This window comes from Caulobacter endophyticus (assembly GCF_003116815.1).
GTDB classification, from domain to species: domain Bacteria; phylum Pseudomonadota; class Alphaproteobacteria; order Caulobacterales; family Caulobacteraceae; genus Caulobacter; species Caulobacter endophyticus.
Window position 1 is genome coordinate 1 of the sequence record NZ_QDKQ01000069.1, and the last position, 54280, is coordinate 54280.

The 54280-nt window shown below is 68.4% G+C and carries 60 protein-coding genes (1 of these 60 cut by a window edge); 31 read left to right on the plus strand and 29 right to left on the minus strand.

Going from position 1 to position 54280, the window contains the following annotated elements; all coding sequences use genetic code 11:
* Positions 1-338 precede the first annotated feature (338 nt).
* From trbF to DDF67_RS20695, 4 genes are read left to right on the plus strand one after another with little or no spacing between them, the layout of a single operon-like run.
* Positions 339-1025: a conjugal transfer protein TrbF gene (gene trbF, locus DDF67_RS20680; RefSeq protein WP_109102711.1), complete on the plus strand. Its 687-nt coding sequence runs from the start codon at positions 339-341 to the stop codon at positions 1023-1025.
* Entirely contained in the window at positions 1022-1822 is an 801-nt protein-coding gene (gene trbG / locus DDF67_RS20685; protein WP_109102712.1) for a P-type conjugative transfer protein TrbG, read from the plus strand. The genes trbF and trbG overlap by 4 nt, the downstream gene beginning before the upstream one ends.
* Positions 1819-3012, plus strand: coding sequence for a TrbI/VirB10 family protein (locus DDF67_RS20690; RefSeq protein WP_109102713.1), 1194 nt, complete (start codon positions 1819-1821; stop codon positions 3010-3012). The genes trbG and DDF67_RS20690 overlap by 4 nt, the downstream gene beginning before the upstream one ends.
* The gene (locus DDF67_RS20695; protein WP_109102714.1) at positions 3009-3230 is read left to right on the plus strand and encodes a DUF2274 domain-containing protein; all 222 of its coding nucleotides are present in this window, start codon (positions 3009-3011) and stop codon (positions 3228-3230) included. Before DDF67_RS20690 ends, DDF67_RS20695 begins: the two co-directional genes overlap by 4 nt.
* Here DDF67_RS20695 and DDF67_RS20700 read toward each other — a convergent pair.
* Entirely contained in the window at positions 3227-3625 is a 399-nt protein-coding gene (locus tag DDF67_RS20700) for a helix-turn-helix domain-containing protein (RefSeq protein WP_109102715.1), read from the minus strand. The two genes, DDF67_RS20695 and DDF67_RS20700, sit on opposite strands and share 4 nt — an antisense overlap.
* A 137-nt stretch (positions 3626-3762) precedes the next feature.
* Between DDF67_RS20700 and DDF67_RS20705 the strand changes: the two genes are divergently transcribed.
* The 8 genes from DDF67_RS20705 (at position 3763) to DDF67_RS20740 (ending at position 11513) form a co-directional block, all read left to right on the plus strand.
* Entirely contained in the window at positions 3763-3966 is a 204-nt protein-coding gene (locus tag DDF67_RS20705) for a hypothetical protein (protein ID WP_109102716.1), read from the plus strand.
* 229 nt (positions 3967-4195) lie between these two features.
* Positions 4196-5899: a PAS domain-containing sensor histidine kinase gene (locus tag DDF67_RS20710; RefSeq protein WP_109102717.1), complete on the plus strand. Its 1704-nt coding sequence runs from the start codon at positions 4196-4198 to the stop codon at positions 5897-5899.
* Entirely contained in the window at positions 5899-6123 is a 225-nt protein-coding gene (locus DDF67_RS25620; RefSeq protein WP_233247729.1) for a response regulator, read from the plus strand. The genes DDF67_RS20710 and DDF67_RS25620 overlap by 1 nt, the downstream gene beginning before the upstream one ends.
* Positions 6124-6204: 81 nt before the next feature.
* Positions 6205-6810, plus strand: a complete 606-nt coding sequence (locus DDF67_RS20720; RefSeq protein WP_109102718.1) for a DUF4142 domain-containing protein — start codon at positions 6205-6207, stop codon at positions 6808-6810.
* A 28-nt stretch (positions 6811-6838) separates the two neighbouring features.
* Positions 6839-7240, plus strand: a complete 402-nt coding sequence (locus DDF67_RS20725; protein ID WP_109102719.1) for a DUF3597 domain-containing protein — start codon at positions 6839-6841, stop codon at positions 7238-7240.
* A 68-nt stretch (positions 7241-7308) separates the two neighbouring features.
* On the plus strand, positions 7309-8190 hold the full coding sequence (locus DDF67_RS20730; protein WP_109102720.1) for an alpha/beta fold hydrolase: 882 nt from the start codon (positions 7309-7311) through the stop codon (positions 8188-8190).
* A gap of 88 nt (positions 8191-8278) precedes the next feature.
* Positions 8279-10945, plus strand: coding sequence for a DNA ligase D (gene ligD / locus DDF67_RS20735; RefSeq protein ID WP_109102721.1), 2667 nt, complete (start codon positions 8279-8281; stop codon positions 10943-10945).
* A 19-nt stretch (positions 10946-10964) separates the two neighbouring features.
* Positions 10965-11513: a hypothetical protein gene (locus DDF67_RS20740; protein ID WP_109102722.1), complete on the plus strand. Its 549-nt coding sequence runs from the start codon at positions 10965-10967 to the stop codon at positions 11511-11513.
* Here DDF67_RS20740 and DDF67_RS20745 read toward each other — a convergent pair.
* The 6 genes from DDF67_RS20745 to DDF67_RS20770 all read right to left on the minus strand — a co-directional run bounded on the left by DDF67_RS20745 (position 11510) and on the right by DDF67_RS20770 (position 14856).
* Positions 11510-12448, minus strand: coding sequence for an IS481 family transposase (locus DDF67_RS20745; protein ID WP_109102723.1), 939 nt, complete (start codon positions 12446-12448; stop codon positions 11510-11512). The genes DDF67_RS20740 and DDF67_RS20745 overlap by 4 nt on opposite strands.
* Positions 12449-12534: 86 nt before the next feature.
* Entirely contained in the window at positions 12535-13428 is an 894-nt protein-coding gene (ku, locus tag DDF67_RS20750) for a non-homologous end joining protein Ku (RefSeq protein WP_109102724.1), read from the minus strand.
* Between the two features lie 78 nt (positions 13429-13506).
* Positions 13507-13752 carry a DUF5961 family protein gene (locus DDF67_RS20755; RefSeq protein ID WP_109102725.1) on the minus strand — a complete coding sequence of 82 codons (246 nt, stop codon included), beginning with the start codon at positions 13750-13752 and terminating at the stop codon, positions 13507-13509.
* Between the two features lie 71 nt (positions 13753-13823).
* Positions 13824-14105: a hypothetical protein gene (locus tag DDF67_RS20760; RefSeq protein WP_109102726.1), complete on the minus strand. Its 282-nt coding sequence runs from the start codon at positions 14103-14105 to the stop codon at positions 13824-13826.
* 189 nt (positions 14106-14294) lie between these two features.
* Positions 14295-14657, minus strand: a complete 363-nt coding sequence (locus DDF67_RS20765) for a hypothetical protein (protein WP_109102727.1) — start codon at positions 14655-14657, stop codon at positions 14295-14297.
* A 1-nt stretch (position 14658) separates the two neighbouring features.
* Positions 14659-14856 (minus strand): KGG domain-containing protein, encoded by a 198-nt coding sequence (locus DDF67_RS20770; RefSeq protein ID WP_109102728.1) that lies wholly within the window; start codon positions 14854-14856, stop codon positions 14659-14661.
* Positions 14857-15048: 192 nt separating this feature from the next.
* On the opposite strand from DDF67_RS20770, the gene DDF67_RS20775 reads away from it, so the two are divergent.
* Entirely contained in the window at positions 15049-15393 is a 345-nt protein-coding gene (locus DDF67_RS20775; protein ID WP_109102729.1) for a hypothetical protein, read from the plus strand.
* 48 nt (positions 15394-15441) lie between these two features.
* Entirely contained in the window at positions 15442-16212 is a 771-nt protein-coding gene (locus DDF67_RS20780) for a hypothetical protein (RefSeq protein WP_233247714.1), read from the plus strand.
* Between the two features lie 90 nt (positions 16213-16302).
* Here DDF67_RS20780 and DDF67_RS20785 read toward each other — a convergent pair whose 3' ends face one another.
* Together DDF67_RS20785 and DDF67_RS20790 are read right to left on the minus strand one after the other, a co-directional pair.
* Positions 16303-17559, minus strand: coding sequence for a DUF6880 family protein (locus tag DDF67_RS20785; protein WP_109102730.1), 1257 nt, complete (start codon positions 17557-17559; stop codon positions 16303-16305).
* A gap of 7 nt (positions 17560-17566) precedes the next feature.
* Positions 17567-17845, minus strand: a complete 279-nt coding sequence (locus DDF67_RS20790; RefSeq protein WP_109102731.1) for a hypothetical protein — start codon at positions 17843-17845, stop codon at positions 17567-17569.
* Between the two features lie 314 nt (positions 17846-18159).
* Between DDF67_RS20790 and DDF67_RS20795 the strand changes: the two genes are divergently transcribed.
* Complete coding sequence (locus tag DDF67_RS20795) at positions 18160-18369, plus strand: hypothetical protein (protein ID WP_109102732.1); 210 nt, start codon at positions 18160-18162, stop codon at positions 18367-18369.
* Here the strand turns inward: DDF67_RS20795 and DDF67_RS20800 are convergent.
* Positions 18366-21485, minus strand: coding sequence for a PAS domain-containing protein (locus tag DDF67_RS20800; protein WP_109102733.1), 3120 nt, complete (start codon positions 21483-21485; stop codon positions 18366-18368). The two genes, DDF67_RS20795 and DDF67_RS20800, sit on opposite strands and share 4 nt — an antisense overlap.
* A gap of 361 nt (positions 21486-21846) precedes the next feature.
* On the opposite strand from DDF67_RS20800, the gene DDF67_RS20805 reads away from it, so the two are divergent.
* Positions 21847-23556 (plus strand): putative bifunctional diguanylate cyclase/phosphodiesterase, encoded by a 1710-nt coding sequence (locus tag DDF67_RS20805; protein ID WP_233247715.1) that lies wholly within the window; start codon positions 21847-21849, stop codon positions 23554-23556.
* Between the two features lie 14 nt (positions 23557-23570).
* On the opposite strand, the gene DDF67_RS20810 is transcribed toward DDF67_RS20805, so the two are convergent.
* Positions 23571-23762 carry a hypothetical protein gene (locus DDF67_RS20810; protein ID WP_109102735.1) on the minus strand — a complete coding sequence of 64 codons (192 nt, stop codon included), beginning with the start codon at positions 23760-23762 and terminating at the stop codon, positions 23571-23573.
* Positions 23763-23902: 140 nt separating this feature from the next.
* Positions 23903-24829: an NAD(P)/FAD-dependent oxidoreductase gene (locus DDF67_RS20815; RefSeq protein WP_109102736.1), complete on the minus strand. Its 927-nt coding sequence runs from the start codon at positions 24827-24829 to the stop codon at positions 23903-23905.
* Between the two features lie 202 nt (positions 24830-25031).
* Between DDF67_RS20815 and DDF67_RS20820 the strand changes: the two genes are divergently transcribed.
* From DDF67_RS20820 to DDF67_RS20830, 3 genes are all read left to right on the plus strand, one after another.
* A complete protein-coding gene (locus tag DDF67_RS20820; RefSeq protein WP_146198066.1) occupies positions 25032-26825 on the plus strand; it encodes a hypothetical protein in 1794 nt (597 codons plus the stop codon).
* Positions 26826-27091: 266 nt separating this feature from the next.
* On the plus strand, positions 27092-27385 hold the full coding sequence (locus tag DDF67_RS20825; protein WP_109102738.1) for a hypothetical protein: 294 nt from the start codon (positions 27092-27094) through the stop codon (positions 27383-27385).
* A gap of 3 nt (positions 27386-27388) precedes the next feature.
* A complete protein-coding gene (locus DDF67_RS20830; protein ID WP_109102739.1) occupies positions 27389-27772 on the plus strand; it encodes a hypothetical protein in 384 nt (127 codons plus the stop codon).
* A gap of 59 nt (positions 27773-27831) precedes the next feature.
* On the opposite strand, the gene DDF67_RS20835 is transcribed toward DDF67_RS20830, so the two are convergent.
* Positions 27832-28482, minus strand: a complete 651-nt coding sequence (locus DDF67_RS20835; protein WP_109102740.1) for a Crp/Fnr family transcriptional regulator — start codon at positions 28480-28482, stop codon at positions 27832-27834.
* Between the two features lie 326 nt (positions 28483-28808).
* On the opposite strand from DDF67_RS20835, the gene DDF67_RS20840 reads away from it, so the two are divergent.
* Positions 28809-29339 (plus strand): antirestriction protein ArdA, encoded by a 531-nt coding sequence (locus DDF67_RS20840; protein WP_109102839.1) that lies wholly within the window; start codon positions 28809-28811, stop codon positions 29337-29339.
* On the opposite strand, the gene DDF67_RS26280 is transcribed toward DDF67_RS20840, so the two are convergent.
* From DDF67_RS26280 to DDF67_RS20850, 3 genes are read right to left on the minus strand one after another with little or no spacing between them, the layout of a single operon-like run.
* Positions 29336-29461: a hypothetical protein gene (locus DDF67_RS26280; protein WP_269845468.1), complete on the minus strand. Its 126-nt coding sequence runs from the start codon at positions 29459-29461 to the stop codon at positions 29336-29338. The genes DDF67_RS20840 and DDF67_RS26280 overlap by 4 nt on opposite strands.
* A gap of 32 nt (positions 29462-29493) precedes the next feature.
* Positions 29494-29817 carry a hypothetical protein gene (locus DDF67_RS20845; RefSeq protein ID WP_109102741.1) on the minus strand — a complete coding sequence of 108 codons (324 nt, stop codon included), beginning with the start codon at positions 29815-29817 and terminating at the stop codon, positions 29494-29496.
* A complete protein-coding gene (locus tag DDF67_RS20850) occupies positions 29814-30587 on the minus strand; it encodes an exodeoxyribonuclease III (RefSeq protein ID WP_109102742.1) in 774 nt (257 codons plus the stop codon). The genes DDF67_RS20845 and DDF67_RS20850 overlap by 4 nt, the downstream gene beginning before the upstream one ends.
* Before the next feature lie 100 nt (positions 30588-30687).
* Between DDF67_RS20850 and DDF67_RS20855 the strand changes: the two genes are divergently transcribed.
* The 5 genes from DDF67_RS20855 (at position 30688) to DDF67_RS20875 (ending at position 32296) form a co-directional block, all read left to right on the plus strand.
* A complete protein-coding gene (locus tag DDF67_RS20855) occupies positions 30688-30870 on the plus strand; it encodes a hypothetical protein (protein ID WP_109102743.1) in 183 nt (60 codons plus the stop codon).
* Positions 30871-31077 (plus strand): KTSC domain-containing protein, encoded by a 207-nt coding sequence (locus tag DDF67_RS20860; protein WP_109102744.1) that lies wholly within the window; start codon positions 30871-30873, stop codon positions 31075-31077.
* A 149-nt stretch (positions 31078-31226) separates the two neighbouring features.
* A complete protein-coding gene (locus DDF67_RS20865; RefSeq protein WP_109102745.1) occupies positions 31227-31709 on the plus strand; it encodes an Hsp20 family protein in 483 nt (160 codons plus the stop codon).
* A 12-nt stretch (positions 31710-31721) separates the two neighbouring features.
* On the plus strand, positions 31722-31985 hold the full coding sequence (locus DDF67_RS20870) for a hypothetical protein (protein WP_199229298.1): 264 nt from the start codon (positions 31722-31724) through the stop codon (positions 31983-31985).
* A gap of 71 nt (positions 31986-32056) precedes the next feature.
* On the plus strand, positions 32057-32296 hold the full coding sequence (locus DDF67_RS20875; RefSeq protein WP_146198067.1) for a DUF2188 domain-containing protein: 240 nt from the start codon (positions 32057-32059) through the stop codon (positions 32294-32296).
* Positions 32297-32299: 3 nt separating this feature from the next.
* On the opposite strand, the gene DDF67_RS20880 is transcribed toward DDF67_RS20875, so the two are convergent.
* A complete protein-coding gene (locus DDF67_RS20880; RefSeq protein WP_233247716.1) occupies positions 32300-32773 on the minus strand; it encodes a CZB domain-containing protein in 474 nt (157 codons plus the stop codon).
* 53 nt (positions 32774-32826) lie between these two features.
* Here DDF67_RS20880 and DDF67_RS20885 point away from each other — a divergent pair, with 53 nt between their 5' ends.
* Positions 32827-33216, plus strand: coding sequence for a hypothetical protein (locus tag DDF67_RS20885; RefSeq protein WP_109102747.1), 390 nt, complete (start codon positions 32827-32829; stop codon positions 33214-33216).
* Between the two features lie 205 nt (positions 33217-33421).
* On the plus strand, positions 33422-33670 hold the full coding sequence (locus tag DDF67_RS20890) for a hypothetical protein (RefSeq protein WP_109102748.1): 249 nt from the start codon (positions 33422-33424) through the stop codon (positions 33668-33670).
* A gap of 4 nt (positions 33671-33674) precedes the next feature.
* Here the strand turns inward: DDF67_RS20890 and DDF67_RS20895 are convergent, their stop codons facing one another.
* The 3 genes from DDF67_RS20895 to DDF67_RS20905 are packed head-to-tail and all read right to left on the minus strand — an operon-like array spanning position 33675 to position 39053.
* Positions 33675-36839 carry an error-prone DNA polymerase gene (locus DDF67_RS20895; RefSeq protein WP_109102749.1) on the minus strand — a complete coding sequence of 1055 codons (3165 nt, stop codon included), beginning with the start codon at positions 36837-36839 and terminating at the stop codon, positions 33675-33677.
* A complete protein-coding gene (locus DDF67_RS20900) occupies positions 36836-38257 on the minus strand; it encodes a Y-family DNA polymerase (protein ID WP_199229299.1) in 1422 nt (473 codons plus the stop codon). The genes DDF67_RS20895 and DDF67_RS20900 overlap by 4 nt, the downstream gene beginning before the upstream one ends.
* A 13-nt stretch (positions 38258-38270) precedes the next feature.
* Positions 38271-39053 (minus strand): ImuA family protein, encoded by a 783-nt coding sequence (locus DDF67_RS20905; RefSeq protein ID WP_109102751.1) that lies wholly within the window; start codon positions 39051-39053, stop codon positions 38271-38273.
* A 231-nt stretch (positions 39054-39284) separates the two neighbouring features.
* Here DDF67_RS20905 and DDF67_RS20910 point away from each other — a divergent pair, with 231 nt between their 5' ends.
* On the plus strand, positions 39285-39506 hold the full coding sequence (locus DDF67_RS20910; RefSeq protein WP_109102752.1) for a hypothetical protein: 222 nt from the start codon (positions 39285-39287) through the stop codon (positions 39504-39506).
* Here the strand turns inward: DDF67_RS20910 and dinB are convergent.
* On the minus strand, positions 39503-40573 hold the full coding sequence (gene dinB, locus DDF67_RS20915; RefSeq protein WP_109102842.1) for a DNA polymerase IV: 1071 nt from the start codon (positions 40571-40573) through the stop codon (positions 39503-39505). The genes DDF67_RS20910 and dinB overlap by 4 nt on opposite strands.
* Positions 40574-40726: 153 nt before the next feature.
* Between dinB and DDF67_RS20920 the strand changes: the two genes are divergently transcribed.
* Together DDF67_RS20920 and DDF67_RS20925 are read left to right on the plus strand one after the other, a co-directional pair.
* The gene (locus tag DDF67_RS20920; protein WP_109102753.1) at positions 40727-41068 is read left to right on the plus strand and encodes a hypothetical protein; all 342 of its coding nucleotides are present in this window, start codon (positions 40727-40729) and stop codon (positions 41066-41068) included.
* A gap of 63 nt (positions 41069-41131) precedes the next feature.
* Complete coding sequence (locus DDF67_RS20925; RefSeq protein ID WP_109102754.1) at positions 41132-41707, plus strand: YbhB/YbcL family Raf kinase inhibitor-like protein; 576 nt, start codon at positions 41132-41134, stop codon at positions 41705-41707.
* On the opposite strand, the gene DDF67_RS20930 is transcribed toward DDF67_RS20925, so the two are convergent.
* The 5 genes from DDF67_RS20930 to DDF67_RS20955 all read right to left on the minus strand — a co-directional run bounded on the left by DDF67_RS20930 (position 41692) and on the right by DDF67_RS20955 (position 46916).
* Complete coding sequence (locus DDF67_RS20930) at positions 41692-42093, minus strand: hypothetical protein (protein ID WP_109102755.1); 402 nt, start codon at positions 42091-42093, stop codon at positions 41692-41694. The two genes, DDF67_RS20925 and DDF67_RS20930, sit on opposite strands and share 16 nt — an antisense overlap.
* Before the next feature lie 50 nt (positions 42094-42143).
* Positions 42144-42911 (minus strand): SOS response-associated peptidase family protein, encoded by a 768-nt coding sequence (locus DDF67_RS20935; RefSeq protein ID WP_109102756.1) that lies wholly within the window; start codon positions 42909-42911, stop codon positions 42144-42146.
* Between the two features lie 560 nt (positions 42912-43471).
* Positions 43472-43735, minus strand: coding sequence for a DksA/TraR family C4-type zinc finger protein (locus tag DDF67_RS20945; protein WP_109102758.1), 264 nt, complete (start codon positions 43733-43735; stop codon positions 43472-43474).
* A 111-nt stretch (positions 43736-43846) separates the two neighbouring features.
* On the minus strand, positions 43847-45802 hold the full coding sequence (locus DDF67_RS20950; protein WP_109102759.1) for a hybrid sensor histidine kinase/response regulator: 1956 nt from the start codon (positions 45800-45802) through the stop codon (positions 43847-43849).
* Between the two features lie 463 nt (positions 45803-46265).
* A complete protein-coding gene (locus DDF67_RS20955; RefSeq protein WP_233247719.1) occupies positions 46266-46916 on the minus strand; it encodes a DUF6766 family protein in 651 nt (216 codons plus the stop codon).
* A 325-nt stretch (positions 46917-47241) separates the two neighbouring features.
* Between DDF67_RS20955 and DDF67_RS20960 the strand changes: the two genes are divergently transcribed.
* Positions 47242-51522: an ATP-binding protein gene (locus DDF67_RS20960; protein WP_233247730.1), complete on the plus strand. Its 4281-nt coding sequence runs from the start codon at positions 47242-47244 to the stop codon at positions 51520-51522.
* Between the two features lie 8 nt (positions 51523-51530).
* Here the strand turns inward: DDF67_RS20960 and DDF67_RS20965 are convergent, their stop codons facing one another.
* The 3 genes from DDF67_RS20965 to DDF67_RS20975 form a co-directional block, all read right to left on the minus strand.
* Positions 51531-53063 (minus strand): sensor histidine kinase, encoded by a 1533-nt coding sequence (locus DDF67_RS20965; RefSeq protein WP_109102761.1) that lies wholly within the window; start codon positions 53061-53063, stop codon positions 51531-51533.
* Positions 53064-53275: 212 nt separating this feature from the next.
* On the minus strand, positions 53276-53977 hold the full coding sequence (gene trhA / locus DDF67_RS20970) for a PAQR family membrane homeostasis protein TrhA (RefSeq protein WP_109102762.1): 702 nt from the start codon (positions 53975-53977) through the stop codon (positions 53276-53278).
* Positions 53978-54045: 68 nt separating this feature from the next.
* A protein-coding gene (locus DDF67_RS20975; RefSeq protein WP_109102763.1) for a DedA family protein crosses the window boundary here: on the minus strand, positions 54046-54280 show its 3' end. Its footprint extends 257 nt past the window's final position; the window shows 235 of its 492 coding nt (coding positions 258-492); its start codon lies beyond the right edge, outside the window; the stop codon is at positions 54046-54048.

Genomic DNA, 54280 nt, shown 5'->3' on the forward strand with positions numbered 1-54280 from the left:
GGCGCGGCCGGCGGACGCCCGCCGCCCGCCAGTGGTGCGCCGTCCGGGGGCGGTCCCTCGCCGGGCCCATCGCCCAGTGGCGGCGGGACTTCCGCTCCCTCCCGGCCGTCGGCGTCGGCGCGAGGCCCCGCTTCAGACGGCGGCTCGGGCGGTCCCCCAGGCGGTTCGGGCGGGGAGGGCGGCCCGGCCGCCGGCGACGACGCTGGCCCGCCGCCTTGGGCCCGCAAGCTCCAACAGCGCCAGAACCTTTCCCACGGCGCGACCATGGCCATCCACGCCGTTGCTAGCGGCGACGACCACAGCGCCGGCGCAGCCCCCAGCCTTTCGGAGGACAAGTCATGAAACCGCTCAAGGGCGGGGCGCGCTTTGGCGCGACCCCGGCGCCCGAAACCCCCTACCACCGGGCCGGCCAGGCCTGGGACGAGCGTCTCGGATCGGCCCGTGTCCAGGCCTTCAACTGGCGGCTGATGGCCTTGGGCCTCCTGGTCCTGAGCGGCGGCCTGACGGCGGGTCTTGTGACCCTGTCATTGCGCGGCGGCGTGACCCCATGGGTGGTGGAGGTCGACAAGCTGGGCGAGCCGCGCCTGGCCGCGCCGGCCGTGCAGGGCGCACGGCCCACCGACGCCATGGTCGCCTGGACCCTGGCGCGGTTCATCAGCGATGTCCGCACCCTGTCGACCGATCCGGTGTTGATGCGCCAGGCCTGGCTTCGGGCCTACGATTTCACCGACGCCGACGGCGCAGCGGCCCTGTCGGACTATGCGCGCCGGGCCGATCCGTTCAGTCAGGTCGGCAAGGTGCAGGTGGCGGTGGCGGTGACCAGCGTGGTGCGCGCCTCGCCCGCCAGCTTCCGTCTGGCCTGGACCGAGCAGCGCTACGCCGACGGCCAGCTGGTCGCTACCGAACGCTGGACGGCCATCCTCACCGTGGCGATCCGGCCGCCCAAGACGGCCGAGGCGCTGCGGAGCAACCCGCTCGGCGTCTTCGTCACCGCCATGGCCTGGTCCAAGGAGTTTACGGCATGAACCGGCTTTTGTTCGCCGTCACCCTGGCGGGTCTGGGATCGATGACCGGCGCGGGCGCCCAGGCGGTCGAGCCTGCGGATGCGAGGCTGGGCGCTCCAGCAGGCCTCGCGCGCTTCGACTACGCCGAGGGCGGCGTCTATCCGGTCGTCGCCACACCCGGCCGCATCACCGACATCGTGCTCGAGCCCGGCGAAGCCTTGGTCGAGACCGGGGCCATCGCCGCCGGCGACACCGCGCGCTGGGTGATCGGCGACACCACCAGCGGATCGGGGGCCGCTCGCGTCGTCCATGTTCTGATCAAGCCGGTCTCGGCGGGTCTGGCCACCAACCTCGTGATCAATACCGACCGCCGCACCTACCATCTGGAGCTGCGTGCGTCGGCCCGGACCTGGCAGACCCAGGTCTCCTGGCGCTATCGGCCCGCGCCGCTCGTCTTGGTGGCCGCGCCACCGGCCGCTCCAGCGGAGTCCGCGGCCAACGCGCTGGACCTGGCGCGCGTCGATCGGCGCTATCGCATTCTTGGCGACCGGCCCAGCTGGAGACCGGTGGCGGTGTTCGACGATGGCCAGCGCGTCTATGTCGAGTTCGGGCCAAGGGTGACCTTGAGCGATCTGCCGCCGCTCTACAGGGCCGCCCCCGACGGCGCGTCGGCCGAGCTGATCAACTACCATGTCGAGGGCCGACGCCTGATCACCGAGCGCCTGTTCGACCGCGCCGAACTGCGGCTGGGCGCCAAGCGCCGCGCCCAGAAGGTGGTCATTGTCCGCGAGGCGGCCTTGGCGGGAGCCGCCCGGTGAGCGGCGATCGCACCGAGGCCGAGGAGGCCATCGCCAAGACCTTGCGACTGCGGGCCACGCCCGCGCCAGTGGCCCGGATTTCGCGCCGGGCGCTGGCGGTCTCCGGCGCCGTCGTCGCCGCCGGCCTCTTTGGGGCGCTCGCCTGGTCGCTGAACGAGCGGGACCGGCCCAAACCCCCGCCGGGCGACACCCCGTCGGCGGCCGTGCCCTCCGAGCGGGTCACCGCCTTGCCGCGCGGCTATGCCGGACCTGCCGGCGTGCCGACCCTGGGCCCGCCGCTGCCGGGCGACCTTGGCCGGCCGATCCTGCGCGCCCAGCGCAACGGACAGGTTGCTGCGGGTGAGGGCTTCGTCGACGAGGCCTCGCAGCCGCCTCCAACGGCGATCGGGATGCCGGCGCCGCCCGTCGATCCGGAGCGGGACGCCGCCATCCTCGCGCGCCGCGCGGCGCGCCAGAGCGGGCTCTTCGTGGCCGCTGCGATGGCCCGTTCTGGATCCGACCGGAGCATCTCGGCGCAGCCGGCGGTCGCTGAGGCTGGCGTTGGGCCCGACATCGGGTCTGGAGCTGGGCCCGATCCGAGGACGACCAGCGCCGAGAGGCTTCAGGCGCCGGCCTCGCCCTACATCCTGCAGGCCGGATCGATCATCGCCGCGGCCCTGGTGACGGGCCTGCGCTCGGACACGCCCGGCGTGGCGATCGCCCAGGTGACCCAGGACGTCCATGACAGTCTGGGCGGGGGGGTGTTGTTGATCCCGGCCGGGGCGCGGCTGGTCGGCGAATACGATGCGCAGGTCAAGAGCGGTCAGAGCCGGCTGCCGGTGACCTGGACGCGGCTGATCCTGCCTTCGGGCCGCTCTATTGTCCTGGACAAGCTACCAGCCGCCGACGCCCAAGGCATGGCCGGCCTGCAGGACGGGGTCGATCGCCATGGCGGTCGCGTGCTGGCCGCGGCCGGGCTCTCGACCCTGCTGGCCCTGGGCGCGGAGGCTGGCGGCGGGCAGGACGAGGACGACCTTGTTCGGGCCCTGCGTCGCGCCGGCTCGACGAGCGCCAGCCAGGTCGGCCAGCAGATTGTCGGCAAGAGCCTGGATCTCTTGCCCACCCTGACCATCCGCCCAGGCGCGCCGCTGCGTGTGCTACTGACCCGTGACCTGGTGCTCGAACCCTATCGTGAAAGGACCGCGCCATGAGCAAGCTGAAACTGGGGCCGCTAGAGGACGAGACGCCGGTCAAGCTGGCCTTGGAGCTGCCGGCCGCCATCCACCGCGATCTGGTCGCCTATGCCCAGGCCCACGCCGCCCAGGAGGGCGGAAAGGCCGTCGAGCCATCGCGGCTAGTGGCGCCGATGCTGGCGCGGTTCATGGCTACCGATCGCGCCTTCGTGCGCGGTCGCAAGCCGCGCGACTAGGGCGCGTCTTCGACCATGACCGCCAGCAAGGCCAGCACGCGCCGCTGGCGGCGGCGGGGCAGGGCGGCCATGGCCTCAGCCAGGGCCAGGCCCTCCGGGCAGCGCGTCAGGTGCTGCAGGGCCTGGCTCGCCGCCGTCAGGGCCAACCCATCGTCGGGCGCCGTCGGCGGCAAGCCCTCGAAGAACCAGGCCGGCGTGGTGTCGAGGGCCTGAGCCACGGCCTGCAACATCGAGGCGCTGATGCGATTGGCCCCGGTCTCGTACTTCTGCACCTGCTGGAAGGTCAGGCCCAGGGCGTTGGCCAGGCGGAGCTGACTGACCTTGACGACGAGGCGGCGCAGCCGGATGCGGGCGCCCACATGCTGGTCGACGGGATGAGGGGAAAACCTTGGCAAGCTTGGGCTCCAGACGGTGGCGCTGGTGACGCGCCAGAGGGGCCGCACGGGTAGTTTGGTCGCAGATATATTTGGCGCCGGTTGACCCGGCGCTCTGTCGGCTTGCCGATCGTCGCGTGTGGGCGGAAGCTTCGGCCATGAAAACCCCCAAACCGCTCGACGAGGTCGACTGGGATGAAGCCGCCGAGCACCTGGTCGGGGCCTTTCCGGGCGCGAGCCTTGGCGAGGTTGTGGCGCGCGCCGAAGCGGCGGCCGTCACGCTGGACGGCTGGGGCAAGACCCGCGAGGCCGAGTCGATGCGGCGGGCGGCGGCCCACATCCGCAAGCGGATGATGAACTAAGCGCCCTCAGCGTCGCGGCCTCGGCGCCTGCGTTCTTCGATCGCGCCGGGCCGGCGAGCAGTCGCTTTGCCCAGTCCAGGCCGAGCGCGCCAGGAGAGGTCGCGCGGAACGGGCCTTGCGCGGGCGGGTTGTCATCTAGCGTTTAGCGCGGCTCGCACGGGGTGCGCGGGCCAGTGTCCCCTAGCGTTCATCTTCAACAAGGCGCGGCGGCGCGGTTCAGCGGACGTCCATGGCTATTCATTTTCACGGGCTGGACGTCGGGGGTCTGGGCAATCTCGTCGCGGTTCTCGAAGCCAGTCCCGACTGTGTGAAGATCCTCGATCTCGATGGCCGCATACACGCCATCAACGGCGCGGGCTGCGAACTGCTCGACCAGCCGAGCGCGGCCCTGGAGGGGCGGCTTTGGTGCGAGTTCCTGCCGCCTGACGTGCGCGCGGCCGCGACCGCCGCCGTCGCCGGCGCCAGCCAGGGGGCGACGTTGCGCCTGTCGACGCCCTGCGAAACGCCGGGCGGTCGGCGCCACTGCGACCTGACCGTTTCGCCGCTTCGCGATCCGGCCGGGACGGTGGTGGCGGTGCTGGCGGTGACGCGGGACGTCACCGATCTCGTCGAGGGTCGCCTGGCGGCCGAGCAAAGCGCCCGCGACATGGCCCGGCAGTCGGCCGCCTTGCGGGCCGCGGGACTCGTGGCCAAGCTCGGGGCCTGGGAAATCGACTACGAGCGCGGCGAGATCTTCTGGTCCGACGAGATCTGGACCCTGATGGGCCTGACGCCGCGCAAGCTTGATCTGGATGGCGCCGCGGCCGTATTCACCGGGGCCAGCCGCGAGCAACTGCGCGCGGCCATGCAGGCCTGCCGCGCCAGCGGCGAAGCCTTCGCCCTGGACCTGCCGGTGACGCGGGCCGACCAGTCGATCCTCTGGGTGCGGCTCTTCGGCGAGCGCGACCTCCACGCCGATATCCTGCGTGGGGCTGTCCAGGACATCACCGCCCAGCGCCAGGCCGAGGCCGATCTGGTCGCCGCGCGGGATGCGGCCCAGGCGGCGACCGCGGCCCAGAGCGCGTTCCTCGCCAACGTCTCCCACGAGATCCGCACGCCTTTGCACGGCATTCTCGGCATGGCCCAGGTCATGGAGGCCGAGTCGCCGACACCGCTGCAACGCCAGCGCCTGACCGTCATCCGCCAGTCGGGCGAAACCCTGATGGCCTTGCTCAACGATATCCTCGACCTCTCCAAGATCGAGGCCGGGCGCCTGGAACTGCGCGAGCGGGTCTTTGACCTGGAGGCGGCGCTGGGCGCCGCATGCGCCCCGTTCACCTATCTGGCCGCTCAGCGCGATCTGACGCTGGACATCGTTGTCGATCCCGATGTCCGAGGCGCCTGGCTGGGCGACGAGCTGCGCTTGCGCCAAGTGATCGCCAATCTGGTCTCCAACGCGGTGAAGTTCACCAAGGCCGGCGGGGTGACGGTGTCGGCGCGGCATACCGCCGACGGCCTCTGCGTCGAGGTCAGCGACACGGGCGTAGGCATCTATCCCGGCGACGTCAGGGCCCTGTTCGACAAGTTCAGCCAGGGCCGCGCCTCTGGCGGGGCTGGCGGCGGCACAGGTCTTGGACTGGCCATCTCCCAGGAACTCACCCGCCTGATGGGCGGCGAGGTCAGCGTGCGCAGCGTCTTGGGCGAGGGCTCGACCTTCGCGGTCTGTGCGCCGCTCCAGCGCGCCGCCACGCCTGGCGGCGCCAAGGCCCCGGCCGCGGCGACGCAGCCCAGCGCGCCCGTCGAGCCGCTGCGCGTGCTGGCCGCCGAGGACAATCCCACCAACCAGCTCATCCTGCGCTCCATGCTCGCCCCGCTCGAGGTCGAGCTTTTTTGGTCGGGGACGGCGCCCAGGCGGTTGAGCGCTTCCAGATCGAGCCTTTCGACATCGTGCTGATGGACATCCAGATGCCGCATCTCAATGGCGTGGAGGCCACGCGACGGATCCGCGCCTGGGAAGCCGCCCACGGCCGCGCCTCGACTCCGATCATCGCCCTGTCGGCCAATGTCATGGCCCACCAGGTCGAGAGCTATCGTGAGGCGGGGATGAACGAGGTGGTCGAAAAGCCCATCGATCTTTCGCGCCTCTATTCGGTGCTGGACGCCCTGGCGCCCCGCTGAAGCCGCCGGCGTCGGTTGCTCGGCGGAACGAGCGGGCGCGGCTCCCGTTCTGCCGTCACCATAACTGCTGGAGACGTCTACATGGCCCGACACGCTCTTCTCGCCGCCGCCGCGATGGCCGCCCTTTCCCTGGCCGCGTGCCAGAAGAAGGACGCCGAACCCGCCCCAGCTGATCCAGGGACCAGCAACGCCGCCGTGAACGCCGCCCAGGACGCCACCGGCGCCGCGGTCGGAACCGCCGCCGCGGTGACCGGGCCGGTCTCCACCGACGCCTTCGTCGCCAATGCGGTGATCAGCGACATGTACGAGATCCAGGCCGGCCAGATCGCGCAATCGAAAGGTCAAAGCCAGGCGGTCAAGGATTTCGGCAAGCAGATGGTCACCGACCACACCGCGCTCTCCAACGCCATGAAGCCGCTGATCCTGGCGGCTGGAAAGACCGCGCCGACCGGCCTCGACGAGCGCCGCAAGGGCATGATCGACAACCTCAACGCCGCCGCGCCCGCCGACTTCGACAAGGTCTACACCAGCCAGCAGGAGGCCGCCCACAACGAGGCCCTGACTCTGATGCAGGGCTATGCCGATCACGGCGATGACGCGGGTCTGAAGGGCGGCGCGGCCAAGGCCTTGCCCAAGATCAAGGCCCACCTCCAACATGTCCAAGGCCTGGCCTCGGGCGCTCACTAACCCTCAACCAAGAGACGAGGAGCGCCCCATGGGTCTTTTCTCCAAGATCATCGACAAGATCTTCCATCACGATAAGGCCGCCCCTAAGGCGGACACCGCGCCAGCCAAGCCCGCCGCGCCCGCGGCTGCGGCGGCGCCGACGTCCCAACCGGCGCCCGCGGCCGCGCCAGCTCCGGTCGACGTCGAGGCGGTGCTGGTCTCGATGGCCGAGATCGAAGGCGGCGGCGGCAACTGGCGCACCTCGATCGTGGATCTCCTCAAGTTGCTGAAACTGGATTCCAGCCTCGAGGCCCGAAAAGAGCTGGCCGACGAACTTGGCGTCCATGCCGGCGCGGCCGGCAGCGCCGAGCAGAACATCGCCCTGCACAAGGCGGTGATGAAGAAGCTGGCCGAGAACGGCGGCCAGGTGCCCGCCAGCCTTTACCAATAGCGGCTTTGGCGCCGGACCGCCTTGGCGGCGCGGCGCCTTTACGTTCGAACGGCGTCCGGAGGCGGCAGGTGGTCCCGAACCGCAAGGATCTGGCTTTACTCGAACGCGCCGGCGCCCCTCTCGAGCGGAGCTATGTCTCTGTCGATGGGGCGCCGATCGCCTATGCCCAGATCGGCTCGGGCGATGAGGTCGTCGTCCTGATCCATGGCACCCTGACGGCGCTGGACGACATGATGCTGGCCCTTGGCGACCAGCTGCCGGGGCGGACGCTGATCGCCCTGGACCGTCCTGGCTTCGGCGCCAGCCACCGCCAGGTTCTTGGCCAGGCCGGCATCCTCCGTCATGCCAACCTGCTGGATCGCGCGCTCGTCGCCCTGGGCGTTCGCAAGGCCGCCCTGGTGGGTCATTCCTTTGGGGCGGCCGTGGCCCTGGCGATGGCTCTGGCGGCGCCCGACCGCTATACGGGCCTGCTGGCCCTGGCGCCGCTCGTCTTGCCCGAATGGCGTCTGGAGCATCTGCTCTTTGCGCCGCGTGCCGTGCCGGTGCTGGGCGGATGGCTGGCGGGGTGGTCGCATGGCGGTTTCGATGCGGCCCTCCTGCCGATGTTGTGGCGCGCCATGTTCCTTCCCCAAACCATCCCCGAGTGCTTGGAGCAGCATTTTCCGTTCGCCGCCGCCGGAGCGGCCGCCGCGACGCAGCGGGTCGGCGAGGACACCCTGGCGGCCGGACCCGATCTCGTGAATCTCTTGAGCCGCGTAGGCAGCCTGCAGGCGCCCGTCACGGTCTTGGGCGGTTCGCACGATCTGGTCGTCAACAACCTGCTGCATGGCCAGCTCATGGCCCGCCTTGCGCCGCGCGGACGCTTCGAACTGCTGCCCGGCATCGGTCATATGGTCCATCACGTCGCGCCGCAGGCCGTGGCGCGGGCGCTGGAGGATCTGGGTCGATAGGCCTCAGGCGAGCGCGGGCGAGCTTGGCTTTTGCAGCGCGCGGGATCAGGCGTCCGCCTTGGTCGTTAGGCTGGTGAGAGGAGCCGCCATGGCCGCCAGCAAGCTTACCAAGTACCAGGAAATGCGGGACTTCACCCAGACGGCCGAGCCGTCAGGGAACGAGGTGGTCGTGCCGTCGGAGGCCCTGCGCTTCGTGATCCAGAAGCATGCCGCCTCGCACCTGCATTTCGACCTGCGCTTGGAATATGACGGCACGTTCCGCTCCTGGGCCGTGCCCAAGGGGCCCTCGCTCGACCCGGCCGACCGGCGCCTGGCCATGGAGGTCGAGGACCATCCGCTCGACTATGGCGACTTTGAAGGGACCATTCCCAAGGGCCAGTATGGCGGTGGCACGGTGATGCTGTGGGACCGTGGCTACTGGGCGCCGGAGAAGGGCTTTGAGAAGATTGGCGCGGCCCTGGGCAAGGGCGAGCTGAAGTTCGTCATGGAAGGGGGCCGAATGCACGGCTCCTGGGTGCTGGTGCGCACCAAGCGCGATAGCCGTGGCAGGGCCAGCTGGATGCTGATCAAGCATCGCGACGAGGGCGCTGAGCCCGGCAACCCCAACGGACCCACAGATGCAGATCATTCGATCGCCTCGGGGCGCACCATGGTCGAGATCGCGGGCGGCAAGGGTAGGGCGGCGACGCCGTTCATGACCGCGGCGGGCGCGCAGGCCGGCGCGGTCTGGCAGAGCAACCGCGACGAAAGCGCCCCGGCCGGCTTGATCCCGTCGGCCAAGGCGCGGGGGAAGGCCACGGCATCGACCAAGGGCAAGACGGCCAAGGCGATCCCGGACTTCATCGAGCCGCAGCTGACCAAGCCGATGGAGAAGCCGCCGTCCGGACCGGGCTGGGCGCACGAGATCAAGTTCGACGGCTATCGCATGCAATTGCGCACGCAAGGCGGCATGGCGGTCTTGCGTACGCGCAAGGGCCTGGACTGGTCGGAGAAGTTTCCCGAGATCACCGCCGCCGGCGCGCGGCTGGCCGACGGGATCATCGACGGAGAGGTCGTTGCGCTCGACGAGACCGGGGCCCCGGACTTTGCGGCCCTGCAGGCGGCGATCTCGTCGGGCGACACTGAGGACCTGGTGTTCTTCGTCTTCGACCAGCTGTTCGACGGCCTGGAAGACCTGCGCGACCTTCCGCTCGCCCAACGCAAGGCGCGGCTGGCCAAGCACGTCGAAGAGGCTGGTCCAACCCTGCGCTATGTCGACCACTTCATCACCGCCGGGGACGCGGTGCTGCTGTCGGCCTGCCGCATGGACTTGGAAGGCATTATCTCCAAGAGGCTTGACGCGCCGTACCGCTCGGGGCGCGGCGAGACCTGGACGAAATCGAAGTGCCGGGCCGGCCATGAGGTGGTCATCGGCGGCTACACCACGACCAATGGCGCCTTTCGCTCCCTGATCGCCGGCGTCCACCGTGACGGAAAGCTCTTCCACATTGGCCGCATCGGCACCGGGTTCGGGCGCGAAAAGATCGCGGTGATCCTGCCCAGGCTGAAGGCCCTGGAGATCGCCAAGTCGCCGTTCGAGGGCAAGGAGGGGCCAAGCCGCGCCGGCCGCCTTGGCGAGGTCCATTGGGTCAAGCCCGAGCTGGTCGCCGAGATCGAGTACGAGGGCTTCACGGCCGACGGCCAACTTCGGCAGGCCGCCTTCAAGGGGCTTCGCGAGGACAAGCCGGCGGCTGAGGTCGATACGGTCGAGCCGGCCCCGGCCGACACGGCGGTGGCCGAACCCAAGGCGCAAAAGGCAAGGCCGGCAGCCGCCGCTGGGACGGGGCAGGCTCGGTCGGCGAGCGTCAGCCCGCGCGGCTCGGCTGTCGTCATGGGCCAGACGATTTCCAACGCGGGCAAGACTCTTTGGCCAGACGCAGCCGATGGCGAGCCGGTGACCAAGCTGGAGCTGGCGCAATATTACGAGGCGGTCGGGCCCTGGATGCTCGACCATGTTCGGGGCCGACCGTGCTCGATGATCCGCATGCCCGACGGCATCGAGGGCAAGCAGAACTTCTTCCAGCGCCACACGAGCGCAGGCCAGTCGGCGCTCATCACCGAGATCGAGGTCTGGGGCGATCGCAAGCCCTACCTCCAGTTCGATACGGTCGACGCCCTGGTCGCGGCCGCCCAGGTCGGGGCCTTGGAGTTGCACCCGTGGAACAGCGAGCCCTTCCTGCCCGAGCAGCCCGGCCGCCTTGTCTTCGATCTTGATCCCGCGCCTGACGTGCCCTTCGAGTGGGTGATCGAAGGCGCGCGAGAAGTGCGCGATCGCCTCCAGGACCTGGGCCTGGTGTCGTTCTGCAAGACCACGGGCGGCAAGGGCCTGCACGTCGTCACGCCGCTCTCGACCGAGGGGCTCAACTGGGACATCGCCAAGGCCTTTGCGCGCGACGTCTGCAAGGCCATGGCGGCCGATGATCCGGGCCGCTACCTGATCGTCATGGCCAAGGCCAAGCGCGGCGGAAAGATCTTCCTGGACTACCTGCGCAACGACCGCATGGCCACGGCGGTCGCCCCGCTCTCGCCCCGCGGCCGACCCGGCGCGCCGGTCTCGATGCCGCTGTCCTGGACCCAGGTGAAGAAGGGCCTTGATCCAGCCCAGTACACCGTGCGCACGGCGCCGGCCCTGGTGCGTAAGCTCACCGCCTGGGAGGACTATTGCGACGGCGAGCGGCCGCTGGAAGCGGCCATCCGACGGCTTGGCAAGGTCTGAGCCGCGGGGAGGGCTGAAGATGGCCAAGGCCGTTCGCCTGAAGGTCTATGCCGCGCAGTTCGGCTTCCACGACAGCGTGGTGGCCGCCCGCAGCCAGGCCGCCGCCCTGGCCGCCTGGGGCACGCGCCAGAACCTTTTCGCCGAGGGCCGCGCCAAGGTCAGCGACGACCCGGACGCCATCGCCGCCGCCCTGGCCCATCCCGAGGTCCCCCTCCGGCGCGCCATCGGCTCCAAGGATCCGTTCAGCCTGGAGCCTGGCCTTCCCGACGTTCCCAACCCGCCCAGGCGTCGGACGCCGGCGTTGAAGGTGGTGGAGACAGGGCCCGCGCCGCTGTCGACGCCCAAGGCTCCGCCGCCGGATCGCTCGGCGCTGACGGCGGCGGAAAAGGCTCTGACGGCGATCAACGCCCGGCGCCTGGACGAGGAGGCGACCCTGGCCGAGCGGCGCGCGGCGCTGGACGCCGAGGAAGCCGCCTCGCGCCAGCGCTGGCTGGCCGATCGCAAGGCCGCAGAAGCGGCGTTGGAAAAGGCGCGACGGACCTATCGCGCCGCCGGCGGCGAGGCCTAGCTGTCGTTTCCAAGAAGGTTGTTCACGCGCTGCCAAGGGGTGAGGCCTTTGATGCCGGAGTGTGGACGCACGAGGTTGTAGGCGTCGGTCCAGGGCTTGATGGCCTTGGCCCGGTCGTCGGAGCAGGCGTAAGGCCGGCCATAGGCCCACTCCCTCAGGCTGGTCTGGATGAAGCGCTCGGCCTTGCCGTTGGTCCTGGGCGTGTAGGGCCGGGTACGCACGTGCCGGGCCCCGGCGGCCTGGAGGGCGCTGGCGAAGAGCTTCGAGCGATAGGCCGAACCGTTGTCGGTCATCACCCTCTGGACGGCGACGCCGTGGCGGGCGAGCCAGGCGATGGCCCTCTCCAGGAAGGCGGTCGTGTCGGCTTGGCCTTCGGAGGGCAGGATCTCGGTGTAGGCCAGGCGCGAGGCGTCATCGACGCAGACGTGCAGGAAGTCCCAGCCGGCCCTCCTGGAGCGCCCCAGCCGCCGATCGCCGTTGATGCGGTGGCCTTCGACGTTGAACTTGCCCAGCTTCTTGATGTCCAGGTGGATCATTTCGCCGGGGGCTGAGCGCTCGTAGCGGACGATCGGGATTTTCGGGTCCAAGGCCGACAGCTTGCCCAGGCCCAGCCGGCGCAGGATCAGTCCGACCGTCGAGCGGGCCAAGCCCAAGGTCTGGGCGATGGCCGGACCGGTCATATGCTGGCGACGCAACGCCTGGATCTTGTCGATGGTCCAGGCAGGCGTCTTGCGCGGACATCGGCGCGGCGCCGAGCTGCGGTCGTGAAGCCTTCGCTCGCCGCCCCGCCGATGCCGTTGCAGCCACTTGCCGGCCGTGCGCCGGGAAACCCCGAAGGCCTCCGCCGCCCTGGCCACTGACCAGCCTTGCTCGATCCGATCAACCATCAGGGCTCGACCAACTGGGGTCAGCCGCGCATTCTCATGCACGTTCATCCGGGGCCTCCGGGCTAGAGTTTGGCGCTTCGCAACCCCAGCCTCTCAGCACCGCCCCGGATGAACAACCTTCATAGCTTCGACACCTAGCTCGCCTTCTTGTGCGCGGTCTTGGCCTGGGCCTTGGCGGCCGACTTGGGCGGCGCCTTCACCGCCTTGGCTTTAGCGGCGGGCTTGGCGGCCGCCTTGGCTTTCGGCGCCGGGCCGCCCTTGGCGCCGAGGCTGGCGCGCAACGCTTCCATCAGGTCGACGACATTGGTGTCGTCTGGCTCGGCGACCTTGGCGACCTTGTGGCCCTTTTGCTTGGCCTTGATCAGGTCCTTGAGCGCTTCCTCATATCGGTCGACGAACTGGGAAGGATCGAAAGGGCCTTCCTTCTGCTCGATGATCTTCTGGGCGATCGAGATCATCGCTGGATCGGGTTCGGCGTCGCTGATCGCGCCGAACACCTCCTTGGTGTCGCGCACCTCAGCGTCCGTGCGCAGGGTGTAGGCGAGGATGCCCTTCTCGTGAGGCTCCAGGGCCAGCAGCCGCTCGCGGGTCGACATCACCACGCGACCCAGCGCGATCTGCCCCGAGCGCGCCATCGACTCGCGGATCACCGCGAAGGCCTCCTGGGCCAGCTTGCCGTCGGGGGCGAGGTAGTACGGATTGTCCCAGTAGCGGCGGTCGATGTCCTCGGCGGGGACAAACCGCTCGATGTCGATGGTCTTGGTGCTCTCGAGCTTGACGCCGTTGATCTCGTCCTGGGTCAGCAGAATGTATTCGCCCTTGGACACCTCATAGCCCTTGACCAGCTTGGAGCGCTCGATCGGCCCGGTGTCAGGGTCGGTCGTCACCATCTTGATCCGATTGTTGGTGTCGGGATTGATCAGGTTGAAGTGCACCTCGCCGCCGCTGCTCGTGGCCGTGTAGAGCGCCACCGGGCAGGTGACGAGCGAGAGGCGCAGGTGCCCTTGCCAGGTTGGGCGGTAAGCCATGTCGTTTGATCCTTGCCGCCCGCCCCGTGGATGGGGAGGGCGCAGGGACTCAACGAGGCTCCTGGTGATTCGTTTCGGCTATGCGCAAGGGGCGGCCTCGCCCGTCTCCAGGTCGATGCGAAAGCAATGCTCGCCGCCGCCGTCGAGATCGCGGACGATGACCCGAATAGCCTCGTCGTCTTCCGGGGCGATCGCCAGATCTTCGACATAGGCCACGGCCGCGGCCTCGAACGTCGGCTCGTGGATGACACGGGCATGATGGCGCCCCGCGTGGTCGGCATGGACGCTGAAACGGCGGTCGTCGTTGGCGGCGGCGTTGGACATGGGCGGCTCCTCGCGGTCTTCAACGCGCCAGTCGCGCGAAGGATTCACGTCGTCCAGGACCTTTGAGCGCGTCAGCGCTCGTCGATGGCGGCCTCGAAATAGGCCGTGGCGCTGCCTTCGGCGTGAGCGACGATGGAGACGTCGAGCGCCTTGCCGTCATCGAGGGCCAGCCGCACCCGGCCCTGGCGGAAGGCCTCGCGCATGGCGTCCGGCTCGCCGGTGATCCCGCCCTTGGCCCCGCGTAGACCGCGATGGCTGGCCAGGACGTGGATGGAGAACGAGACGGGGTGAATCTGTCGGGCGATCGTCAGCTCGCCGTGGCCAATGCGCGCCGGCTTGGGGGGTCTTGTCATGCCTCTTGAAACGCACGGCGCGGCCTAGCGGTGGCGACAAAGCTGTGGAGCGATAGGGTAGGGTGCGGCCCGGCGATCGTCGGGGGGGCGTTGGCCGGGCCGCTGGCGTCCCCAGGGCCACGAAGGGCGCTGTCCGGACGTTGAGAAAAACGCCAAACGCCAAGGACGTTCCCAAGCCGAGCATAATATTCAGTCGTCCTCCTCGTTCAGCGCCAGCGCCAGGTCGAAGGCGGCGATGGCGATGACCGCGAACGAGGCGATGGCCAGGAGCTTCTTGTCCGCGCCCGGTTTGCGCACCGCCAGCGCCAGACCGCCCAGGTCCATGACATCACCGGCGACCCGCATCCACAGGAACGGCCCAAACTTCACCGGCGCCAGAAGCGCCGCGCCAGCCGCCAGCTCGCGCGAGCCGAAAGCGGCGATGGCTTCGGGAGGGGTCGCTGCGCCCGTTCCAATGGCGCGCGCGAACTGACGGGGCGCGATGAGGGCGGCGAGACCAAGGAGGGCGCTTGCGACGCCGACGCCCTGCTTGATCCTGGCGAGCGCCACCATGTCAGGCTTCGCCGCGTGCGCGGCCGACGGATCCTCCGGCGCGTCCCGCCGACACCGCCAGGTCGCGGTTCTGGGAGAAGCTCCGCTTTTCGGCGGGCGCCGAGGCCCCGCCCTTGGCGGCGATCGCGCGGCGCCTGTCAGGCGACATGGCGGCAAAGCCACGCTTGGACTTTGACGAGGTTTCGGTCTGCACGGCCATCTTGGCCTCCCATCCGTGATCAATGGACAAGCTGGCAAACGCGCAAGGGTTCCAACGGCTTAGTCTAGTTTCCGTCCTTCAGGTGCCGCCGTGTCGGGTGGCCGACAAGGATCGGCGCTGGTTATGCGAGCGGGGCAGGAACCTTGTCGCTGGCCAGGGCTTCCTCCCTCCGCCTCACGGGAGAAACCGACCATGAAATCCTCTCTGCTCACCCTCGCGGCGGCGGCCGCCCTGCTGACCGCCTGCGGTCCCAAGACCGAGACCGCTGACAAGACCGAAGGCCCGGCCGTCTCGACCTCCGAGGCTCCCCGCAACACCGCGGTGGATACGACGCCAACCACGGGCGACGCGGGCCCGACGCCGGGCGCCAGTTCCTACACCGAAGCTCAGGCCAAGAGCGCCATCGAGTCGGCCGGCTACACCGGCGTTGGCCCCCTGACCCAGAACGAGAACGGCCTGTGGCAGGGCAAGGCCGCCAAGGACGGCAAGGAGGTCAGCGTCTCGGTCGACTACAAAGGCGCCGTCACGGCGCTCTAGTCCCCACCCATCGGCTCATTCGACAGCATCAGATTGAAGGACACCGCCATGACCCGGACCATCACCCGTCTATTCGACACCCATACCCAGGCCCTGGACGCCGTCGAGGACCTGGAGCGCGCGGGCGTTGATCGCGACCGCATCAGCGTGGTCTCCAACAACGCCGACAACTGGCACGCGGGCGACTGGCGCACCGGCCGCAGCTTCGCCGACGGCCCGCTGGGCGACGCCAATCGCGATGGTGAGAACGACGTCGCCGAAGGGGCCGGCAAGGGCGCGACGACCGGCGGCCTGATCGGCGGCGGCGCGGGCCTTCTGGCCGGCCTTGGCATGCTGGCCATCCCGGGCCTTGGCCCCGTGGTGGCCGCCGGCTGGCTGGCCTCCACCGCGGTTGGCGCGGTGGTGGGCGCCGCCGCCGGCGGCGCGACCGGCGGTCTCCTGGGCGCTTTGAAGGAAGCGGGCCACTCCGACGAGGAGGCCAATGTCTATTCCGAAGGCGTCCGCCGCGGCGGGACCCTGGTCAGCGTCAAGGCCGATGACGATCGCGCTCTGGAAATCGAGCAGGTCCTCAACGGCCGTCGGGGTGTCGATGCGCTCACCCGTGGCCAGGCCTATCGCGAGACCGGCTGGTCGGCCTTCGACCAGGACGCCACGCCCTACACCGCCGAGGAGGTGGCGCGCGAACGCTCGCTCTACCGCACGGAAGATCGCTCGTTCGCGGCGGGCGATCAGGATCTCGACGCTCTGGACGAGACCGAGCGGGCGCGCCGTGAACGCAGCGGCGGGGCTGTGCCGGGCCTGGGCCAAAGCATCACCTGATCTGGCCGGCGTACTTTCCCTAACCTTGCCCCGGGGCGGCGATCCGCTCCGGGGCTTTTTGTTGCGATGCCCTTTGCTGGCGCCAGCCCATCAAAGCGCGATGGCGTCAGCCTCTTCGGTCAGGCGTTGCGAAAGTTTGAAGGCGCGCTGCTTGAAGGCGGTCGCCGCGCCGCGTCGCAGCAGCTTGTGGGCGGCGGCGGGGAAGCGGCGACGAAGCTTGCCGGCCCAGGCCTCGGCCTCCTCCGGCGCGATGCTGGCGTCCTGGCCTTTGTCGACAATGAGCTGGCTGGCTTCGGCCAGGGCGGGCCAAGCCATGAGAAGCCTCAGGCCCTGGACCAGGTCGGCCTGGCTGGCGGCATAGGCCAGCACCTGGGCTTCGGCCTCGACGTCGTCGAAGTCGTCGAACCGCGACACGAAGGCCTTGGCGCGACCGATATCGAGCGTACGCTGAAACGAGGCCCAGCGGATGTCCTGGGCGAGACGGGGCTCTCCGGCGGCGTCGAGATAGTCGATCCAGGCGGTCTCCCAATCGAAGTCCGGCGCGGGCAGGCGGCCAAGCAGACCTTTGGGCTTGGGCGCGGCGCGCTTTAGCGCCTGGCCCGCTGCGGCGATGTCGCCCACCGCCAGCCAGCGTCGCGCCAGGGCGACGGCGACCGGAGGGGTTTGCAGCGCCAGTTCGCCGTGGGTCGCCTGCCACGCCGATACATCGCCGGCCGCGTCGGCGAGATGGCGAACAACCATCGTCCAGCCAGGCCCCGACTCGGCCCGCCCCGAGGCTAGGGTGAGCGCCCGCTGCGCCGTCGCCGCCGGCAGCGCCGCCATGACGTGCGGCGTCCATCGCGCCCAGGCCTGCGGCGCGCTCAGGGCGGCGTCGGTCAGCAGCTCGGCGGCCAGATGCGGATCGTGGCTGGCCAATAAGACGCCAAGATCGTCCGACGCGTGGTCATAGATGGCCTCGAACGCGGCCTCGCGCTCCTTGAGGCGCCCGGACGTTCTGGGATAGGTCGAAAGAAACCGCCAGAGCCGCTCAAGGGCCGCGTCCGGCGCTTCAACGGCGAGGCGATCGGCGATGAGGCCGCGCACGGCGTCCAGATCGCGCAAAAACGCCGGCTTTTGGCGCCAGGTCACCTGGCCCTTGCTGGTCTCCAACGCCGCCAGCCGCTTGTCGATCTCTGGGACCAGATGGCTGGGCCCAAGCCCGGCGGCAAGTTCCATGCGCAAGCGACGCTTCAGATCGGTGCGGGTTTCGGCGACCTCGACCAGGATGTCGGCCAAGCGCTCAGCGCCGAGCCCGGCGAGGTTTTCGGCCGTAACCTTCTTCAGGCTGGCGGGGGACGGCTTGGCCATGGGGCGGCTATTTTCCCCCACGCGACAACAGCGCCAGGACCTCAAGCCTGGCGCAAGCGGCGGTGTGAGCGATGGCCGCATCCCGCGAATGGACGAAATCCAGTTCGAAAGCCGTGATGGCGGAGCGTAAGGCCAGGCAGAAGGGCGCGCCGTGGATGCGACTGGCGTGGCCCGCCTCAGCGGCCAGATCATCGAACACGAAGCGCGCATGATCGGTGCGGCCGCCCAGGTGCTCGGTGAGACGGACGATTTCAGCTTCGAACAGAGCGTGCGCGGCGCGGGTCATACGAGGATTGCGATGAGCGACGCCGGGCTCGGGCGCCATTTTTACAACGAGCGGCGGCGAGCGGCGATCCCCAGACGATCACCCGCCGGTCAGCCTCGGCGCGGCGGGGTTTGGGCCCGTCTGAACGGTTTGACGTGGCGGCCGTTAGGTTGCGCGAGACGCAACGCGAACGTCTGAACCTGATGCGTTGCGGCTGGGCCGCCGCGGCCTTCAATGTCTGGCTCAGTCGGGCGCGCCCTTCGGCGGCCGGGCTGCGCCATGGCCCGGACGAAGTGATGGTCGCCTAGATCAATATCGGCGTTGGAGGCGCTCCCATGAACATTCAACAGCAGGCGGACCGGGAAATCGACGCCAGCCGGGATGGCGACGCCCAAGTTGCTTTCCTGCTACCCGAAGACCATTGGGACGCGTTTCTCGCCCTGACCGGGGCGGCTAGCGAGGGGGAGCCGCCGGAGGCGACCTATCGCGGCGTGCGGTTCAAGCGCGCGCCGGTGACGGCGATCATTCACGAGGAAGGCTTCTAGGCCCCTTCACGGCTGACCGGGCGATCCTCGGCGGACCGCAGGCGGACGTGCACATCAACCCCAAGGCCCTCAGGCTCCCAGCGGAAGGCGATATCGCCGCCAAGCTGGCGCGCCAGGCTGTGCATCAAGCGCGAGCCGAAACCCTTGCGCTCGGGCGCGCGGGCTGGCGGGCCGCCGCGCTCCTGCCAGTGCAGCGACCAGGCGCCGGCGGTCCCCGACCAGCGCACATCGACCACGCCCTCGTGCACCGACAGCGCGCCGTATTTGGTGGCGTTGGTGGCCAGTTCGTGAAGGATCATGCTGAGCGGCTGGACGTGGTCGGCGGGAATGGCGATGTCGCCGCCGGAGAGGCGCACGCGGGCCGCCGCCGTGGTCGAGGAGAGGAGTTCGTCGCGCGCGACCTCGCCGATCGTGCCGCCGCGCCAATTGCTCTTGGCCAGCGCCGCCTGGGCCCGCGCCATAGCCTCGATACGGCCATGCAGAGCCTGGCGGAAGATCGCCGGGTCGCTGGCGTCGGTCAGCCGCACGACCGACTGGATGACGGCCAGGGAATTGCGTGCGCGGTGATCGACTTCGCGCATCAAAAGATCGCGGGCCTCTTCGGCCTGCTTGCGCGCGGTGATGTCGACCGAGGTGCTGACGAGGCCCGTGACAACGCCGGTCTCGTCGACGAGCGGCGCCTTGACCGACTCCCAGTAGAGCGTCTCGCCGTCGGCCGTCGTCGAGAATTCCTCCAGCTGCGCGGCCTCGCCGCCGTCCATCACCTGCTCGTCGCTGGCCATCAGAGCGCCGGCGTCGTCGGCGGGGCCGAAAAGTTCAGCCGTGGTCTTGCCCAGATAGTCGGAAGGCGCGCGGCCGAGGAGTTCGGAGAGGCCGCGATTGGCCAGGGTCAAGCGGCCGTCACGATCCTTGGCGTAGACGATGCCGGGGATCGCCTCGACGAAGGACGACAGCAGATCGATGGCCTGGTCGCGTTGGGCCTCGATGGCGCGCCGAGCCTCGACGTCGAGCAAGACGCCTGGAAAGCGCCGGGGTCGGCCTTCGGCGTCGCGCTCGACCCGCCCGTTGGCCTCGATCCAGCGATAGCCGCCCCCCTGCAGAACGCGATACTGGCAGCGATAAAGGTCGTGGCCGGCGAGGGCGGCGTCCACCGCCTCGGCAACGCGCTCGGCGTCATCGGGGTGGATCGAGGCGAACGCCGTGGCGAGCGGCAGGCCCGAGCGGCAGTCGTCCGGCGAGAGGCTGAAGGCGTGGGCGAACCGCTCGTCTCCGGTGATCCGGTCGGCCGCCACGTCCCACACCCAGGTGCCGATGATTGCGCCGGCCTGAAGGGCCAACTGGACGCGCTCGGACTCTTCGCGCAACTGACGGCTCAATCTCTGGCGCTCGGTGATGTCGATGGCCGTCCCGACAACGCGCACGCAGCGACCAGTCTCGTCGAACACCCCGCGCCCCTTGGCCGAAACCCAGCGGATAGCGCCGTCCTGAGGGCTGACGGTTCGGTACTCGACGTCATAGACCGCGCGCTGCTGCGGATCGGCCGCCGCCGCATAGGCCTTGGCCGTCGCCTCGAAGTCGTCCGGGTGCAGGCCGTTGTAGAAGTCGCGCATGGTGACAGGCGTCCCCGGCGCGACCCCGAACGCGGCTCGCACCCGGTCATCCCAGAACAGCACGCCGTTGATCTCGTCGACGTCCCAGAGCCCGACCTCGGCATATTCCGTCGCCAGACGCAGGCGGGTCTCGCTCTGAACAAGCGCGCGCTCGGCGTCCAGGCGCTTGGTGATGTCGGCGATGACGGCATAGGCGCCGACGACGTCGCCGGCTGGGCCGTGGCGCGGGATGTAGTCGACCTGAACGTCCCGCATGCCCACAGCGGGGTAGTCCAGGCGGCTCTCGAAGGTGACGCGCTCGCCGGCCAGGGCCGCTTCGAGGTGCGGTCGCACCGGCGCATAGGCCTCCCCCAGCACGTCTTCGACCAGCCGGCCCTGGATCGCCTCGCGCGGCTGGCCGAACCAGTCCTGATAGGCTTGGTTGATGAACCGGTAGCGCCGCTCCTGGTCGATATAGGCGATGAGCAGGGGAGCCGCGTCGGTGATGCGGCGCAGTTCCTCTTCACGGGCCCGAAGCTCGGCCTGCGCGCCCACGCGCTCGACGAAGGCCCAGGAGCGTTCGGTCACCTCGCGCACCAGAGCCTGTTCGCGATCGGTCCAGATGTGCGGGCCCTTGTGGTGCACGGCCATCAGGGCGCGCAGGCGGCCGTCGCGCACCAGCGGCATGCAGATGGTCGAGCCGATGCCGATGGCCTGGAAGGTGGCGGCCTCGTGCGGGGCGATCTCGGCCAGATTGTCGTTGATGACCAGCGGCAGGCCGCGCGAGAGGTTGGCCACGGCCATCTGGCCAAAGTCGGCAAGCTGGTAATGGCCGACGATCGAGGTGGAACCGGGCGCGGCCCAATCCCCTCGGATGGTGAAGCCGTCCTCGTCCTCGTCCATGTCGGCATAGGCGCAGACGGCCACGCCCATGTGCTCGCCGATCAACTGGGCGGCGCGCTGCATCACCGCCTCGGCGCTGGGCAGGGACGAGGTGGCCTTGGTCAGCCGGTCCAGGAACAGCAGGGTGTGCTCGCTTTCCTGCCGCGCGGCCCGTTCCATCGCCGCCGAGGTCGTCTCCAGGCAGACGCAGAGGACGCCCGGGATGGCTCCCTCGGCGGGTATGGGGCTGTAGGAGAAGGTGAACCAGGAGCTGGCCTCGCCACCGTCGCGCTCCAGGGTGACTTCCAGGTCTTCGAAGAAGCTGGACGCGCCAGCAAAGGCCTGATCGATCACCGGCTCGATCTGGTCGCGCACTTCCGGCCATACGTCCCAGAAGGACAGACCCAGGGCATGCGGGTGCTTGGCGCCGAGGATGGGGCGATAGGCGTCGTTATAGATCATGCGCCGGTCCGGTCCCCAGACCAGGAACATTGGAAACGCGGCGGTCAGCAGGATCTCGACGGCCTGTCGCAGGGCGTTGGGCCAAGCGGCGACAGGTCCAAGCCCATCGGCGTTCCATTGGCCGCTGCGCAGGCGCTCGGCGACGTCACCGTCTGCCGCGATCGAAAGCGGGGTCAGCGTCATGGGCGGGCGAATCCGGTGGCGATGCTTAGCGTGTCACTGGATGAGACTCCGCCTAACGACAACACCTGGAAACGGTCAAGGTTGCTCCGTCGAGAAGGCGACGCTTAAGCGTCGTTGATCTCCATGCATCGCTGGGCGGCGCGGCCGGCTGGAGCGGCTGACGGCGTCTGTGGGACGAGGCGGCGGCGCACGCGTGGCGACCAGACTGGCCCATGGCGTTGTTGACGAGCCGAGCAATCCTCCTCGCGCGAAGGGGGCCGCGTGAGGGTGGGGCCGGATGCGGCGGATGGCCGCGAGCCGCGGCAGGACCCTGTTAGCCATTCTGGGCGCACCCTCCTGGCGCATCTGAAGGGTTGCTAAAGTGCCGATATCAAATGTTATTTCCATCGCGGCCCGTCGCCAGGGCGTCGATCCGGATCTCGTCCTGACGGCGCTTTCCAGCATGCCGCATGGTCTCTGCATGGTGGGGGGCGATGGGCGGCTGGCGTTCTGCAATAAGGCCTTCGCCGCCATGTACCGGTTGCCCGACCATCTGGTCGCGGCCGGCGCCCATCGCGAGGCGATCATCGTCCACTGCATCGAGACCGGCCAAGGCCCGCTGCAGGGCGTGTCCGAGCACCTGGCCAGGAGCGCGGCGGCCGCGCCGGGCGAGGCGGTGATCGGCGAATACGTCCTGGCCGACGGCCGCACGGTGCGCGTCTCTCACACGCCGCTGGCCTGCGGCGGCTATGTCGCCACCCATGAGGACATCTCCGACCGCGTCGCGGCCTCCGCGCAGATCGAATTCCTGGCTTATCGCGACACCCTGACGCGCCTGCCCAACCGCGCCGCCTTCCAGAAGAGCTTCGACGAGGCCGTCGCCGCCGCCGAACGCACCCAGGAAATGGTCGGCGTCATCATGATCGACGTCGATCACTTCAAGGACATCAACGACACCCTGGGCCATGACGCGGGCGACGCCCTGCTCTTGAGCCTTTCGGATCTCCTGCGCCGGGCCTTCCGCAAGACCGACACCGTCTCGCGCCTCGGCGGCGACGAATTCGCCGTGGTGCTGCGCGGCCTGTCGGGTCCTGAGGACCTGGCGCGGCCGATCGAGACCCTGCAGGCGCTTTTGCGCACGCCGATCGAACATGCTGGCCGCAGCTTTGCGATCAGCGCCAGCATCGGCGCGGCCCTGCATGACGATCCCGACGCCGACCCGCTGCACCTGCTCAAGAACGCCGATGTCGCCCTCTACGAGGCCAAGGCCGGCGGCCGCAATCGCTGCGTGGTCTTCCAGCCCTCGATGCGCACCCAGGTCGAACAGCGCGTCGAGCTGCTGCGTGAGGTGCGCTTGGGCCTGGAGCAGGGAGAGTTCGATCTCTTTTACCAACCCGTCGTCGACATCGGCGCCAATCGCGTCGCCGGCTTCGAGGCCCTGATGCGCTGGAACCATCCCGAGCAGGGCGTGCTGGCGCCCGGCGCCTTCATGGCCGCCTTCGACGACACCGATCTTTCGCTGAAGCTGGGGGAGGTCGCTTTCGAGCGGGCCCTTGGCCAAATGCGCGCCTGGCTTGATGAAGGGGTGGAGTTTGGCCGGGTGGCCATCAATGTCTCCACCGAGCAGTTCCGTTCAGGGCGCCTGGCTAGCGAGATCGCCGAGCGCCTGGCCCGCTGGAACGTGCCGGCCGACCGCCTGACCATCGAGGTCACCGAGAACGTCTATATGGGCTGGGGCGCCGATGTGGTGGCCAGCACGGTGTGCGCGCTGCACGAGGCTGGGGTGCTGATCGCCCTCGATGACTTCGGCACCGGCTATGCCTCCCTGGCCAATCTGCGCCAGTTCCCGGTCGACCGGCTGAAGATCGACAAGTCGTTCGTTCAGAACGCCGAGGACGACGCCATCGTGCGCGCCGTCATCAATCTGGGCGCCAGCATGGGCATGAAGGTCGTCGCCGAAGGCGTCGAGCGGCCCGACCAGCTGGCCACCCTCAGCGGCTATGGCTGCGACCAGGTCCAAGGCTATCACTTCGCCAAGCCGATGCCGGCGGGCGAGGTCGCGGCCTACGTGGCCCGATTCGGCAGCGACTAACTCCGGGGTCGGCCTTAGCCCAGCGGCTTTTGATAGGTCTCGCCCTCGGACGCCTGACCCGCCGCTTCCAGCAGGCGCTTGGCCGAGGCGATGGCCGCTTCCTGGGTCAGGGAGGCGCAAAGCCCGTCCGGCCCGGTAATGGCGACTTCGCCGTCGATCGCCTCGACCTCCAGCGGGGTGTCGAAGGCCTGATGATGGGCTTGCATGGACGCTCCTCTGCACGATGCGGCCTTGCGTTGGCCGCCTGTCCGCAAAAGGGCTGTTTGTCGGCCTTAGTTCCCCAAGGCTTGCCCAGGTCTCGCAAACTGCCGTCGCGCCTTGACCTTGAGGGAGGCTCATCGGGGGCTCAGGCCGGATGGGTCAGGGCCCCGGCGTTCGCCGTGCGAAGCTGCTTATGGATGTCGCTCGCCGCGATCGCCGCTTCGGCGGCGGCCACGGCGATCTGGTTGAGGCCGCGCACGACGTCGCCGGCAGCGTAAAGACCCTCGATCGAGGTCTGCTGGTGACCATCGACGATCAGATTGTCGTCCGCGTCATGGGCAGCCCCCCAACTCAGGGCCAGCCGGCTCTGCATCTCGCAGCCCAGGGCCAGGTACAGGCAATCGAAGCGGCGCGGCGGGGTGATGGAGCGGAGTTCGACGCCGTCGGCGCTCAGGGTCAGGTCTTGTAGGCCTACCGGAACGACGGCCACCCCATGCTCTTCGAGCGCGACACGATCGCTGAGGGTGTCTTGCGAGCCCAGATGCAGCAGGGTGACATCTTTGGAGTAGGTGGTCAGGAACGCCGCCTCCCGCGCGCCAAGGTCGCCGTCGCCCAGGACCGCGATCGCCTGGTCGATCGCCTCGTAGGCGTCGCAGATCGGGCAGATGCGCACGATCGCCGCGCGGATCGCCGCCTCTATGCCTTCGAGCGGCGGCAGCCGGTCGACGACGCCGGTCGCCAGGAGGACAAAGCGGGTGTCTATCCGCTGTATCTCGCCCGCCGCGTCGCTTGCCAGAAGGGTGAAACCTTCGGCGGTCCGCGTCAGGCTCTGCGCGCGCGCGGCCCGACGCTCGGCGCCATAGAGGGCGGCCTGTTCGCCCATCTGCTCAAGCAGGGCTTCGCCGCCGATTCCGCCGGCGAAGCCTGGCGTGTTGTGGCTCGTGGGGATCCAGGCCGCGCGCGATGGGCCGCCATCGAGGATCAGCGTCCTGCGCCGGAAGCGGCCAAGATAGGTCGCCGCCGTGAGGCCGGCCGGCCCGGCGCCGACGATGACGACGTCGTAGCGGTTCATGTCATGCCTTCAGGTGGTGGCGGGTCTGGCGCAAACTGGCGGCCGGCTAAGCGGTTCCGCCATCAAGGATAGGCGGTGGCGCGAAGGCTGGCGCCCGACCCGCGCCAATAGCGGCCCTCGGCCCCGCTCCACGCTCAAGACATTCAGACCTCTTGCGTTGCTTAGAGCGCGTTGGTTGGTAGGGTGCCGGCTGGGGGGGCAAATGACCGCGAAAAATCCCGCGCCGCGCAAGCCGCGTCGTCGACGAAGCGAACCGCTGCCGACCACACCTGACGCTGTCGAAATCGCGCTTGAGGCAGAGGCGCGCAATCCTTCGCAGGACAGTCCGGCCCGGCGGCTGCTCGATAGACAAACCGCGCTCATCGACGCCGACCTGAAGCTCCGCGGTTGGGAGATCGCCCGTGCGCGCGCCGGTGTCGCGCTGACGGGCCTGGCCGTCGCAGCGGCTCTGGCGGGCGCGATGGTGCTGGGCGCCATGGCTTGGTCAGCGAGCCAGGCTCAAGGTGTCGTCGTCAGGGCGTTTACGACCTCGAGCGACCTGGAAAAGGCCGGCTACAGCGGTCCGACGCTCGCCCGGCGGTTCCTGGATCGCATTGATGCGCACCAGTACGCCTCACGCGGCACGGTCCTGCAGCGAAACAGCGGGTTTTCCAGCGAGGGCGACGACGCGATCCGGCTTGAAATTCCTCAAACGGGCCTGTCGGTCTCCGATCTGCAGGCCATGCTGCGCGACTGGCTTGGGCATGAGCGGACGCTGGACGGCGCGGTCACGCGCAACGGCGACGGCGTGACCGTATCGGTGCGTCTCACGGGCCTGCCTGCCGTTTCCGTCAGCGGACCTGAGCAGGACCTCGACGCGCTGCTCAGCCAGGCCGCCGACCAAGTCTATGCCTTGGCCGAACCCCAGCGCGCGGTCTTTGCTCAACCCGACACGCCGGAAGGCGAAGCCAAGGTGCAGGGTCTCTTGACCCAGATCCGCACGACAGGCTCGTCGGTCGAACGCGCCGACGGCTTTTCGTTTTCGGCCGCCAGAACGCTCGACAATCGCCAAGCGGTGCGGTTCGCCCAGGCCGCGACACAACTGGCGCCCGATCTTCCGATCGCTCACATGCAGCTGGGATCGGCGCTCCGCGCGCTGGGCCAGGACGGTCCTGCCCATAGCGCCGACCTCCAAGCGCAGGCCGCCTTCAAGCGACCAGCACGGATGCTGTGGGCCGAAGGTCAGCGAGAGCTGCAACCCATTCGCTTGGCGGCGCAGCTCGCTGCCGATGAGGCTGACTTTGGCCGGGCGGTTAGGCTGCAACGTCGACTGCAGGACCTGCGCGCGCGACGGGGTGTCCGAAGCCTGGGCGAGCTGCCACAGGTCCTCGCAGCGCCTCATGATCTCAATGCCGCGCTGGCGGGCGTTGATCTCGCTGCCCTGAGCGGCCCGGAGACCCTGAACGCGCGCTTGGCTCGAGCCGAGGTCACCGCGGCCGCCGGGCGTCGCGCGGAGGCTGCTGCACAATACGACGCCATCGCGGCCGAGCTGGCCAGGCTGGACGCACAGGCGCAGCTCAAGGGCCATAGCCGTAGCCGCCAGAGCGTATCGCTGGATGTGCCCCTGGCTGCTGCGCGCGCACGCGCGGTCGCCGAAGCTGGCGATCTGCCGCGAGCGCGCGACCTCATCGGCTCGACGCCCCTGAACTGCTATCGCTGTCGCATGGCCCGCGGCCATATTGCGTGGTTGGCCGCCGATTACACCGCAGCGGGTCGCGAGTATGAGGCGGCCGAAGCGCTGGCGCCCGACCTGCCGTTCGCCTTCGAAGAGCGCGGCCGGCTCCATTTCGCTACGCGCGACCTGCAGGGCGCCCAGCGAATGGCCGCTGAAGCCGCGCGCCGCGCGCCCAACTGGGCCGATCCGCTTAAGCTCAATGGCGATGCGTTCGCGATGCAGGGCAAGACCGGCGCCGCCGCTCGCGCCTACCGCGCGGCTTTGAAGCTGGCGCCGCGTTGATCCCAAGCCCGCGCCGCCCTGGACGCGGTCTCGCGGTGACGTTGATGCGCTCATGGCCGCCGTCGTCGCGCCATCGGGAACGCGATGTTCGGGCGCTTCGTCTCATCTGCCTGGCCGCCCTCGCGCTTGCCGGCTGCGGCGAAGCTGGGCCGCCCAAGGCAGGCGACGTGGTCGTCCCATTGGTCGGCGGCGTGGCGGGAACCAGTGCGCGAGGACATTTCTCGACCGTATCGATCCACGCATACGCTGATCGGCAGCAGCACGTCGTGACGGGCAAGCGCATCCGCTTCCGGTTCGAACAGGCCTACTCGACCACCGCCGATCGACGGGAAGGCCCCCACCTGCGCCTGAGGCTGCTCTACAAGATCGATGATCTCGAACCGGTCCTGGCGGGCCCTCCCGGCGACCAGCACATGGGACCTAGCCGGGCGAGCGCCACGGTCAGGGGCTGGGCGCTGGGCGGCGACCTGACGCCCGCGACCATCGCCCAGGCCAAGGGCGCGTTCGGGACCATCGGCGCCGTTCCACCCGGCAGTCTCGTTTTGCGCCCGGACCTTTGAGGAATGACCGCCTACGACGTCACCGCGCCGGGCCTGCTCGAACTGGGAGCGCGCCGCAAGGTTCAGCCCGTCGCCGCCTGGCCGTCGCGCGGCTCCCTGGTGATCGCCAGGCCCGGTCCTGGCGGGGTTTTCAGCGACGTCATCGGCTGCTCGCCGAGGAACATCATCGACGGCTATCCCGTATGCGGCGGACTGAGCTCCTATCGCGGCTGGCCCCTGGAGATCACCTTTTCAGGCAAGGATCTGTGCCGATACGACGAGCTTCTGGCGGGGGCCCGCACCCTGTTCGATCGCTTCTATCTGGACGAAACTGACCGTTCGCCAGGACTGTCGGAGCAAAGATGGTCGCCGGCGGCCCGTCCGATCTCGGCGGTGAGCGCGCCTTAGAATTCGTCCGGCGAGAGACCCATGCACTCCCGGGAGCGGCAAACCTGTCAGGGTTGCGCTCAGACCGCGCTTTGCCAGACAGCCTCCAAAGCCTTGTCGTCAGGGACCACGAGCCGATTGCGGTCCAACCAGGCCAGGCGCTGGCTCGCCAGGACCTGCAGGGTGCGGTTGACGTGCACAAGGCTGATGCCGAGCACCTGGCCCAGGACGGCCTGTGTGACGGGCACCAGGCTGCGATCATCCCCGGCCGCCAGCTTCAGTCGCGTGTCGAGCTCGCCCAGGAGGTGAGCGACCCGTCCCAAGGCCGCCAGCACGCCGATCCGGAACACTTGGTCCTGAAGGCGGGCCTGATGCTGCAGGTTATGGGCGGCCAGGGCTTTGACCAGCTGCGGCCGCAGGGCGACCAGGGCTCGGCCCTGGGCGGAAAGGCGGCGCAGGCGAACCGCGCTAAGGGCCACGATCTCACCCGCGCCGAGCGGTGCGGTCGCCGTGTCGAGGCCAACCACGTCGCCGGGGAGGAAGAGCGCCACGATCTGCCGCTTGCCGGAGGCCATGGTGCGCACCAAGCCGGCCCAGCCGTCGCAGAGCACGAAGGGCGTCGCGCCCTTGGCCGCGCCAAGAACCGCGTCGATCGGGACCGTCTCCAAAGGCGAGAGCGCCGCCTCCAGGGCGTTCACGTCGTCGCTGGCGAGGGGGGGCGTGTTGGCCAAGCACGCGCACGGTCGCCGACAGGCGCAAGGGTGTCGGCGTGCGAGACGAACCCGGAACTTCCGTGGGCGAGAAGAACGACATTGGCGTCGAGGAAACGCCGCCGGACGCCGACATGCAAGCGCTGCTGTCAAAGTTGGCGACTGTCGCTGGCGCTCCGGGCTTGGGGCGCCGCCCCCAGCGCGCTTCGGATCGGCTTCCGCCCAGCTTCAGGTCCTTTGGACCCTGCAGCCGGGTCCCCGCGAAGCCGCCCCTCCGCTTGCACCCCCGGTCTCGCCGACGGGCAAGGGTTCGAGTGATCGAACCCCTGCCTTTAAGGATGAAGACCATGGGACAAGCCGCTGATGATCTTGAGCCCCGCATCTATGTGGCCTGCCTGGCCGCCTATAATAGCGGCCGACTGCATGGGGCCTGGATCGAGGTCGAGGATGATGCGGCCGCCGTCTGGGAGGCGATCAACGCCATGCTGGCAGGATCGCCCGAGCCCGAGGCCGAAGAGTTCACGATCCACGACCACGAGGGCTTTGGCGGGGTGGAGGTCGCCGAGTACGCCGCGATTGATCGCGTCGTCGCTCTGGCCGCTTTCCTGCGCGAGCGCGGAAGGCTGGGCGCCCTGGTGCTGGGGGCGGTCGATGGGGACCTTGGTGCGGCAAGGTCAGCGCTCGACGATCAGTATCGCGGCCGCTTTTCCAGCCTCGCCGACAGCTTCCAGGAACTGACCGAGGAAACCGTCGAAATCCCCGAGGCCTTGCGAAACTACATCGACTACGAGGCCATGGCCCGCGACGCCCGTCTGAATGGCGAGGTCTTCACGGTCGAGACCGCCCACGACGAGGTTCACGTCTTCTGGGCGCGCTAGGCGCGCGGCAGCAGCGCCAGGACGATGAAGGCCAGCGCCGCCGCCAAGGCGGCGGCCACGGCGAGCCCGGCCCAGCCCGTGGGCGTGAGAAGGCGGGCGGTGGGACGAGAGCGAGCCGGCATGTCGCCAGGATAGGGCGCCGCTCAAAGTGGCGCTAGGTGCGGCCGAGCCCCGCCCACCATTCGGCATAGGACGTGTTCTTGGCCAAGTGACGGTTGAGGTCCGGCGCGCCGTCGCGCCACCACACCGGCCCGCGCTCGCCCAGACCGATCTTGGCCGCGTCGACCCGGGCGCGGGCGTCCGCCAACAGCGCCGCATCGTTCGTCGCCAGGGCGGACCGCACGGCGCGTCGCGCGTTCATCAGATCCTCGACCAGGGCCTGGCGTTCATCGGCCAAAAGCGCGGGATTGCTTCGGCGCCAGAGACGGCCGCGCACCACGATATAGCGGCCATCGGGCGTGACGGGCGGGGCGCTCACCGGTCGATCTCGATCCAGGCCGGCGCATGGTCGCTGGCGGCCTCCAGACCGCGCACCCAGCGATCCACGCCCGCGTCGGTGAGCTGACTGGCGATCTCGGGCGAGCACAACAGATGATCGATGCGCAGCCCCTTGTCCTTGGGCCAGCGAAACCGCAGGTACGACCAGAAGGTCCACAGCGGCCCCTCGGGATGGACGGCGCGCAGGGCGTCGGTCCAGCCCTGGTCGAGCAGCCGCTGGAAGGCCGCGCGGCTTTCGGGACGCAGCAGCGCGTTGCCGCCGTAGGAATGGTTCGGATAGAGGTCGGCTTCGGTCGGCACGACATTGTAGTCGCCCGCCAGCACGACCGGCGCGCCGCTGGCCATCAGGTTTTCGGCATGCGCCAGGAAGGCCTCGAACCAGGCCAGCTTGTAGTCGAACTTGGGGCCAGGGACCGGATTGCCGTTGGGCAGGTAGAGGCAGGCGATCAGCACGCCGTTCACCGCCGCCTCGATATAGCGCGACTGGCTCCTGTCCGGCTCGCCGGGCAGGGCGGTGCGGGTCACGACCGGGGTCATGTCCCGCGCCAGGATCGCCACGCCGTTCCAGGTCCGTTGGCCCTTCCAGGCCGCCTGATAGCCCAAGGCTTCGAGGGCGGCCCGCGGAAAGGCGGCCTGGTCGGCTTTCAGTTCCTGCAGACAGACGACGTCCGGGGCCTCGGTCTCCAGCCAGGCGGTGAGCACGGCCAAGCGCGAGACGATGTTGTTGATGTTGAAGGTGGCGATCCGCACCTGGGCACAATGGCCTTGGCCGCGCGGCGTTCCTCCAAGGCGTCGGCATGGAACAGATTGGACGGCCTGCGGATTCGCTTCTCACAAGGAGGCTTACCCGATGTCCAAACGTGAACTGATCGAACCGACCCCCGGCGACAAGCGCTACGTGCGGCGCGACGACAAGGGCCAGTTTTCCGAAGTCGACGATGTCGGCAAGTCGTCGGCCGCCGACCAGCGCCAGCACGCCAAAAACGACGCGGGGCCTGGGCAGGGCGACCGGGGCGATCGCGAAAAGTCCTAAATGCCCTCGTCGGTGATCAAGGCGTTCGTCTATGACGACGCGCGCCAGGTCCTGACCCTCACCTTCGTCAGCGGGCGCGCCTATGCCTATCAGGGCGTGCCCGCCGACGTCGCCCAGGGCCTGCGTCTGGCCTTCGCCAAAGGGGTCTATTTCAACACCGCTATCCGCGACCGATATGCGGCCCTCCCGGTCGTCTCGGATGGTTGAATTTTTTCGCCGCCCGTCCTCTTGACCGGTTTGGTCGTCGACCTACCTCATCGCGTGCTTGCCGGGCGCCGTTCGGGTCCGGCGCAGGAGCGCGAAGGCCGGTCGCCTCCCGCGCTCCTCATATCCAACTTGCTTTCGAGGAGATGGAAATGAGCACCGCGTTTGACTTCACCCCGCTCTATAGCTCGATGATCGGCGTCGACCGCATGGTCGATCTCGTCGAGACCGCGCTCCGCAGCCCGGCGAGCGCCGGCTATCCGCCCTACGACATCGAAAAGACCGGTCAGGACGACTATCGCATCTCTCTGGCGGTGGCCGGCTTCGGCCCTTCGGACCTGGAGATCACCGCCGAGCCCAACCTCTTGGTGATCAAGGGGCGCAAAGCGTCGGACATCGACCAGAACGCGCGCACCTTCCTGCATCAGGGGCTGGCCCAGCGCGCCTTCGAGCGTCGGTTCGAGCTGGCCGACCATGTCGTGGTCAAGGACGCCGCCTATGCCCATGGCGTCCTGTCGATCGACCTGGCCCGTGAGGTCCCCGAAGCCTTGAAGCCTCGCCAGATCCCGATCGGCGGCGGCGCGGATCGCCCGGCGCTGACCCTTGCGCCCGACAAGACCCGTAAGGCCGCGTAAGGGGGGCAGGCCATGCATATGGACCTGAACGCGTCCGATCGGGCGCGCCCCTGGCCGGTGCGGCCCGCCGTCGGCTTCCTCCATCCGCTGGAGGTGGTGAAGGACCAGGACCTGGAGCCAGTTGAAAAGCGCGAGATCCTGGCCGCCTGGGCCTCGGACGCCAGCGCGGTGGAACACCGGCCCAGTCATAGATGGCTCTTGGGAACGCCCGCGCCCGTGCCGCTCAGCGAGGTTCTGTCGGCGCTGAGCCGCCTTGACCGCGAGCCGTTCTCTTGAGTTGGGGCGGGCGGCCGGCCAGCCGTAGGGCCGGCCGCCAAGCCTGTTCCCGTGTTTCGTGACGTTTGACCATGCCCAGCTATCTCTTCGTCGAGCCGTCTGACGACGGCTGGATCGTTCGCGGCGACTTTGCCGACAGTCCAAGGACTTTCCCCACCGGGGCCGGCGCCGAAGAGGCCGCCCGCGATCTAGCCCAGGGCCTCGCCGACGACGGCGCCTTGGTGATCCGCCTTCGCGATGGCGCGCGCGCCGGCCGTTTCCTGTTCCCGCCCCATGGCGGGGCGCCGGAAGCCTCGGCGCGACGCGCTTGAGGTTTACGCCGCCAGTGACGAGGCCGCCGCGCGCATGCGCCGCAGCGCCGCGAGAAGATCTGTCAGGGCCAGGGCGAACGGCGATCCATTGCGCAGCGCGCGCTGGCCTTGCGTCCACTGCCCACGCTGGATGTGCCCGGCCACGACCGCGGCCTCCTGGTGGAAGGCGCGATGGGTCTCAACCAGGCCCAGGAGCGCATGGTGGCCGGCCCAGCGCCGCGCGTCTTCGCCTTGCAGCCAGCAGCCCGTCGGGCAGAGGCGGTCGGTGGGCAGGAGCGCCGGATCGAGGGCCCTGCGCTCGGTGACGGCCGCGAGAAGCGCCTCGCGGATCTGGCTGTGTTGCTGTGCTTGTTCCTGAAAGTCCATGACCAAACCTCTCGGCTCAATCCCCCGGGCGCGGTTGTGCCCGGGCATGGTTTCCAGCCGGTTTTTCGAGGCCCGGTTGTCCACAGTTTCGAGCGGTTGGCCGATAGCCAAGGGGCTGGCGCGGGCCTCTGGACGGGTTGGGAGCGCCTTCCCATATATCGACCATGCCCAAGACCCCTGCGGCCCTGTCCGCCGACGCGTTCGACGACGACGCGCCAGCCAGCCTGCGCGAGGCGGCGCTCATCGATATCGACGACGTCGCCCAGCGCCGCGAGCGGCTGGCCGCCTATGCCCAGGCCACGCGCGCGGTCATCGTCTACCGGTTCGTCTTTCCGGAGGGAGCCACGGTGGCGTCGTTCGGCCGCGGCGGCGAAATGCGCGACGCCGTCGCCCAGCTCTACGCCATCGTCGGCCTGACCGGGGGTGGCCTGGCCAAGAGCCATGGCGGCCTGGCGGCCCGCATCCCCAAGATCCTGGCGGCCAAGTTCGAGAGCCTCGCCCGGGCCTTGATCGAGACCTATCTGGTGTCGCTCGAGCTGGGCGAGGCGGCGTGATCGCGCGCCGATAACGGCGCTGCGTCCTGCGGAGCCGCACACACTTTGGAGCGTAAGCCGCTGGCCCGGTCTCGAGCGCGCAAGCTGAACCCTTGCGCGGCGCCGGCGTTCTAGGGATCGCTCACGAGCGTGGTCGCGGCCAGGGCATGATCTCGCCGACACGCCGTGCTCTCTTCTGGCAAAAGCGAGTCGATGGGCGCCCACGATGGATATGGAGCAGGAGGCCGAGGCGCTGCTGTTGCGGATACGCTTGCTGCGCGAAGCCCCTGACGCTGGCCAGCTGACGCAAGCCCAAGTGAGCCTCTATCGAGACCTTGGTCGGAAGGTCGAGCAGATCACCCGCAAGATGGCCGCCGCACCGGACGCAGAGACGGCCGAGCGGCTATGGACGCAGGGCGCCGAACTCATCCAGACCTATCTCGACGAACATTTCGCCCTGCCCACGGTCCACTAGCGGCCTAGCAGAAGTTTCGGCTCCGCTTGGCCCAGGACAGGTCGCCGGCGTCCGCGCCCCGATCCTGCAGGCTCGACAGAACCGCGCCCAGATCGTGCAGCGTGTAGGCGACGAGATGGACGACATCGCCTTCGCGCTGGATGCGGCCCTCGACGCCGAGCAGATGGGCCGCAAGCGCGACGCGCTTTTGCTTCTCGTACAGCGTCTTCCAGATCACCAGGTTGGCCACGCCGGTCTCGTCCTCGATCGTCATGAACATCACGCCCTTGGCCGTACCGGGCATTTGGCGCACGAGCACGAGGCCGGCAGTCCTGATAAACTGGCGATCGCGGCCGGCGGCGGCGGCCTGGCAGGGCTTGTAGCCTTGGCCTCGCAGATCCTCGCGCAGCAGGGCCAGCGGATGGCGGCGCAGGCTAAGGCCGATATGGCCGTAGTCCTCGACGATCTCACGGCCTTCGGTCATCGGTTTCAGGGTCAGGGCAGGCTCGTTCAGCTCGGCCGCGCCGGCCTGGTCGAACAGCGGCAGCGCGGTCTCGCGCAGACCTTTGATCTTCCAGCCGGCTTCGCGGCGGGCGAGGCCAAGGCTGGGGCGGAAGGCGTCGGCCTCGGCCAGGCGTGAGAGCGCGCCTGGGCCGATCTGGGCGCGGCGCCACACATCATCGACGGCGCGATAGGGTTCCTCGGCGCGGGCCAGGACCAGGCGCGCGGCGTCGACCTCAGCGAGCTTGCCGACCATGCGCAGGCCAAGGCGCACGGCCAGGGCGCCGTCGGCGGTCTCTTCGAGCGTGCAGTCCCAGCGCGAGGCGTTGACGCAGATGGGTCGGATCTCGACCCCGTGCTCGATGGCGTCGCGGACGATCTGGGCCGGCTGGTAGAAGCCCATGGGCTGGCTATTGAGCAGGGCCGCGCAGAACACCTCCGGATGGTGGCATTTGAGCCAGGAGGAGGCGTAGGCCAGAAGCGCAAAACTGGCCGCGTGGCTCTCCGGGAAGCCGTAGGATCCAAATCCCTCCAGCTGGCTGAAGGTCGCTTGCGCGAAGTCCTGCGGATAGCCGCGCGCGACCATGCCGCCGACCAGCTTGTCCTTGAAGTGGCTGACCCCGCCGGTGAACTTGAAGGTGGCCATGGCCCGACGCAGCTGGTCGGCCTCGCCGGGCGTAAAGCCGGCGCACTCGATCGCCACCCGCATGGCCTGCTCCTGGAAGAGCGGCACGCCGAGCGTCTTGCCCAGCACCTTCTCCAGCTCAGGCTTGGGGTAGCTGACGGGTTCCTTGCCTTCGCGTCGGCGCAGGTAGGGATGGACCATGTCGCCCTGGATCGGACCGGGCCGGACGATCGCCACCTCGATGACCAGATCATAGAAGCTGCGGGGCTTCAGACGCGGCAGCATGGCCATCTGCGCCCGGCTCTCGATCTGGAAGACGCCCAGGGTGTCGGCCCGTCGGATCATCGCATAGGTGCGCGGATCCTCCGGCGGGATGGTCGCAAGATCCAGCGCTATGCCCTTGGCGTCTTTCAGCAAATCCAGGCCGCGCTTGAGACAGGTCATCATGCCCAGACCCAGGACGTCGACCTTCATGAACTTCAGCTCGTCGATGTCGTCCTTGTCCCACTCGATGATCTGGCGGCCTTCCATTCGCGCCGGCTCGATGGGGACCAGCTCATCGAGCCGGTCGTGCGTGAGGACGAAGCCGCCGGGATGCTGGGAAAAATGGCGCGGGGTGTTGAGCAGCACCTGGGCCAGCTCCAGGGTCAGGCGCAGGCGGCGATCGGAGAGGTCCAGGCCCATGTCGCGGGCGTGCTTCTCCTCGATGTCCTCGCGGGAGAAGCTCCAGATTTGGCTGGAAAGCCCCTTGGTCATGTCCTCGGGCAAGCCCAGCACCTTGCCGACGTCGCGCACGGCGCCGCGCGGCCGAAAGCGCTGCACGACGGCGACGATGGCGCAGCGATGGCGGCCATAGGTCTCGAAGATCCACTGCATCACCGTCTCGCGGCGGGCGTGCTCGAAGTCGACGTCGATGTCGGGCGGCTCGTCGCGCTCGGCGCTGACGAAGCGCTCGAACAGCAGATCATTGCGCTCAGGATCGATGCTGGTGATCCCCAGCACGTAGCAGACCGCCGAATTGGCCGCCGAGCCGCGGCCCTGGCAGAGGATGTCCTGGCTCTTGGAATAGCGGACGATCGAATGGACGGTCAGGAAGTAGGGCGCATAGCCAAGCTGGCCGATCAGCCTCAGTTCGTGCTCCAGGATCCGGCGCACCTCAGGGGTCACCCCATCCGGGAAACGGTGGGCCGCGCCCTCCCAGGTCAGGCGCTCCAGGGTCTCCTGGGCCGTCTGGCCTTCGGTGACCACCTCGCGCGGATACTGATAGGTCAGCTCCAAGAGCGAGAACCGGCACCGGCGAGCGATCGCGACCGACGCGGCGATCGCCGGCTGATGGCGCGGGAAGCGGCGCTGAATTTCCTTGGGCGCCATCAGGTATCGGTCGGCGTGGCGGTCGCGCTTGAAACCGACATCGTCGATGGTGGTGTTCTCGCGAATGCAGGTGACCACGTCCTGCAGCAAGCGCCGCGCCTTGTCGTGGAACAGCACACGGTTGGTGACCACCGGCGTGACGGCGTGTTCGGCGGCCAGGCGCTCGAGTTCATAGAGGCGCAAAGGATCGCCCGGCCGGCGGCGCAGAGTCAGGGAGACATGGGCGTCGACGCCGAAAATAGCGGCCATGCGCGCCAATTGCTGGGCGCAGGCCGCGTCAGCTGCGTCCGGGACCAGGATGCCGATCAGGCCCTGGGCATGGGCGGCAAGATCGGCATGGTCGAGATCGCATTCGCCCTTGCCGGCGCGCGATTTGCCCAGGGTCAGCAGGCGCGAAAGCCGGCTGTAGGCGGGGCGATCGGTGGGTAAAACCACGATGGTCATGCCATCGCGCAAGACCAGTTCGCAGCCGACGATCAGCCTGACGCCCGTCTCCTTGGCGGCGATATGGGCCCGCACCATCCCCGCCAGGCTATTGCGGTCGCAGATCGCCAGGGCCCGATAGCCCAGGCGCGCGGCCTCGTCGAAGAGCTCGCCCGGCGAGGACGCGCCGCGCAGCAAGGAGAAGTGCGAGGCGCACTGCAATTCCACATAATCGCCAAGCGCGTCAGGGTCTTGTGGCGAAAAGTTCATCCGAACACGCCGGCCATGAACCAGCGCTGGCTGCCGGAGGCGGCGTCCTCGCCATCACCGTCGCGGTAAATCCAGTAGCGCTCGCCGCCCTCGTCCTCGACCTGGAAATAGTCGCGCGATCGGGCCAGCTCGGCGTCGGCTTTCCACCACTCGCCAAAGACGCGCTCAGGTCCGTCGGCGCGGCGCACGCGTCGGCGCACGCCGCGCCAGGTGAAGGACGCCGGAGGCTGGTCGGGCAACAGAGCCACCGTCTCGATGAGTTCGGGGCGCGGAAAGACGCGGAAAGGCCGGGGCCAGTCGACCGGCCAGGAGAAGGCGGCGGGCGCCTCGGCGGCGGGAACCTTGCGGACGCTGCGCTCGGGGATGTCGCTTTCGGCGCTCGCCAGACGATAGACCGCGTCTGGACCCAGGCGAACCCGCAGGGTGTCGACCAGGCCCGAGAGATCGGCGCGACGCTTGCCGCCCAAAGCATCATCCTGGCTATAGGCGAGCGGCTCGGCGCCGGGCGCGGCCAGCGCCATCTTGTCGACCCCAAACCCCGGATCGACCTTTTCGAGCTTTTCGCAGAGGAGCTTGGCTAGGCGCCGCGCGTCACGAGCTGGGCTCGACAGGCCGATCCGTACGCTCTCGACCCGATTGTCGACCCGGTAAAACCAGGCGTCGATTGTCTTGGCCCCGAGGCTGGCGGCTTCGAGGACGGCGCAGAGCTCGATGGTCAGCTCGGTCAGGTAGCGGGCCAGGGTTTCGGGCGCGCCGATCGGCTCGGCGAAGATCTTGGCCGCCCGCGGCGTTTCGGCTGCGAACACCGGCTCGATCGGCTCGCGCTCGCGGGCGTGGGCCTGGTCGAGGCGACGGATCGGCTCCATACCGAAGCGATGGGCCAGCGGGCCTTTGGCAGTAGCCTCCAGTTCGCCGATGGTGTCGAACCCGGGCTTGGCGAGGGCCTGGACAATCTCCGGCGCCAGGCGAAGGGCGGCCACCGGCAGGTCCTTCAGCTGCTGGCCCAGCGCCCCGGCCGGGGCGACAAACACAGAACGCCGGGAATAGCGCGCCAGGGCATGGGCGCCGCCCCAGCTGTCGGCGATCGCGACCGTTGCCGCATAGCCCGCCTTGGACAGGCGCCGACGCAGGTCGATCAGCATCTTCTCCTCGCCGCCGAAGAGATGGGCGCAGCCGGTGGCGTCTATGACCAGGCCATCGGGCGGATCGGCCGCCACGGTCGGCGAGTAGAGGCGCTGAGCCCAGAGCGCCAGGCGCTGCAGGGCGGCGTTATCGCCCTCGGTGTCGAGCTCGTGCAGGACGAGGCCTGGGACCATGGCCGTGGCGTGGGCGACGGCCTGGCCGAAACGCAAACCCGCCTTGGCGGCGGCCAGGTTCATGTGCGCGATCGCGCGCCGGCGACCGACGCGTCCGACCATGACGATCGGCGCGTCAGGCGATGGCGCGCTCTTGCCCACGGTCTTTTGGCCCTGCAAACGAGCCAACCGGTCGGTGGGCCAGCGGGGCAGGAAGGCGGAGATGACCCTTTGCGTCACAGGCTTCTAGCTCGATGTCGAAGGCCTCGCCGGCCTTGCAGCGGAGGAGTTCGAGAAACCAGCGCGGACGACCCACGCCGGGAACGGAGGGCGGCAGCGGCGAGGAGGGCAGGGGCGAGACCCGCCACCGCGTCTGGGCCGCCGTCGGCTGGCCAAGATCGGCCGCGTCCGCGATCCGACGCCATCTTCGGACGGCGATGGCGATCTGGCCGCTCTTCTCGGCCGCCAGCTGCAGGCGGCGCGATGCGGTCATGGAAAGCTTGCCGACCTCGCCGATCACCCCGGCCAGGCCCGGCCAGCGCAGGCCTTCCTCCATCGCCGCCAGGACCCCGGCCTCGTCGCCGGCGTCGGCGAAGATCACGCGGTGAGGCGGCAAGCCCGCCTGGGCCAGGGATGGCGCGAAGAGGTCGGCCTGGCGCCGGCACCACAGCACCTCGCCCTGGGCCCTGGCCAGGATGCCGGCGGCGAACCGGGCCGCGGTCGCCCCGTAAAGCGCTTCCTCAGCCCCGCCGGCCACCTCGTGCAAAGCGCCCAAGGCCAAGCCCCCGCCGGGCAGTCGCGCGTCCAGGGGCGGCACGCCGAACGGCAGCACCGCACGGGTGACGCGGTCCTGGGCTTCCAGGGCGCGAACCTTGCGGCGGAGCGTGTCGAACGCGGCGGGGACGGGCGATGAGGTCATGGCGGTAGAACGAGCTTGTTCCACCTTTGTTCTTGGCGATGGTTCAGAGTCAACGGGGCCATGGGTGCGGCGCGAGGGCGCGCCAGGGCCAACATCCAATCGGCGCAAGGGTTTGAGCGGAATCAGATTTTTTCGCGGGCGACCGAAGCTGACGTAAGCGGCGCCGTGAGCGCTCGGCCCCTGGTCGCCAAACCGGGCTATGCGCGCTAAAGGTGGCTCAAGGGAGGGGCCATGGCCTGGGGCGGCAGACACCATGACGACGACGAGCCGCAGGCCCTGCAGGAATGGCAGGCTTGGGTCGTCTGCCTCCTCGGCGCGGTGATGCCGACAAGCGTGCTGGCGACCATCGTGGACTGGATCGAAGGCCAGACCGCGCCGGCCTTCGTGCCGGCGCTCTACATCGGCGTCTTCACGATCGCCGTGCTGCTCATGCGGCCCTGGAGGTTCGGCTAGACGGGCAGGGCGGCTTGCTCGGCGGCCGGCCGGGCCTCGAAATTGGAGACCGTCACGCCCAGTAGGCGAACCCCCGCGCGCAGGGGATAGACCGACACCACCAGCGCCTGGGCTAGATGGCGCAGAGTGTCGGCGTCGCCGATGATCGCCGGCAGCGAGCGGCGGCGGGTGACCTGCTCGAAGTCGGCATATTTGATCTTCACCGTGACGGTGCGGCCGAAGGCCTGGGCCTTGTCGCACCAGGCGAAGACCTTGCCCGCCAGGGCGGCGATCTCCGCCTCGATGCGGGCGGTGTCGGAAAGATCGGTCTCGAAGGTCGTCTCCGAGCCGGACGACTTGCGCTCACGATCAGGCTTGACCGGCCGCTCGTCGATCCCCCGGGCGATGCCGTGGAACCAGCCCGCCGCGTTGCCAAAGTGCTGGAGCAGGACCTCCAAGGGTTGGCGGTGAAGATCCGCCCCCGTCTCGATGCCCAGCGCCTTCATCTTGCGCTCGGTGACCTCGCCCACGCCGTAGAAGCGGCCGATCGGCAAGGTGGCGACAAAGGCCTGGCCCTGCCCCGGCGCGACCAGGAACTGGCCGTTGGGCTTGTTCTGGTCGCTGGCCATCTTGGCCAGGAACTTGTTGTAGGAGACCCCCGCCGAAGCCGTCAGGCCGGTCTGCTGCAGAATACGCGCGCGGATCTGCCGCGCGGTCTCCGTGGCCCGGCCGATCCCGGCCTTGTCGGCGGTGACGTCCAGATAGGCCTCGTCCAGCGACAGCGGCTCGATCAGATCGGTGTAGTCAGCGAAGATCTCGTGGATCTGGCGCGAGACGGCCTTGTAGACCTCAAAGCGCGGCGGGGTGAACACCAGCTGCGGGCATTTGCGCAGGGCCGTGGTCGAGGGCATGGCCGAGCGCACGCCAAACCGGCGCGCCTCATAGCTGGCCGCTGCAACGACGCCGCGCCGAGCTCCGTGGCCGACGGCGAGGGGCTTGCCGCGCAGGCTGGGATCATCGCGCTGTTCGACCGACGCAAAGAAGGCGTCCATGTCGATGTGAATGATCTTGCGAGGGGCCGACTCCATCCCCAGCAAACTAGCAGCCTGTGAACGAAAGCGGAACTTGCCTCTTGAGCGCGTCGGCGGCCTTGCGGCAAACCTGGGGTCCTGCGACAGCGCGCCGGAGCGCGTTCGGGGTGCGAAGCGGTCCATCGTGCGAGGCCTGGGGGAGTATCTGTGGTGTCACATGTCGAAGGGGTTTTCCTGACCCTGGCGCTGGAGATCGGCCTGGCCCAGACCATTGCCGAGACGCTCAAGGACATCGACGGAGCGATCGCGAGCTTGCCAGACACCGTCGGGGCGGCCACCTACCGCCAGCGTCTGGAAGGCCAGCGCGCCAGCCTGCGCAATCCCACCTTGCGCACCAGCGCCGCGCTGGTCGCCTCGATGTGCGCTAGGGATCCGAGCTTGACGCCGCGTATCCGCTCGGCCTTCGCCGACCTTGCCGCGCGGCATGCGGACCTGGCCGTGTTCTACGGGCAGTTGCCGGCGGCCGCTCAGGATCTTCAGCGCGCAAGCTAGCCTGTGCGGCTTGGCTGAACCAAGCGGGCCCTCAAGCGCTTGGCGTCTCGAAGGAGACAGCCGATGCTCGAGAAAATGCCCCGCGGCCTTGGTCATGCGCTGCGTGGCGTGAGGGCCGGGTTCGAAAAGATCGCCAGCGAGGACCGCGCCTTTGCCGGGATCGCCGACACCATCGCGCTCTCCAGCAGCGCCTTCGAGGACGGCGGGTCGATCCCCGCGCGCTACACCGCCGATGGAGAGGGAATCTCGCCGCCGCTGGCCTGGAGCAAGCTGCCGGCCAGCGTCGCGGCGCTCGCCTTGCTGGTCGAGGATCCAGACGCCCCGGCGCCCGAGCCGCTGGTCCATCTCCTGGCCTGGGACCTGCCGCCCGAGCCTGGCGAACTTCCTGAAGGCCAGCTGCGCAGTCCAGGGCGCGCTGGCCTGGATGAGAACCTCGGGAAGAACAGTTTCCTGCAGGCTGCCTGGCTGGCGCCCGATCCGCCGACCGGCCACGGGCCCCATCTCTACGTCTTTCAGCTCTTTGCCTTGGACCGGGCGCTGGCCTTCGCGACCCATCCCAGCCGCGGCGCCTTCCTGCGCGCGATCGAAGGCCATGTGCTGGCCAAGGGACTGCTGGTCGGGACCTACGAGCGGCCGTAGCCGCTCGGGGTGTCGTGAGGATCGGCCAGCCGCGCCAGCGCGAGGGCGGGCGCGGTCCTGATCTCTTGGTGAAGGCGATCGGCAAGCGCGGCCTGATAGGCGGCCAGCTCGGGCGGCCCGGCGGCGACCGCGAGCCGTTGGGAGAGCGCAAAGCGCAGCAACCAAATCGGCGAGCCGCTGTCGGACGCGGCCACCTTGTCGATCTCAAGGGCGGCGTGGGCCGCGCGCAACACCATCCCCGTCCGGGGGCTAGCCAGCTCCGCGGCCATCCAGGTCTCGCCGCCATGGCGCTGAACGACGAACCGCAAGGCCGCCACGCCGCGGCGAGCGATCTCGAGCCAATAGTCGACGAGGACCGGCGTGGCGTCATACGAAGGTGATGTCATGGATGAGCAACGCCGCACCGGGGCGCGAAGGCTCGGGCGGCGCCAAATGACTAGGCGGCGATCGCCTCGCGCTTGGCCGGCTCCTCGACCACCCGCAGATCATCGTCGGGCAGGGGCTTTTGCAGTGCGACGGCGTCCTTCCAGGGCGCGCGCAGCCAGGTGTCGACCTCTTCGGCGGTGCGCAGGAACACCGGCATGGCCTTCTTGTGATAGGGGGCGACGACGCCGTTGGGCTCGGTGGTCAGGAAGCCGTAGACCTCCATCTCCTCCCAGCCGGCCTTGATCGTCTTGACGCAGGCATGCGGCGTCCACACCCCCGCGAAATAGGCGAAGGGCGCCTTTGTTTGCGCAAACCACACCGGCTTCAGCGACCTGGTCAGCTCCTGGTCCGGCTCGGTGAAGGCGGTTAGCGGGACGACGCAGCGGTTCTCCACGCCCTGCCAGCGACGCCAGTGCGGATTTTCCAGGTCGCGAATATTGGTGACCCCGGGGTCGGGCTCCATGCGCAGGAGGTCGTCGTAGTCGTAGGCCTTGCCCTGGCTTTCCAGCCGGGCGATCCGCTTGGCGGCCAGCTCGGTCATGCGCTTCTTTGACGAGGGCATGCCCCAGCGCGCGAAATGGATCTCATGCTGGCCTTCGGCGCCCAGGCGCACGGTCGGCGCGCGACGATTGGGACCGATGAACTGCGGATAGAACAGGTCGATATTGGCCGCCTCGAACGCAACGCCGCCGGGCAACGTCAGATGGCGCTTGAGGAGATCCTCGTGCGCCTTGGCCCAGCCGAAGATGTCGTAATAGAGCTCATAGAGATTGCACATCGCAGCGGCCCTCGATTTGGCGAACGACGCTATGGGAACGGCGAGCGGGCGCAAGGGCTGCGCTCAGATCGGCCTTTTCAGCCAGATCCGCGCATGCCACCAGCCCAGCGGCGCGGCCTCCAGATCGCCCAGGCCGTCGAAGAACATCTCGACATGCTCGGCGCGAGGATGGGCCACGAGGGCTCGCGTCGGAGCGCCTTGTCCGTGGAGCTCGACCTCGGGCGGACGGGAGGGCGTGGCTTCCTCGAGCAGCGGCTCAGAGTTCGCGCCATCCTCCAGCCAGACGACCAGTCCGCCCGCCGGATGAACATCGACGTGGTGCACGCCAGGCAGCGTTTCGAAATAGCCAGGCTCGCCGATCAGGCCGTCGAATATAGAACACTTTGGGCTGGATGGCGAGTCGCCACGATGTCTCGGAAGGGGCGGCCCGAGGCGCAGAAACGCCTCGGGCCGGGCTCCACGTATCGCCGCCGGATGATCTCAAACGGCGGGTCAGTCCCGAGCCCACGGGGATCGCGCCGCCGGCTGGTGGGGCGCTGAAGATCCCCGATCCTGCAAGTTCAGCGCAGCTGGCTGTCCTTGCTGCCGCGACGGTTGATGCCGCCGATGACGACCTTGCGGTCACGGCCGGTTTGACAGGCGATGCAGGTGCGGCAACCGGGCAAGGCGCGTCGACGCGCCTCAGGAATGTCCTCGCCGCATTCGTCGCAGAACAGCGAGCCCTCGCCGGAGGGCAGACGGGCGCGGGCGTGCAAAACCCCGTCCGTCACCGTGTCTTCGATCTGATCCAGAACGCCCCCGTCGTGCGTCCACCCACCGGCCATGCGCCTGCTAAACTCCCTAAGATCTCAGGCTGTTAGATAGGCGATTGGGGTCGGTGCTGAAGAGGTGACAGCCGGCCGCGCGGTGGACAGATTGTCGCGGCTGCCCGCGCCTCAGCCGGCAACGTCCGCGCTGGTCGTCGCGGGCGACGTCGCCTCGGCGAGAACCTGCATGAGACTGTCGAGCGTATAGGGTTTCTTCAGCAACGGAAAACCGTGGGCGCCTTCCTCGGCAAGGACATGGCTGTAGCCGCTGGTGAGGATGACGCGCACGTCAGGCCAGCGCTCGCGAACCTGACCGGCCAGTTCGACGCCGCTCATGCCCGGCATGACGACGTCGGTGAAAACCAGCTCGAACCGCGCCGAGGGTTTTTCCAGAGCGGCGAGCGCGTTCTGGGCGTCACCGACCCGGGTGACGGCGTGGCCCATTTCTTCAAGCATGGTGGCGGCGAACTGGCCCACTTCCAGATTGTCCTCGACCAGGAGGATCCGCAGGGGCGGGACCTGGATCTTGAGGGGCGAACGCGGAGGGCAAGCGTGCGGCTCCTCCGCCGCCATCGGCAGGTAGAGGGTGAAGGTCGATCCCGCGCCTTCGAAACTGGAGACGGCGACTTCGCCGCGCGATTGCTTGGCGAACCCGTAGACCTGGCTGAGGCCAAGGCCGGTTCCGCGGTTGACGGGCTTGGTGGTGAAGAACGGCTCGAAGATATGGGCCAGTGTCTCGGGCGACATGCCTGTGCCCGTATCGGCCAGGGAAACGGCGACAAACTCGCCAGGCGCGGCGGCGTGGCCACGCACGGCTGGGACGCCCGGAGCGCGGCTGGCGCGGATGCTGATCTTGCCCCCATCAGCCATGGCGTCGCGGGCGTTGACCACCATGTTGATGATCGCCGTGTCGAACTGGCCTGGATCGGCCTTGATCCAGAGGTCGCGGGCGTCGAACCCGAGCTCGACGATGACGGACGATCCTGCCGAGGCGGCGATGATCTGGCGCAGGCCCTCCAGCCTCGCGACGATATTGAAGCTCTCCGGTTGCAGGGGCTGGCGTCGCGCAAAGGCCAGGAGCTGGCTGGTAAGCAGCGCGGCGCGCTCGGAGGCCGAGGCGATGGCGTCGACATAGCGCTGACGCCGGGGATCCTGCTCGCCGCGCTGCAGAAACTCGGCCGAGGAGCGGATTACGGTCAGAAGGTTGTTGAAGTCGTGGGCGACGCCCCCGGTCAGCCGCCCGATAGCTTCCATCTTCTGGGCCTGGGCCAGAGCCTCGCGCGTCCGCTCGATTTCTTCTTGGGCGCGCCGCTTTTCGGTGATGTCACGCGTGACCTTGGCAAAACCCAGCAGCTTGCCCTCGTCGTCGTAGATGGGGTCGATCAGGACATGAGCCCAGAACCGCTCGCCGTCCTTGCGCACGCGCACCGCCTCGCCCTCGAACTTTCCCTCGCGAACCGCCGTCGCCAGGGCGCGCTCGGGCGCGCCGCCAGCGCGGTCGTCAGGGGTGTAGAACATCGAAAAATGACGGCCTAGGACCTCACCGGCCTTGTAGCGCTTGATCGCTTCGGCGCCGCTGTTCCAGTTGGTGATGTTGCCGACCGGATCGAGCATGTAGATCGCGTAGTCGCGAACGCCCTGGACCAGGCGCTGGAAGCGCTGCTCGCTTTCATAGAGCGCCGCGTCGCGGGCCTTTCGCGCCGACACGTCGCGGGTGACCTTGGCAAAGCCGATGACCCGACCATCCTCGATCACCGGGTCGATGACGACGTGGGTCCAGAAGCGTGAGCCGTCCTTGCGCACCCGCCAGCCTTCCGACTCGAAGCGTCCGTCGCGCACGGCAGTCTCCAGCGCACGGGCGGGCAAGCCGACAGCCCGATCCTCCTCGGTGTAGAAGACCGAAAAGTGCCGGCCGACAATCTCCTCGGCCCTATACCCCTTGAAGAGCGCCGCGCCGCTGTTCCAGGTGGTGACGGCGCCTGTGGCATCGAGCAGATAGATGGCGTAGTCGGTGACGGCGTTGATCAGAAGGCGATGGCGCTCAGCCTCGTCGCGTGCGTTCAGGTCGCGCGGCAACTCAGTCATCAAGATCTTTCACGACACGTCCTATCTTGGTCGTACATCTGCGAGAGCCGATGCGCAACTACTGAACGCCTGTTGGCCTCGATCTAACCGCTTAATATCAAATGAGTTTTTGCGGAACGGCCAGAGCGTTGGGACGTGTCTCGCCGTCTACCGGACAGCGCTTGCGACGGCCGCACGGGGGCGCTGGATGATCTGGGAAAGGCCGCTCTCGGTCCAGATTTCGATGGCCCGCGCGCTTTCATGCGAAGCCAAGAGGGTCCAGGTGAGTGACGGGATCGCCGTCTGGCAGGCTGGCGATATCAATGGCGGCTGCGACGCCGTCCTTGTTCAGACACATGAAAGTATAGGTCTGCATCCATGCCTCCACGCAAGGAGATGCCTACAACCCCCACACGCCGTCTGCCCGAAAGCCAACGCTTGGCTTAAAGCTCAGGGCGCTATCGGTTCCGGCGTTCATCGGCCCCTAAGCGCCCGTCTGGCTGTTGGGCGCTGCGACAGGCTTTGACTCGGGCGAGTTCTTCTGGCGCAGGAAAATCGAAAGCACGACGAGGACGGCGGTGGACAGAAACTCGCTCTGCCAGTTCTGGAACGACTCGAACCAAAGCTGCGGGTCGGCGAGATAAGCCAGCGTGGACGCCGCTGCCTGTCCGTGTTCGGCGGCCTCCTGTGCTGCGGCCCTGGCGCTGAACGTCCAATGCAGGACGAACGACGCAACGAAAAGTATGCCAAGCGCCAGGCCCAGCGCGTGGGCATAGAGCCAGGCCAGAGCGCCGCTGCGTCGCGCCAGGGCAGGGGCCTGTGGGTCGTGGCTTGGCAGGACATCGCGCTCGGGCGCGTCGGGGTCTTTCGATTCCGAGGAGCCGCGCTGAACGAGATAGGCCGTCAGCACGACATAGACCGACATCTGTAGGAACTCGCTTTCCCAGTTCTCGAACACAGTCGAGATGAATGTCGGATCGGCAAGATAGGCCAGGGCGCCGATCGGGGGCTGGCCGTGCCGCTGCAGATCCTCCAGCGCCACGCGCCAACCGGTGAGCCAATGGCCAACGAGGCTGGCGGCGAACAAGGCCATAAGCGACAGGGTGAGGCCGTTGGACTTTAGAACCTTCAGCATGCGGGTTTAAGGCGCGGGTCGCCGCATGGGTTCCTCACCGCCCGTAGGTGTTTGCGCCAACTTGACGGGCGCCTTGGCGCGCGCAGGCGAATGACGCTAGCATCGCCTTGTGGTCGGGCGGGGGCTTGGGCTTGGGCGGTTTAGGGCTGACTTGATGACCGACGGCGGTTCTCCGGACGATGTCCGGAGCGGGGATGACGACGCGCTGCGTTTCCTGGCGCGTGGTGGTGACATGGGCGCGCGGATGCGGGCCCATGACTGGTCCGGGACCCCGCTGGGGCGGCCGGAATCCTGGCCGCAATCGCTGAAATCCGCCGTGAGCATCATGCTCAACTCGCGCTTCCCAATCGCCATCTATTGGGGATCGGACCTGGCGCTGATCTACAACGACGCTTGGTCGCCGATCCCTGGTGAAAAGCACCCTTGGGCCTTGGGCCGAGCGGGGCGCGAGGTTTGGCCCGAAATCTGGGAGACCATCGGACCGCTTTACGCGCGCGTGATCGCGACGGGCGAGGGCGTCTGGCAGGAAGACGAGCTCCTGGCCATGCACCGCCATGGCTATCTGGAAGAGTGCTACTACAACTTCACCTTCAGCCCTATCCAGGGCGAGGACGGCGCTGTCGCCGGAATCTTCAACGCCGTCGTCGAAACCACCGAACGCGTGCTGTCGGAACGCCGGCTACGCACCCTCAGCCGCATGGGCGAGCGCGCCAACGCAGCCATGTCCATCGACGAGGCATGCCGGTCCGTCGTCGATATCCTGGCCTCCAATGTGGCGGACGCACCGTTCGCCTTGATCTATCTGCGGGACGGCGATCACGCCCGCCTCGTCGCCGCCACAGGCTTGGTCGCCGGTGGCCACGACGCACCGCTGACCTTGCCCTTCAACGAAACCGCCCTCTGGCCCTTAAGAGCCGCCCAGGAGGCTGCGGCCGGCGTCGCGCGCGCCGCGCCTCAGGATCTCAACCTCCAGAACAAGGCCTGGCCCGAGCCGGTCGTCGAAGTCCTGACCCTGCCGATCACGATCGCCGGCGAAGCCGAACCCAGCGCCTTTCTCGTGGCCGGGGTCAACCCGCGCCGCCGTCTCGACAGCGACTATCGCGCCTTCTTCGACCTGGCCGCGGGCCATGTCGCCACGGCCATCGCGACCGCGCGGGCCTATGAGGAAGAGCGCCAACGGGCCGAGGCCCTGGCGGAGATCGACCGCGCCAAGACCGCCTTCTTCTCCAATGTCAGCCACGAGTTTCGCACCCCCCTGACGCTCATGCTGGGCCCCTTGGAAGACGCCTTGGCGCCGGACGAGGCCCTTGAGAGCGCCCAGCGCGCGCGCCTGGAAGCGGCGCACCGCAACGCCCAGCGCCTGCTGCGGCTCGTCAACACCCTGCTCGACTTCTCCCGCATCGAGGCGGGGCGGCTGAAGGCGAGCTTCAAGCCGACCGACCTTGGAGCGCTGACGGCGGACCTGGCCTCAGCCTTCGGTTCGGCGACGCAGAAGGCCGGACTGGGGCTGAACGTTTCCGCGCCGACCCTGACGCGGCCGGTCTATGTCGATCACGAGATGTGGGAGAAGATCGTCCTCAATCTTGTCTCCAACGCTTTCAAGTTTACCTTGGAAGGCCAGATCGACGTCAGTCTTGATGAGAGCCCGGACGGGGCGGTTCTCGTCGTCCGCGACACGGGCGTTGGCATTCCGGCGGCCGAGCTGCCCAAACTCTTCGATCGCTTCCATCAGGTCGAGGGCACGGCGGGAAGGAGCTTCGAAGGCTCCGGCATCGGCCTGGCGTTGGTCAAGGAACTGGTTGGCCTTCATGGGGGCGAAATCAGCGTCGACAGCCGCACGGGCGAGGGGACGGCCTTCACCGTCGCCATCCCCTTCGGGCCAGAACAGCTCCCGGTCGATCAAGTCCACGCTCAGCCGGCTGCGGAGGGCCGGTCGGGTCGGGCCAAGGCGTTCGTCGAAGAGGCCCTGCGCTGGCTTCCAAACGCGGCCGACGAGGGGCTTGTCGAAACGGCCGGCGCGGAGGCGAAAGCCAAGGTCCTGCTCGCCGACGACAACGCCGACCTGCGGGCCTATATCGGCCGTATCCTGGCCGAACAGGGCTATGAGGTCACGGCGGTCGGCGATGGCGAAGCCGCGCTCGCCGCCCTGAGCGCCGGGCGCCCGGATCTGGTGCTCACCGACGTCATGATGCCCAAGCTCGACGGGTTCGGGCTCCTGGCGGCGATCCGGCGCGACCCGGTCCTGCGCGACCTGCCGGTGATCATGCTGTCGGCCCGGGCGGGGGAGGAGGCCAAGGTTGAGGGGCTCGACGCCGGCGCCGACGACTACCTGGTCAAACCGTTCTCGGCCCGCGAGCTGACAGCCCGTATCGCCGGCGCCATCGCCACCGCGCGGCTACGCCGGGAGATGACCCAGACGCTGAGCGAGAGCGAAAGCCGCTTTCGCAACATGGCCGACCATGCGCCGGTGATGATGTGGGTGACCAACGCCGAAGGGGCCTGCACCTATCTCAACAAGGCCTGGTACGCGTTCACCGGACAGTCGGAGGAGATCGCCCTCGGCGCGGGATGGCTCGACGCCGTCCACCCCGACGATCGCGGCTGGTCGGGCGAAACGTTCCTGGCCGCCAACGCTCGCCAGGAAGCCTTCCGCCTGGAGTATCGCCTTCGCCAGGAAGACGGATCCTATCGGTGGATGATCGATGCGGCCGCGCCGCGCTTTGCGGCCGACGGCGCCTTCCTGGGCTATATCGGCTCCGTGCTCGACATTTCAGAGCGCAAGGACGCCGAGATCCAGATCCGGCAGAACCAGGCCGCGCTCGAGGATCAAACCCGAGCCCTGCAGGTCCTGAACCGCGCGGCGGTCGCCGTTTCCGGCGATCTTGAGGTCGAGCGCCTGGTGCAAACCATCACCGATGCCGGGGTGGAACTCACCGGCGCTCAATTTGGCGCCTTCTTCTACAATCTCGTCGACGCCGATGGCGAAAGCTATGTGCTCTACACCCTCTCGGGTGTCGATCGCTCGGCCTTCGAGGGCTTCCCGATGCCGCGAAACACCGCCGTGTTCGGCCCAACCTTCGCGGGCGAAGGCATCGTCCGCTCCGACGACATCACCCAGGACCCGCGTTACGGGCGCTCGGCTCCCTATCATGGCATGCCCAAGGGACATCTGCCGGTGCGCAGCTACCTGGCCGTGCCGGTGCGATCGCGCAACGGCGAGGTGCTGGGCGGGCTGTTCTTTGGCCACTCAACGCCCGGGGTCTTTGGCAAGCTGGCCGAGGAGCGCCTCGTCGGCCTGGCGAGCCAGGCGGCCGTGGCCATGGACAACGCCCGTCTCTTCCAGGCCGCGGATCGGGAACTGACGCAGCGGCGACGCGCCGAGGCCGAGCTTCAAGCGCTGAACGCCAATCTTGAAGAGCGCGTCGCCGCCGAGATCGCCGATCGCCTCAAGGCCGAGGAAGCCCTGCGTCAGGCTCAGAAGATGGAAGCCGTCGGCCAGCTGACGGGCGGGGTCGCTCACGATTTCAATAACCTGCTCACGGTGATCATCGGCGGGCTCGACACGATCAAGCGCAGCCGGTCCGGAGACGAGGCGCGCATTCAGCGCTCGGCCGACATGGCGTTGCAGGGCGCCCAGCGCGCCGCCAGCCTTACCGAACGCCTTCTGGCATTCTCCCGGCGCCAGCCGCTGGCCCCAAAGCCCCTCGACGCCAACGCTCTGGTCCGCGACATGACCGAACTTCTGCACCGGACGCTGGGCGAGCAGATCGAACTGGAGGGTGTGCTGACGCCGCGGCTCTGGCCGATCGAGGCCGACCAGAACCAGCTGGAAAGCGCCATCATAAACTTGGCGGTCAATGCCCGCGACGCCATGCCGGAGGGGGGCAGGCTGACCATCGAGACGGCCAACGTCATGCTCGATGAGGCCTATGCCGAGATCGACGCCGAGGTGACGCCGGGCCAATATGTCTCCATCTCCGTCAGCGACAGCGGCTCGGGCATGTCCAAGGAGACCTTGTCGCGCGTCTTCGAGCCGTTCTTCACCACCAAGGACGTCGGCAAGGGCACCGGACTTGGCCTTTCGATGGTCTATGGGTTCGCCAAGCAGTCCGGGGGCCACGTCACCGTCTATTCGGAACAGGGACACGGCACGACGGTGAAGCTCTACTTCCCGAGGCATCTGGGCGAGCACACGGCCGTTATCGAAGCGACGAGCAACGCCGCGCCGGGCAGCAGCGACGGCGAGGCGGTTCTGGTGGTCGAGGACAATGACGATGTCCGGGCCTACAGCGTCATGATCCTGACCGAGCTTGGCTATCGCGTCATCGAGGCTGCCGACGCCGACAGGGCCATCGCCGTCCTTGAGTCAGACGAGCAGTTGGACCTGCTGTTCACCGATGTGGTCCTTCCCGGCAAAAGCGGCCGAACCATCGCCGAAGCAGCCGCGTCGCTGAGGCCCAAGCTCAAGGTGCTGTTCACGACCGGCTATTCGCGCAACGCCATCGTCCATCATGGGCGGCTGGACGCCGGCGTGAAGCTGATCACCAAGCCATTCACCTTCGAACAGTTGGCCGCTCGGGTGCGCGACGTTCTCGATCGCCGCTGAGGCGGAGATCAGGCGCCGCGGCTCGGCAGCTTCGCGCGGATTGTGCAGACGAGGCCTTCGGGGCGGAAGTCGAGGGTCGCCGAGCCCTTGAGTTCGCCGCCTAGGCTGCGCTCGATCATTCGTGATCCAAAGCCTCTGCGGCTCGGCGCGGTCACCTCCGGGCCACCGGTCTCGGTCCAGCTGAAATCCACGACGCCCGGCTCGTCCAGGCGCCAGGCGATCGCGACACGCCCGGCCGGTGTCGAAAGCGCGCCGTACTTGGCCGCGTTGGTGGCGAGTTCATGCAGCGCCAGGGCGAACGGCACCGCCTGGGCGTCGTCAAGCTGGACGAAGGGGCCGTCGATCGCGATACGCCCACCGGCGAGGAAGGGGTCAAGCGCGGTGCGCACCAGCTCATCCAGGCTGCCGGCCCAGCTGGCGCCGGTGATGAGATCATGCGCCGCGGCCAAGGCCGTCAGACGCTGCTCGAAAGTGTCGCGCAAGGGCGAGGCCCCAAACGTCTGAGCCGAAATCGCCTGGATGGTCGCGAGCAGATTCTTGATGCGATGGCTAAGCTCGTTGTTCAGCAACGCAGCGCGTTCCAGCGCCGCCAGATACCGCGTCTCGTCGCTGAATGTGCACAGCGCATAGCTGTCATAGGGCGTGTCGATGGGCGTAGCGCTGACGGAGAGGGTGACGAGCTCACCGTCAGGACGCCGGTAGCGCAGCGCCTCATCCACAATGGTTTCAAGGTGCAACACCGCCCGCGCGGTCGGGTACTCCTCAGGGGCGTAGGGCCGCCCATCCTCGTGCACACCGCCGTAGGACCCGTACTCGTCTAGCACCTGGCCAAGCATGTCGTGGCCCATGATCCTTGAAGACGCGGTGTTGTAGACGAGCAGCTCTCCGTCGGGGATCGCCGCAAGGATCACGCCGACCGGCACTTGCTCGATCACGGCCATCAGGCGCGCCTCGCGCTCGCGCAGACGCTCTTCGGCTCGGGCGCGCTCGGCCGCATGCCAGGTCCGACGCGCGGTTTGCGTGATCAGCTTGAGGTCGGAAGCGGTCCAGGCGCGCGGCGTCGTGCTGCTGACGTAAAGCCAGCCCCGTAGCTGATCCTCGACAACCAGCGGCGCCTCGACGAAGGCCCGTACCCCTATGGCCTCGAAGGCCGCGCGCACCGCCGGCTGGTCGGGAAGGAAATCAGCGACGTCGGAAACGATAAGCGGCCGGTCGCTGGCAAGATCGGCGAAGCGGTCTGGACCATAGGCGTCAACGGCGTGACGGCCTCGCATCGATGGCGTCGATCCTGACAGCCACTCGCTGGCGACATAGCCGACAAGGCGATCAGCATCGAGTTCGACCACGCCGATGGCCGCGACCTTGAGTTGCCGGCCCAAAAGTTCGCAGGCGAAATCGACCGCCGCGCGGGCGCTGGCCCGCTCGATCAGTCCGTCCTGTAGGGACAGCAGGAATTCACTGGCGCTGGTCTGACCCAGCGGCTCGCTTGCTTGCACTTGTTGGGCCCACCCTGACGCGACCGGCGCGCCGACCTCGACCAATGATGGCGCGCAGGCTTGGCGGATTCCAGTCTGGAATGCCGCTAATCAGAAGGAAAGCAGCGGTTTCCGACGCGGGAGTGTCGGCTACTAGACTGTGATCGCGCTTGGCTACACCTGGGTTGCGCCTGTCGCGCTCCCTTCGCGCCGTCGATCGCGAACCGCAGTGGACCAGACCACAGTTCTGACCCCGCCCGCATCGGTATGGACTTGGCTCACCGGCCAGCTGTGACGGGCGCCAAGACGACGCCCGCCGCGATCGCGGCGAAATGCAGGCCTGCGCCGGCGCACACGAAGGCGTGCCAGACCGCGCGTCGAAAAGGCAGTTTTGGATTGAGAAACAAGAGACAGCCGCCGGTATAGACGAGGCCGCCAGCGATCAGCAGGGCGAAGGCGGCCACCGGCAGGCTATGACGCAAGGGCTCCAGCACGATCAGCGCGACCCAGCCGAACGCCACGTAGAGTCCCGTCCACGCTCGCTCGGAAATTTTCGGAAAGGCTAGCTTGCCGATGATGCCGGCGACCGCGATGACCCAGACCAGGCTGGTCATGCCCACCATCCAGATTCCTTCAAGGCGCTGGGTGGTGAAGGGCGTATAGGAGCCGGCGATCATCAGGAAGATTCCCGCTTCGTCGAGCCGACGCAGCACAGGGCGGGCGCTCGTGGCGTGGCTGAGATTATAGATCGCCGAAAAAGCCAGCATGCAGATCAGCGCCGCGCCGTAGAGACCGGCGGCGATCACCAGCCCAGGCCGCCCGACGCCGAAGGCGCGTGCGATCAGCCAAGCCGCGCCGATCGCCGAAAGGGTCAAGGCGACGATATGGATCCAGCGATCAGCCGCGCGTTCCCAGACATTGGGATAGTGCTCGGCGAGATAATCTTCGGCCAATTCGGCGATGGTGGTCGACAGGGTCATGCCGAGGTAAGGCGTCGAGCCCGCGCCTCGTTCCGGTCATGACCAATCGACCTCTTGGGCCTGGCGGATCACCCGATCGGCGCCCATCGCCAGCCGAGGGTCGCCGCATAGCCGATAAGCGCCATGGCCGGAGGCCAGGTCAGGCTGGCCACCAGATTAGCCAAGAGGAACCGTGTCCAGGACAGGCCCGACCAGCCCGCCAGAAAAGGCGCGATGGTGGCTGGCGGACCCAAGTAGCGCGACAGCACAATCGCCGCCGCGCCGTGTCGTTCAAACAGGAGCTCGACGCGTTCGACGACGCGA

Excerpts from the sequence above, each read along its gene's own strand:
- DDF67_RS20945 (WP_109102758.1), bottom strand. The coding sequence starts at position 43,735 with ATGGCCGGTGGGTGGACGCACGACGGGGGCGTTCTGGATCAGATCGAA.
- DDF67_RS20830 (WP_109102739.1), top strand. The coding sequence starts at position 27,389 with ATGACCGCCTACGACGTCACCGCGCCGGGCCTGCTCGAACTGGGAGCG.
- DDF67_RS20815 (WP_109102736.1), bottom strand. The coding sequence starts at position 24,829 with ATGAACCGCTACGACGTCGTCATCGTCGGCGCCGGGCCGGCCGGCCTC.
- DDF67_RS20865 (WP_109102745.1), top strand. The coding sequence starts at position 31,227 with ATGAGCACCGCGTTTGACTTCACCCCGCTCTATAGCTCGATGATCGGC.
- DDF67_RS20895 (WP_109102749.1), bottom strand. The coding sequence starts at position 36,839 with ATGAACTTTTCGCCACAAGACCCTGACGCGCTTGGCGATTATGTGGAA.
- DDF67_RS20840 (WP_109102839.1), top strand. The coding sequence starts at position 28,809 with ATGGGACAAGCCGCTGATGATCTTGAGCCCCGCATCTATGTGGCCTGC.
- DDF67_RS20875 (WP_146198067.1), top strand. The coding sequence starts at position 32,057 with ATGCCCAGCTATCTCTTCGTCGAGCCGTCTGACGACGGCTGGATCGTT.
- DDF67_RS20725 (WP_109102719.1), top strand. The coding sequence starts at position 6,839 with ATGGGTCTTTTCTCCAAGATCATCGACAAGATCTTCCATCACGATAAG.
- DDF67_RS20950 (WP_109102759.1), bottom strand. The coding sequence starts at position 45,802 with ATGACTGAGTTGCCGCGCGACCTGAACGCACGCGACGAGGCTGAGCGC.
- DDF67_RS20800 (WP_109102733.1), bottom strand. The coding sequence starts at position 21,485 with ATGACGCTGACCCCGCTTTCGATCGCGGCAGACGGTGACGTCGCCGAG.
- DDF67_RS20790 (WP_109102731.1), bottom strand. The coding sequence starts at position 17,845 with ATGACCCGCGCCGCGCACGCTCTGTTCGAAGCTGAAATCGTCCGTCTC.
- DDF67_RS20780 (WP_233247714.1), top strand. The coding sequence starts at position 15,442 with ATGACCCGGACCATCACCCGTCTATTCGACACCCATACCCAGGCCCTG.
- DDF67_RS20900 (WP_199229299.1), bottom strand. The coding sequence starts at position 38,257 with ATGGTCGGACGCGTCGGTCGCCGGCGCGCGATCGCGCACATGAACCTG.
- DDF67_RS20740 (WP_109102722.1), top strand. The coding sequence starts at position 10,965 with ATGGCCAAGGCCGTTCGCCTGAAGGTCTATGCCGCGCAGTTCGGCTTC.
- DDF67_RS20770 (WP_109102728.1), bottom strand. The coding sequence starts at position 14,856 with ATGGCCGTGCAGACCGAAACCTCGTCAAAGTCCAAGCGTGGCTTTGCC.
- DDF67_RS26280 (WP_269845468.1), bottom strand. The coding sequence starts at position 29,461 with ATGCCGGCTCGCTCTCGTCCCACCGCCCGCCTTCTCACGCCCACGGGC.
- DDF67_RS20710 (WP_109102717.1), top strand. The coding sequence starts at position 4,196 with ATGGCTATTCATTTTCACGGGCTGGACGTCGGGGGTCTGGGCAATCTC.
- ku (WP_109102724.1), bottom strand. The coding sequence starts at position 13,428 with ATGGCTTACCGCCCAACCTGGCAAGGGCACCTGCGCCTCTCGCTCGTC.
- DDF67_RS20935 (WP_109102756.1), bottom strand. The coding sequence starts at position 42,911 with ATGTGCAATCTCTATGAGCTCTATTACGACATCTTCGGCTGGGCCAAG.
- DDF67_RS20705 (WP_109102716.1), top strand. The coding sequence starts at position 3,763 with ATGAAAACCCCCAAACCGCTCGACGAGGTCGACTGGGATGAAGCCGCC.
- DDF67_RS20860 (WP_109102744.1), top strand. The coding sequence starts at position 30,871 with ATGCCCTCGTCGGTGATCAAGGCGTTCGTCTATGACGACGCGCGCCAG.
- DDF67_RS20910 (WP_109102752.1), top strand. The coding sequence starts at position 39,285 with ATGGCCTGGGGCGGCAGACACCATGACGACGACGAGCCGCAGGCCCTG.
- DDF67_RS20785 (WP_109102730.1), bottom strand. The coding sequence starts at position 17,559 with ATGGCCAAGCCGTCCCCCGCCAGCCTGAAGAAGGTTACGGCCGAAAAC.
- DDF67_RS20745 (WP_109102723.1), bottom strand. The coding sequence starts at position 12,448 with ATGAACGTGCATGAGAATGCGCGGCTGACCCCAGTTGGTCGAGCCCTG.
- ligD (WP_109102721.1), top strand. The coding sequence starts at position 8,279 with ATGGCCGCCAGCAAGCTTACCAAGTACCAGGAAATGCGGGACTTCACC.
- DDF67_RS20820 (WP_146198066.1), top strand. The coding sequence starts at position 25,032 with ATGACCGCGAAAAATCCCGCGCCGCGCAAGCCGCGTCGTCGACGAAGC.
- DDF67_RS20890 (WP_109102748.1), top strand. The coding sequence starts at position 33,422 with ATGGATATGGAGCAGGAGGCCGAGGCGCTGCTGTTGCGGATACGCTTG.
- DDF67_RS20955 (WP_233247719.1), bottom strand. The coding sequence starts at position 46,916 with ATGCTGAAGGTTCTAAAGTCCAACGGCCTCACCCTGTCGCTTATGGCC.
- DDF67_RS20930 (WP_109102755.1), bottom strand. The coding sequence starts at position 42,093 with ATGACATCACCTTCGTATGACGCCACGCCGGTCCTCGTCGACTATTGG.
- DDF67_RS20695 (WP_109102714.1), top strand. The coding sequence starts at position 3,009 with ATGAGCAAGCTGAAACTGGGGCCGCTAGAGGACGAGACGCCGGTCAAG.
- DDF67_RS20905 (WP_109102751.1), bottom strand. The coding sequence starts at position 39,053 with ATGACCTCATCGCCCGTCCCCGCCGCGTTCGACACGCTCCGCCGCAAG.
- DDF67_RS20755 (WP_109102725.1), bottom strand. The coding sequence starts at position 13,752 with ATGTCCAACGCCGCCGCCAACGACGACCGCCGTTTCAGCGTCCATGCC.
- DDF67_RS20870 (WP_199229298.1), top strand. The coding sequence starts at position 31,722 with ATGCATATGGACCTGAACGCGTCCGATCGGGCGCGCCCCTGGCCGGTG.
- DDF67_RS20960 (WP_233247730.1), top strand. The coding sequence starts at position 47,242 with ATGCTCAACTCGCGCTTCCCAATCGCCATCTATTGGGGATCGGACCTG.
- DDF67_RS20855 (WP_109102743.1), top strand. The coding sequence starts at position 30,688 with ATGTCCAAACGTGAACTGATCGAACCGACCCCCGGCGACAAGCGCTAC.
- DDF67_RS20925 (WP_109102754.1), top strand. The coding sequence starts at position 41,132 with ATGCTCGAGAAAATGCCCCGCGGCCTTGGTCATGCGCTGCGTGGCGTG.
- DDF67_RS20765 (WP_109102727.1), bottom strand. The coding sequence starts at position 14,657 with ATGGTGGCGCTCGCCAGGATCAAGCAGGGCGTCGGCGTCGCAAGCGCC.
- trbG (WP_109102712.1), top strand. The coding sequence starts at position 1,022 with ATGAACCGGCTTTTGTTCGCCGTCACCCTGGCGGGTCTGGGATCGATG.
- trhA (WP_109102762.1), bottom strand. The coding sequence starts at position 53,977 with ATGACCCTGTCGACCACCATCGCCGAATTGGCCGAAGATTATCTCGCC.
- DDF67_RS20885 (WP_109102747.1), top strand. The coding sequence starts at position 32,827 with ATGCCCAAGACCCCTGCGGCCCTGTCCGCCGACGCGTTCGACGACGAC.
- DDF67_RS20795 (WP_109102732.1), top strand. The coding sequence starts at position 18,160 with ATGAACATTCAACAGCAGGCGGACCGGGAAATCGACGCCAGCCGGGAT.
- dinB (WP_109102842.1), bottom strand. The coding sequence starts at position 40,573 with ATGGAGTCGGCCCCTCGCAAGATCATTCACATCGACATGGACGCCTTC.
- DDF67_RS20760 (WP_109102726.1), bottom strand. The coding sequence starts at position 14,105 with ATGACAAGACCCCCCAAGCCGGCGCGCATTGGCCACGGCGAGCTGACG.
- trbF (WP_109102711.1), top strand. The coding sequence starts at position 339 with ATGAAACCGCTCAAGGGCGGGGCGCGCTTTGGCGCGACCCCGGCGCCC.
- DDF67_RS20810 (WP_109102735.1), bottom strand. The coding sequence starts at position 23,762 with ATGCAAGCCCATCATCAGGCCTTCGACACCCCGCTGGAGGTCGAGGCG.
- DDF67_RS20775 (WP_109102729.1), top strand. The coding sequence starts at position 15,049 with ATGAAATCCTCTCTGCTCACCCTCGCGGCGGCGGCCGCCCTGCTGACC.
- DDF67_RS20720 (WP_109102718.1), top strand. The coding sequence starts at position 6,205 with ATGGCCCGACACGCTCTTCTCGCCGCCGCCGCGATGGCCGCCCTTTCC.
- DDF67_RS25620 (WP_233247729.1), top strand. The coding sequence starts at position 5,899 with ATGGACATCCAGATGCCGCATCTCAATGGCGTGGAGGCCACGCGACGG.